Raw genomic sequence first — 57,671 nt, 5'->3', positions numbered from 1 at the left:
GAACCTGAAGAAGATGAATCAGGAATAACCTATCGGTGTTTACAAAGAAAACCGAGTATATTTATCCCAAGGGATTTCCAGGAGATCCTTTGGGATCTCTCTGCTTTTGTGATCATCGGCAAACGGATGGAGGGATGGCTATGTATAAGGTCCTGTTAGTGGATGACGAAGAGCTTGATCTGGAGGGCATGAAACGCTTTATTCCCTGGTCTGATCTGGGCATGGAAGTGAGGGGGAGCGTAAACAATGCGCTGGCTGCCTGCGAAATCATGGAGGAAGAGCCCATCGATATATTGGTCAGCGACGTGAACATGCCCTATATGTCGGGACTGGAGCTGGCGCGCATTGCACTCGAGCGCAGGCCCAGCATACGCATTATATTTGTGAGCGGGTATCAGGAATTCAGCTACGTTCAGCAGGCTATGTCCTTGAAAGCCTACAGCTATGTCCTAAAGCCGATGAACGACAGCGAATTGGTCACCTCCCTGCTCAAGGTAAAGCGGGATTTGGACGATGAGACCAAGCAGCGCGAGGTGGAGATGGCTTACCAGCGAATGATTCCGATCGTGAAGAGCGATCTGCTCATCCGTCTGCTCCGGGAGGAAGAGACGGAGGACAGCGAATCGTTATCCAAGCTGACGGTTTCCTGCGGGCTGGACCGCATGAACTGGCCCATTCGCGTTGTGGTGATGGAATTGGATAATTTACTGTGGAGGCAGGGAGGGAGCTTTACCTCGCAGCGGGAAGTCTCGCGCATATTTCTGCAGCAGATTCACGATGTGATCGCGAGGCAAGGCATCGTCCCTTACTGCAAGCTGTCCTCCCAGCGGGTGGCGCTGCTGCTGGAGGACGAGGCCGTCGAGCCGACCGTACATAAGGTATATGGCGCCATCCAGCAGCTGACCCCGGCCTCCATTACAACAGGCATCAGCGGGCTGGCATATGCGATGGAGGAGCTTCAGCCATCGTATCGGCAGGCGATCGAAGCCGTGGAAGGGAAGATGTTCCTCGGCAAGGGCAGCCTGATCAAATACGAGGATGTGCGCGCTGAGCCGGGCATGCTGGATTCCAGAATGCTGGATGCGCACATGAACAAGCTGCTTGCCGCGATGGAAGGCTATGAGCTTGTCCGCATCTGCGACGAAGTAGAGGGGCTGTTCGGCTCCATTACGAATCTGCGTTCCCGCTTCTCGGTTCACAATATGTCCAACTACATCATTTGGCGCCTGGATCAGTATCTCAGCAGCCGGAACGAGGATCTGTTCGAGCTGCTCGGCATGGAGATCCACCACTTGGATATCCTGATGCAATTCGATACCATCAACGATATCCGTTCCTGGTTTGTGCAGCGGATATTCGAAATTTCCGAACGGCTGTATGAAAAAAACAACTCGAAGGACAGCAAATTCATCCGTAACGTGATTCATGCCATCCGCGAACGAATGAGCGAGAATATCACCATTAAGGATATCGCCCAGCATTTTTCTTTTTCCCCGAGCCATATCGGCTTTCTGATCAAGGACAAATCGGGGAGCACTTTCAACGAGCTGTTGGTGCAGCTGCGTATGGAGAAAGCCCAAGAGCTGCTGAAGCAGCCAGGCCTGAAAATATACGAAGTGGCCGATCAGGTAGGGTATCGGTATCTCCCCTATTTCAGCAGGCAGTTCAAGGAGCGCTACGGTATGACCCCTCTCGAATTCCGGAAGCGGGAGGATTAAGGAGGTCCCATGATGCAATCGGTCCGGGAGAAGGCAAGAGCGCGATACGTGCCGATCGGTTTAAAACTCATGCTGTCCTATATCTTGTTCATCCTCATCCTGGTAGCCGTGAACTTTTACGTCTCCCATTCGATGTACGATGCTTCCATGCGCAAGCAGACCCGTTTGAACATTCAAGGGACGCTGCTGCAGATTAAGGACAATGTGACCTACAAAATGAACGATATCGTCCAGACCTCGGCGACGCTGTACGATAACCGCACTCTGGTGCTGAGTCTGCGTTCGTTTGAAGAAGGCGTCGATGGCTACAACCGGATGAATCAGGTGATCATTCCCAAGCTGGAAAGCGCCTCGAAGGCGATCGGTCTGAACTTGAGGATGTCCGTTTATTTTCATAATGAGTCCGTGAATGAAAGGTACACAGTATGGCGTGACGACAGCACCCGCGACTTCAACGAGCAGACGGCGGATATCTACCATATGAGCCGCATTGTGGATGCGGCATGGTATCGGGGCATTCCTGCTGAGCAGTATAACGAAACGATGCTTTGGAAGCAGGTGGAAGAGGATGAGCGTGATGGCAGAATATCGCTGATTCGCCGAATCGTCGATATGAACAATCCGCTGGCGATCGCCGAAGTGGGCATTATGCGCTTCAGCGTTCGCAAGAGCGAGTTGTTCGACAGCGTGAACTTCAAGAAGCTGGGTGCGGGCAGCGAGCTGATTGTGATGGATGATGCGGGGGAGGTTGTCTTTACTTCGGGCAAGCTGCTGCATAAAGGCGGAACGGCGAGCATCGTCGGGACGAACCGAAACGCCTCCCCTGGCGGTAATCCGGATTCGGAATACCTCACCATCGAGGAGCGTCTTCCGCAGCTGGACTGGAAAATCATTGCGCGTGTGCCGCTGACGATCATTGAGCAGGAAGCCGTGCGGGTTCGGACGTATTTCATTACGATCTGCTTGCTGTGCGTAGCTTTATTAATCGGGGCCGGCTTTATTATTTCGCGTTATTTCTCTAAGCGGATCAATAAGATTGTATCGGTGCTGAACTCCTTCCGGGAAGGAGATCTGCATAAGCGCATGCCGGATAAGGGGAAGGGAGAGTTTTCCCAAATCGCCAATGCCTTGAATGAGATGGGAGAAGATTTTGAAGCGCTGATCAACAAGGTTTATCTGACCCAGATCCAGAAGAAAGAGGCGGAGCTTGAGATGCTGCAGACTCAGATCAACCCACATTTTCTGTACAACACGTTGTCATCGATCAACCAGCTGGCCAAGTTCGGGGAGAACGAGAAGCTGCAGAAGATGGTGGTGGAGCTGGCCCAATTCTATCGCCTCACCTTAAATTCGGGGAAGACGTTGATTCCGGTTGCGGTGGAAATGGAGCAGGCCAATGCGTATCTGGACATCCAGAAGGTAAAATATGGCCAGCGCATGGAAGTCACTTTTGATATCGATACGAATATATGGCCTTACGAGACCATTAAGCTGATCCTCCAGCCCTTTATTGAGAATGTGCTGAAGCATGCTTGGAGTGGAGATCGCATTCATATTCGGATTTCGGTTCACAAGGAAGGCGACGATATTCTGTACCGGATCATAGATGATGGTCTAGGCATGAAGCAGGAGCGAATACAGGAGATATTCGATCCCCGGGATAACAGCCATACCGGCTGCGGCATCCGCAACATTGACCAGCGGGTGAAGCTGCATTACGGGAGCGAGTACGGCGTGTCCATCTTCAGCATAGTCGGAATCGGGACCTCGGTTCAAATACGCATACCTGCAAGAGCGAGAAATGCTAACCCGGATAAGTGAGGGGGATAGACGGGAGCGCCGGACCAGAGCGGTTCCTCGTGAAGCGGGGATCCGCTTTTTAGCGCCTGTTCGCTGTTAAGGTAAAGCGTCAATGAGTGTGCTTGCTAAAAATGGATCTCTCAAGCGATACTAGGATTTGGGCGATAAGAAATGACAAGCATTGTGCATTTATACAGGTTATAGGAGTATCAAAATAGAAGGCCTTTGCCTCTTTCCTTTAAGAAGAATTTATAAAAGCCCGCATGGGCTTTTTTTTAATATATTAGAATTTATAAAGTTTTTTGGGGTCCCCGCAAAGTATTTGGAATAAGCATCGGAGCGCAGGCTCCATTTTGTGGGGCTATTTTAGGTTTTATGCGTAAATATACTGCTGCGAGGCTGCTGGGAGATAATAAACATGAAATGGTTGGAGCAGTACCCTAAGGAAGTAAAAGGTTTTCTTGTTGCAAGTCTCGTTGCCTCCGCAGGCGGCTCCTTGATGTGGCCGCTGACAACGATGTACGTATTCGACGAGCTGGGACGCAGCATGCAGGATGCTGGCTTTGTCATCTTGATTCAGTCCATGGGGGGCATCGCGGGTCAGCTCCTTGGCGGCGCGTTATATCACCGGGTCGGGGTGAAGAAGCTGATCGTGGGCTCGCTCCTGCTGAACGCCCTCGGATTGTTCACCCTTCCGTTCATTAACGGATTATGGGGCTTGTTCATCGCGATGATGGGCTTCATCGGATTCTGCAACGCCGTATCGATGCCGGCCATCCAGGCCTTTATCGGCTTCCGGTTCGCCGATCGGCGGGGCGAATTGTTTAACGTCATCTATGTTGCCAATAATATCGGCGTAGCCTTGGGAACGGCCATGAGCGGGTTCCTGGCGGAGATATCGTATCATTTAAGCTTTGTCTTAAACGGCGTCACGTCCTTCGGCTTTGCGATTTTCTTCCTGTCTTACCTGACGAAGCTGGGCGGAACGAGCGCGTCCGACGGGTCGCATCATCCGCAGCCCAAGAGTCCGCTTCCGGCGGGGCCCGGCGCTTGGGCACTGCTTGGGAACACCCGCATCTATCTCTTTATGGGACTAGGCTCGCTGTTCCTATGGTTCGGCAATTCCATCTGGAACACGGGCGTGTCTCCGTTTATCATCTCGGAGGGGATGTCCAAGACGGCTTACGGTTATTTGTGGACGCTGAACGGGATCTTGATTTTCGCCGCGCAGCCGCTGACCAATGCCATCAAGCGATGGGCGGCCCGCACAGAGAGCAGTCAGATGACCGCGAGCGCCTTGTTCTATCTGGCGGCTTATGTTGTCATCGTGGCGATGCACAGCTATCCGGGCATGATCCTTGCGATGGTGCTGGCCACATTGGGCGAAATGCTGATTTCGCCAGCGATCCCGGCTTTTATTTCGGAACGTGCGGGACAAGCCGCTCCGTTCTATATCGGCGTGACCGGCGGCATGGGAGCCGCTGGCCGGGTGATCGGGCCTTATGCCATGGGAACGATGTATGACGGCGGCGGACTGACCCCGGTGGCGTGGTTGGCCGCGGGAGTTGCCGTATTGTCATTCCTGTCGTTTGCGGTGCATGCCCGGCTTAGCAGGGACAGGGGGCTGGGCCATGACAGTCATGACAAAAGGGAACGCCAACTTAACGCTTAGCGCACTAATAAAGTGACGGATCATGACAGAACCATATTAAGCAGCAGGCATGCTTCGGAGCCTGCTGCTTTTTTGCCTGCAGTTCATAGCTTACAGCCCTTGTCAAAGAAACGCCTTACAAAAAAAATAAAAAGGATATTGAAATCGCTCTCAGGGGGAGCTATAATGAACGTGTCGAAACGTTTCAAAACGAAATGCGTTTTTTGAATTTATCAAGCAAGCAATCTTCTTATTTTGTTTACACAAGAGCATGATTATCCTTAGGATAACCATGGAAAAGTGCTCCATAGGGGGAATGAAGAGACATTAGGATTATAGAAATAACCTTTATCCGGCGTCTTTATTTTTTCGAATAAAATCGAAACGTTTCGAAGTAAGTGCTTTCAAATTAAGTTTTGCATTACGTTTCGCATGCTGGTAAACATTAAAAATGGGGTGAATGTAGAATGAGAAAAAAATCAATATTGTGGACGTTGGCAGCATTGCTGGTGTTCTCGGTCGTATTAGCCGGATGCTCGGGCGGGTCTGAGAAAGCAGACGGAGGCAGCGAAGGCGGTGGCAAGAAGGAACTGAAAGTCTGGTTGATGGGTGACGAAACGGACGAAACCTTGATTAAGCAATACGAAGAGAAGAATCCCGGCGTAAAGGTAAGCGTTCAATCCATTCCTTGGGGAAGCGCGCATGACAAGCTGTTGACGGCGGTTGCTTCGAAGAGCGGCCCGGACGTCGTGCAGATGGGTACAACCTGGATCCCTGAATTCGCGCAAGCCGGCGCTTTGCTTGACTTGACGCCGTACCTTGAGCAATATCCGAATTTGAAGCCGGAGAATTATTTCGACGGTGCCGTTCAAACGATGAGTTACGACGACAAGGTTGTCGGCATTCCGTGGTACGTGGAAACACGCGTATTGTTCTACCGTACCGATATTCTTGCTGAAGTAGGCTATCCTGAAGGTCCTAAGACTTGGGATGAGATGAAGGATGCCGGCCAGAAACTGGCAGCCAGAGGCAATGGCAATTACGCGATCACCATCGATGCCAAAGATATGAACTACCTGTCCATGTTTGCTTGGCAGAATGGAAGCGCTATGATCGACGAGAACCGCAAGCCTCATTTCAACGAGCCGGAATTCATGGGAGCCATGGAATACCTGAAGAGCTTCTACGACACAGGCATGACGCCGCTTGCGAGCGATTTGGATCTGTTTGCCGCATTTAAGGACGGACAGTTCCCGATGTTCATCAGCGGTCCTTGGATGATTCAAGGCGTGAAGGATAAAGCGCCTGAGATTGAGGGTAAATGGGCAACCACAACCCTTCCTGCAAAAGAAAACAACGCATCGTTCCTTGGCGGAGCTAACATGTCCGTATTCAGCAGCACCAAAAATGCAGATGAAGCCGTTAAATTCATCTCCTTCATGAGCGAACAAGAATCGCAGCTGACCAACTACGATGTATCCAAAAACTTGCCTGCGATTAAGAGCGCATGGGAAGACAAACGCTTTGAAGATCCGATCTTCGCTACATTCGGAAAACAGCTTGAGAACGCCAGACCTGTTCCGTTCATCAAAGAGTGGGATGCGGTTTCCCAAGAAGCCATCGGTGCCTTTGAAAGAATCACGGTGGGCGGTGCGGACATCAAGACCGAAATGGATCAGTTGAACGCGAAGGCTACCGAAATTCTATCCAAATAACAAAAGCGTGTAACGCAGCCCGGCTTGTTTCTTCAGACGATGATGAAACAAGCCTGACTGCTTCCATAGCGTATCATCGAAACCCATTTTTGCAGGAGGTGAATGACATTGCAGAACTTTATCAAGCGCTTTAACCGCTATAAGTACCCTTATATGTTTATTGCGCCCGCGCTGGTGCTGCTTCTGACGTTCTCAATCATTCCGATCATCATTGCGCTTGTCATCAGCTTCACGAACATCGACCTGGCGGGTCTCGCCAATTACTCCAATATTGAAGCCGTCGGCTTCGATAACTTCATGAATGTATTTAAAGATCCGGTTTTCCTGAAATCCATGTTTAACACCATGTTCTATGTTATTATCGGAGTTCCGCTTGTCGTTATGCTTGCCATGGGCGCTGCATTGCTGCTTAACTATGGCACGGGATGGCTGTTCAAGACATTCCGCGTTGTTTATTATATGCCTTCCATTACGAATATTGTGGCGGTCGCGGTTGTTTGGGGTTACCTCTATAACAGCCATTATGGCCTCTTTAACCATATGTTATCCTGGTTTGGTATTCCCGCGCAGCAGTGGCTGAATGATCCCACGCTTGCCAAGTTATCGCTGATCCTTCTGGCTGTATGGAAATCGATCGGTCTTAACATGATTATATTCCTTGCTGCCCTCCAGGGCATTCCGCGTTCCTATTATGAAGCTGCGGAGATCGATGGAGCGAGCAAGTGGAAGAAGCTGTTGTACATCACCGTTCCGCTGCTGAGCTTTGCGACCTTCTTTGTCACGATTACGACGCTGATCGGCTGGATTCAGTTCTTCGAAGAGCCGCTGGTGATGACCAAGGGCGGACCGCTGAATTCCACGATGTCGATGGCCCTCTTCATATACAACAATGGCTTCCAGCTCAGTAATTTCGGTTATGCGGCCGCAGGATCGTTTGTGCTCTTCTTCATTATCATTGTTGTGACGATCGCGCAATTCGCAGTCAAGAAAAAAGATGTCGAGTATTAAGATGCAAGCGATGTTCCGTATCGTAACTGAAGGAGGCTTTAGGGTATGGCAGCGAAAAGAATAGAAAAGACGGTCATGACGGTGCTGCTCATTGCAGGGGGACTGCTGATGATGATCCCGTTTATCTGGATGATCACGTCCTCGTTCAAGCCGGAGAATGAATTTACGGCGGTTCCGCCGACGTTATTGCCCAAAGAATTTACCATGAAAAATTATGTGGATTTATTTACGAAGCTGGACTTTATGGTCTACCTCAAAAATACGCTTATTATTGTGTTCTGGTCATTTGTGGGTCTGTTCCTCAACGCGCTTGCAGGATATGCATTCGCCAAGTTTGAGTTTCCGGGCAACAAAAAATTGTTCTATCTCGTGCTCGCCACGATGATGATTCCGGGACAGGTGACGATGATTCCGGTGTATCTGCTGATTAACGCCATGGGCTTGACCAATACGATGGCGGGTATCGTGCTCCCCGGCTTGGTCGGCGCTTTCGGTATTTTCCTGTTCCGTCAGTTCATGTCGACGATCCCGACGGATCTGATCGAGGCATCAAGGCTGGATGGCGCGGGAGAACTGCGGATTTTCTTCCGTTTGATCGTTCCGATCACGAAGCCGGTATTTGCGGTGCAGGGGATTTTGGCCTTCATCGGCGCTTGGAACAGCTTCCTGTGGCCACTCATCATGGCTAACGACCAGAAACTTTATACGCTTTCGGTAGGTTTGCAGCTTCTGAAAGGACAGCATGGATCCGATTTCGGTCTGCAAATGGCAGGTGCTGCATTTATGGTTGTTCCGATCATCATCGTATTTTCTTTCTTCCAAAAACATATTATTGAAGGATATACGATCTCTGGCATGAAATAAGATAGATAGAGTTTTTAAGATTAGAAGGGGCGAAAGGAAATGGCAACGATAAAGGATGTGGCAAAGCTCGCTGGAGTCGCCTTGTCGACGGCTTCATACGCGTTAAGCGGCGACAGCAGAGTGAGTTCCAAGACAAGATCAAAGGTGCTCGAGGCAGCAAGACAGCTGAATTATCGGAAGAACGGATTTGCCATGGATTTGAAGCGGAGCCGCACCAAGACAATCGCTCTAATTCTGACGGATTTATCCGGGCCTTATTATTCCGAGTTGATCCGAAGCGTACAGGAAGTTGCTTTGACCAACGGGTATGATCTGATAGCCTGCAGCTCGATGGGCGGCAGGGATTCGACGGCGGTTAAATTTTTGCGGGAGAAGAGGGCCGACGGCGCCATCATTCTCGCGCCCAATATTCGCGATGAAGTTCTGATCGAGACCTCCGGACCTCAATTTCCGATCGTCGTGATGGATCGTCCATTATGCAGCGAATTCCTGGTCAATGTGCTGGTCGACGGGGAGCAGGGAGGATACACGGCTACTCGTTACCTGCTGGAGAACGGACATCGGCACGTAGCCTATATTAGCGGATCCTCGGATTCGTACGATAATCATTTGCGTTATCAAGGGTATTTAAGGGCGCTCGCGGAGGCGGGGCTGGAAGAACAGTCGAAGTGGCGCCTCAGCGGCAACTTCGTGCGCGAGGGCGGTTACAACGCCACCAAGATGATGATTATGCAAGGGGCGCTCCCAACGGCCGTATTTTACGGCAACGACGAGATGGCCATCGGAGGGCTGAAGGCATTCGAGGAAAGCGGAATTTCGGTGCCGGATGATGTGTCCGTCATCGGATTCGACGATATCCAATTAGCCGAATACGTGAATCCGCCGCTGACGACCATCAGGCAGCCCAAGAGCGAAGCGGGATCGCTTGCAGCCCATCTGCTGTTTCAGATATTGGGAGGCGAATCCGTAAAGCAGTCGTACATGCTGACAACGGAAATGATGGAGCGTGCATCTGCAGGAAAGAGCAAAGTAGAAAGTTAATGTACCGGATCGGAGATGAGGAACTTGGCATGGATCACGTGTGATTTTTATTCCGAAACACTACAGCTGTCTACCGGCATCGAGGTTTTTATACCGCAAGCCGCGCTGATGCCATACGGTTCTTCTTCGAAGCTGCCGGTGCTTTATTTGCTTCACGGCCGAGGCGCGGACCAGACCGAATGGATGCGCAGATCGTCCATCGAGCGGTACGCCGAGGATAAAGGCATCACAATCGTGATGCCGGGAGTCGGACGAAGCTATTATATGGACATGGCCAACGGTCCGTCTTACTTTACCTTCCTGAGCGAGGAGCTTCCGCAGCTGGTTCAGTCGTTCTTTCCGGTGTCCGGACGCAGGGAAGATACCTTTGTCGCCGGAATTTCCATGGGCGGGTATGGCGCATTTAAGCTGGCCATGAGTTATCCGGAGCGTTATGCGGCCGGCGCAAGCCTGTCGGGAGGGCTGGATCTCGCCAGCCGGGCTGCGGGACCGGGCTTCCAGGAGCACGAAATCCGTACCCTGTTCGGAAGCGTCGACCGACTGCGGGGAAGCCGGGACGACTTGCTGTATTTAGCTTCGGAATTCGTGGCATACGGGGGTAACAAACCGATGCTGTATCAGTGCTGCGGAACGGAAGACTTTTTATATCATGATAACCAAACGTTTAGACGATATGCGGACAGTCTGGGGATTCCGATGACATACGAGGAAGAACCGGGCGGACATGAATGGGGATATTGGGACCGTAAAATTCAGCGTGTGCTGGATTGGCTGCCACTGCCCTGATTTTTTCGTCCGTTTTTATTGAAACGTTTCGATTATGTCACAGACACGGGCTGATTTTCTCGCTTTTTAAACAATGGATGTATAGGTAGAAAATCCTGCTAAGTATAAGGTTTTATGAATATATTTCATGGTTTGAGCAAAAATCAAAACGTTTCGAATTGACTAGATCGTGAAGGTTAAGACATAGGAGGATGGGAAATGGCAGATCAACAACTGACTTCTCTGGTCGAGCAGATGACGCTGGAGGAAAAAATTGCGCAGCTTATACAACTGGCCGTCCCTTTTTTCGAAGGAGCTCAAGAATCGGGGCAAATTACAGGACCGATGGAGTCGCTGGGCATCACCGATGAGATCGTAAGCAATGCAGGCTCGGTGCTGGGCTTGGCGGGGGCGGAGGAAGTGATAGCCGTCCAAGAAGCGCATATGCGCAAAAATCGATTGAAAATTCCGCTGCTCATGATGGCCGATATCGTACACGGCTTCAAAACGATCTTCCCGGTGCCGCTGGCCTTGGGAAGCTCGTGGGACCCTGTCCTTGCGGAGCGGAGCGCAGAAATCGCCGCGCGCGAAGCCGCGGTATCCGGCCTCCACGTGACATTTGCGCCGATGGTGGACCTGGTGCGCGATCCGCGCTGGGGACGCGTGATGGAGTCGACCGGGGAAGATCCCTATCTGAACAGTGAATTTGCAAGAGCGTTTGTAAGAGGTTTTCAAGGCGACGATTTGAGTGGCGATGTAAACCGGCTGGCTGCGTGCGTGAAGCACTTTGCCGCCTATGGAGCCGGTGAAGGCGGCCGTGATTACAACACGGTGGACATGTCCGAGCGCCAGCTTCGGGAGTATTACTTACCTGCGTACAAGGCCGCGCTGGATGAGGGGGCCTTGATGGTCATGACGGCCTTTAATACCGTCGATGGCATACCGGCTACAGGCAATAAGCGGCTGATGCGCGATTTGCTGCGTCGCGAATGGGGATTTGACGGTGTGTTGATTTCCGACTGGGGAGCGGTCAAAGAGCTGATCCCTCACGGAGTTGCCGAGGACGAGGCAGAAGCAGCGTTAAGAGCCATCGAGGCTGGCGTGGACATCGAGATGATGACCTCCAGCTACGTGCATCATTTGCCGCAAATGGTACGCGATGGACGGGTGGATGAGAGCCTGATCGATGAAGCGGTGCTGCGTATTCTGTCATTGAAAAAGCGGCTTGGACTGTTCGAGCGTCCTGTGCGGGGAGCCGACCCGCAAGCCGAACGGGAGATCGTGTTTTGCGAGGAGCACCGTCAGGCGGCCCGTGAAGCCGCCGCGAAATCCTGCGTGCTCCTGAAGAACGACTCCCTGCTGCCGCTGAGAGGCGGTCAGCGCGTAGCCTTGATCGGCCCGTTCGCTGCCAGCGGCGACATACTCGGCCCATGGTCCTGGACAGGCGCTAAAGAAGATGCCGTCACGCTGGAGCAGGGACTGCGGTCCAAGCTGCCTTCCGGCGCGCTGACGGTGGCCGAGGGCTGCAGCGTGAGCGCTATGACCGATCAGCAGCTGGAAGAGGCGATGAAAACCGCGAAGGAAGCCGATGTGATCGTACTGGCGCTGGGCGAGGATTCCGAAATGAGCGGCGAAGCCGGCAGCCGCGGGTTTATCACGCTGCCGCAGCCGCAGCTCGAATTGATCCGCCATTTGAAAACGCTGGGGAAGCCGATGGCAGCCGTCTTGTTCAACGGCCGCCCGCTGGATTTGCACGGCGTGCTGGATGAGGCCGATGCCGTGCTGGAAGCCTGGTTCCCGGGAAGCGAAGGCGGGGCGGCCATCGCTTCGCTGCTGACCGGCGAGATCAATCCTTCCGGCCGTCTCAGCATGTCGTTCCCTTATTCCGTCGGACAGGTGCCGGTCTATTACAACCATTATAATACCGGGCGGCCGAAGGGTGCGCCGGATGCGCAGGTGCGCTATGTATCGCAGTATTTGGACATTCCGAATGATCCGCTGCTGCCCTTTGGATTCGGCCTAAGCTATACCGAATTCGAATACGGAAACATGGAGCTTTCAGCGGAAGAGATGTCTTCGGAACAGCCGCTTGAGATCAAAGTATCTGTCACGAATGCCGGCGATATGGCCGGGGAAGAAGTCGTCCAGCTGTACGTCCGCGACTGTTCCGGCGAGGTCGTCAGACCGGTCCGGGAACTGAAGGATTTCCGCAAGGTGCTGCTGCAGCCGGGAGAACGGCAGGAAATCGCCTTTATCCTGACCGAAGAACAGCTGCGTTATCACCATTCGGACCTGTCCTTCACGAGCGATGCCGGCGAGTTCGACCTCATGGTCGGAAGGAATAGCCGGGATACGGAGATCAGACGTTTTCGGCTTCGGAAATAACGCGGACCAACATCATTTATGCAGAATAGGAAGTGAAACTTGTGACAGCCAATCATGTAATGAACGATGCGAAAGTTGTACTCCAGGCGGGAGAATTGACGTTTACCTTTTTGCCGAGCGGGGATCTTTATCAAGCTGCTTACGGCACGACGATGATCAATCAACTGCTCTCCAATTCGATTGACGGCGCCCTCAACAATTTGTTTCTGAGAATCCATACCGAAGACGGCATCGAGGCCGTTCCCATGCTCGGGGTGCATTCCCGAAGCGTGGTCACGCATGCGGATAACCGGATGATGTGGGAAGGCAGCGTCAAGGGAGTGGCCTATACGATACGGTTTACCCCGACGGATGCCGGTGCGTGGTTTTGGGACATCGAGCTCCAAGGGGAAGGAATACAAGCCGACGTCGTTTACGGACAGGATATCGGGATTGCCCTTCCAGGCGCCGTTCGAAACAATGAAGCGTACTTGTCCCAATACATCGACCATGCCGTGTTCCGTCAGGAAGATCGGGGTTATGTCGTGTGCTCCCGCCAAAATCAGCCGCAGGGTGGCGTCTTCCCTTATCTTCAGCAGGGATCGCTGACATCGGCGGTCGGGTATGCCACGGACGGCTTTCAGTTCTTCGGTCTTTCCTATAAAGAGACGAATCGGGCAGAGGCTTTATTCAAAGAGAACCTCCCGAATGAGGTATATCAATACGAGTTTGCCTATACGGCTCTGCAGTCCCCTCGCGTAACGTTGAACGGGACGGCCCGGTTCGTATTCTACGGTTTGTTTAAGGAGGATCATCCGGATGCCGTCACTGCGCTCGAATACCAGGAGGAGCTCCAGGCCGCCTGGCAGCAGGCGGAAGCACGCCGTTTGACCGATGCGGGCAATAAGCTGCCGCAGATGGAACGTTCCGACCGCTTCGGCGAACCTCTGCAGTCCGTGCCGCTGACGGCAGACGAACTGAACGCACTGTATCCTGTACGCCGCCAAGAGGAGCGAGACGGGGAAACGCTGCTTTCGTTCTTCACGGACACCTATGAGCATATCGTCTTGAAGGAGAAGGAGCTTCGCGTGGAGCGTCCGCACGGCCATATCTTGATGAGCGGCAACAACGTCAAGCTGGGCAGCCCGGTCATCACGACCACCTCCTACATGTATGGCGTGTTTAATTCCCAGCTGGTGACGGGAAACACGAACTTTAACAAAATGATGAGTCATGCGCGGAACGCGCTGAACGTGCCCAAGACTTCCGGACAACGGATCTATGTCGAGATGGACGGACAGTACCGCCTCTTGACGATGCCGTCCGTGTTCGAGATCGGGTTTAACTATGTACGCTGGTATTACAAAACCGAAAACGACAAGCTGATCATCACGAACTTCACGTCCGCCGCGGCACCGGAGGTTACGCTTCAGGTCCGTTCCGAAAGCGGAAGAGCCTACCGTTATTTGGTGACCATGCAGATGACGATGGATGTCAACGAATATGAAGTGCCGTATCATGTGGTCCAGGAAGACGGCGTCCTCACGTTCCGTGCCGACGCGGCTTCGCTGAGCGCGTCCGTGTACAAGGATCTGCATTATCGGCTTGGGGTGACGGGAGCCGATATCCAGGTGACGGACGAGACCTGTCTGGCAAGCAACGTCGCGCCAGGGAGTGCTTCCTTAACGGTGCTCGAGCTCGCCGAGAGTGCCGAGTGGGCCATGACGGTGCAAGGCAGCCTTGATGCAGCTGATGCTCCAATCGAGGCGCGGAATGCGGATGAGGAGATTGCAAACTATCGTTCGTTTTACGCATCCGTTATGAACGGGTTCCATCTGAGCTTGAACAACGGGCAGGATGCCGGTTTATTCAAAGTCAATGCGCTTGCCTGGTGGTATACGCACAACATGCTCGTCCATTATTCGGTGCCGCACGGGTTGGAACAGTACGGCGGTGCGGCGTGGGGAACGCGCGATGTATGCCAGGGACCCGTGGAATATTTCATGGCCACGCATAAATACGAGCAGGTCCGCGATATCCTGCTTGAGGTGTATTCCCACCAATATGAGGATGACGGAAACTGGCCGCAGTGGTTCATGTTTGATAAGTATGCCCATATCCAGCAGGAAGAGAGCCACGGCGACATCATCGTATGGCCGCTGAAGGTGCTGGGCGATTATTTGGCCGTTACCAACGATTACAGCGTCCTGGAGTCGGCCGTTCCATACACGAGAAAGCACAGCTTCGATTTTACGGAGCGGACGTACACCGTGCTTGAACACGTGAAGAAGCAAATAGCCTATATTCAGGAGCATTTCCTACATGGTACCCATCTGTCTTCTTATGGGGACGGGGACTGGGACGATACGCTGCAGCCGGCTAACGCCCAGCTGAAGCAGTTCATGGTCAGCAGCTGGACGGTCGCCTTGACGTATCAGACCTTGAACCAGTTTTCCCGCGTCATGGAAAGCGTGGATCAAGCGATGTCGGGTGCGATGGGGGAACTCGCGGAAGGAATTCAGCGGGATTTCAATACGTATATCCTGAACTCCGAAGTCATTCCGGGCTTTGTCTATATGGAGAGCAAGGAGCAGAGCAGATTCCTGCTGCATCCGTCCGATGAGGAAACGGGAATCCAGTACCGCCTGCTGCCGATGACGCGCAGCATGATCAGCGAGCTGCTGACCCCGGAGCAGGCGGCCAGCCATTACGAGATTATCCGGGAGCAGCTGTTCTGTCCGGACGGCGTAAGGCTGATGAACCGCCCGGCGGTATATGCCGGTGGCGTCAGCACGCACTTTAAGCGGGCGGAGCAAGCGGCGAATTTCGGCCGGGAGGTTGGCCTTCAATATGTGCATGCGCATATCCGCTTTGTCGAAGCCATGGCCAAGCTCGGCAAGAGCAGCGAGGTTTGGAGCGGGCTTGAGCGCATCAACCCGATCGGCATCACCGAGGTCGTGCCGAATGCGGAGCTGCGCCAGAGCAATGCTTATTTCAGCAGCTCGGACGGAAAGTTCAACACGCGCTACGAAGCCCAGGAATCGTTTGATGCGCTGCGCAGCGGAGACATACCTGTCAAAGGGGGATGGCGGATTTATTCCAGCGGTCCGGGGATCTACATGAACCAGCTGATCTCCAATGCGCTCGGCATCCGCGAAGCGGGAGGCGACCTGGTGATCGACCCGGTTCTGCCGAAGGCGCTGGATGGCTTGGAGTTCCAATTCAACTATGCCGGCGTTCCGGTAACATTCGTTTATCATATGGATGGCGCCGAGCGGACCCGTGTCACGATTAACGGGCAGGATGTATCCGCGAATACGATCCAGAACCGCTACCGCACGGGAGGCGTTCGCATCTCGGGCGAAGATTTCAAGCGGTTGACCGGAAATGACGAACAAGGCTGCGTCGTGGATATTTACGGCGGCGTTCATGAACAATAAATCGTAACCCGTGAAACTCGTCTGCAGGAACCGAACCGGTCTGTTATAATGGAGGGAATGGTTATCGAAGCGAGGGATGTCGATGAAGACCCGTCAAGAGACAGTGACGATCCGGTTCTCGGAAATGAAGGATGCCGCTGCGCTTATGGAACTCGACGAACTGGTATGGGATCGCAATACGGCCCCGGAGCCCCTGAAATGGAGCTCGCGGGACCATTATCTTCTGCAGTGCCCGCCAGGCACGCAGCTTGTTGCGCTGCACGAGGGGGAGCTGTGCGGTTACGTCGGCTTCCGTTCGCCCACAGGCCTTAACAGCAATCGCCATGTGCTCGAGCTGAACATCGCGGTCCACCCTGCCCATCAGCGGCAGGGCATCGGACAGCGGCTGATCGAGGCGGCGAAGGATATGGCGCGGGTGGAAGGCATTGCGAAGCTGAGGCTGCGGGTGCTGTCCAGCAACCCGGGCGCGCTCTCCTTTTACAGAAACTGCGGGTTTAAGGAAGAGGGGCGGCTGATTCGGGAGTTTTACGTGGATGGACGTTACGTTGATGATATTTTAATGTGTTACTTCTTATCATGATTCCCCTCAGGATATCGCCCTGGTCCGGTTCACGGATGCAAAAGAGATGAGATCATAGGGTTGAACAGTCCGGCGGCTTTGCCGGGCTGTTCGTATGATTAGGTCAACCAGAGAGTTCTGGTTGGCCTTTTTGTTTTTGGGGTCCTCCCACTGAAACGGCTTCTGGACAAGGGCATACCCGATTGCATATAGTAGATGAAAAGAAAGATAGCGGAGGTTGTTTTTCCATGACCATGGGCATTGTATCGCTGAACGTTGGAAAGCCTGTAACGGTGGATTACCAGGGGAAGGACCTGTCTACCGGAATTTATAAGCAGCCTGTGGAAGGTCCCCTGTTCCTAAGTTCATTGAATTTCGAAGGGGACGGCCAAGCCGATCTCATCAATCACGGCGGCTTGGATAAGGCGGTGTGCGCGTACCCTTCGGAGCATTATCCGTACTGGGAACGGTCCTTGTGCAAACCGATGCCGTATGCCGCATTCGGCGAAAATCTGACGCTGCGAGGGCTGCTGGAGGATGAAGTCTGCATTGGAGATGTATACCGGATAGGGGGGGCGGTGCTGCAGGTCAGCCAGCCCCGATATCCCTGCTTTAAGCTGTCGCAAAAGCATGGCGTCAAGGACATGCCGGCAAGGGTGCTGAACACGGGTTACAGCGGTTTTTATTTCCGCGTGCTCGAGGAAGGAAGGGTCAGCGCAGACTCCCCCGTTACCCGGCTTGATTCCCAAGCTTCCGGCATCACGGTGCTGGAAGTGCTTCGCATGATGAAGGACGGGCGAAAGGATGAACAAGGGCTTGAGCGCATGCTGGAGATCGACGAACTCGCCTCAAGCTTGAAGTCGCAATTCAGGACATGGCTGGCGACCTTCCGAAGCCGTCAGGATTGAAGTCGCGCGGACTCTTGCCAAGCTCTAAGCCAAGGTTCGCCCGCGTTCTAGAACACATACGGACAACAAAAACGGCTTGCGTCCTTTTGGTAGGATACAAGCCGTTTTCTTATTGGGATGATAGAAAATGCCAGTACCGGCGAAGCTAAACCGTATGCGTTACCTCATCCGCTTCCATTCGCTCTGAATCATGCCGTAGACCGCATGGTTGACATAGCCTTGGGGCAGCTTCTCGGCTTCCCGTATGACTCCCTCAAGGACAAAGCCCAGACGTTCCGGAATCGCCCGGCTGCGATGGTTAGCCGTTGCGCATCGAATCTCCACCCGGTTCAGGCCCATGCGCATCAGCGCGTGATCCGTGAACGCGCGGCACGCGCTTGTCATCAGGCCTTGCCCCGTAAAATGCTGATCCAGCCAGTAGCCGATGCCGACCGAGCGGTTGTTCCAATCGATCTCGTGAAACGAGATCGTGCCCGCCAGCTCCTCGCGCACCCAAATGCCTGCCGAGAAGCCGCCATTGTCGGCTGCTTGCTTCATGGCACCCTTGATATAGTTGAGGGTATCGTTAACCTCGGTGACGGCATCCACCCACGGAAGCCACTTGCGGAGACGGTCACGCGACCGGTCGGTAATCTCGAACATCGCCCGTGCATGTTCGATGGCAAGCGGGCGCAATTCAACATGATCGTCCAATGTGTATCCAAACATACGGTATCTCCTTTGTTCTCCATTGCGAAGTATAAAGTATATGTACCTCTAACGAGTTCGCTTCACTTTTTGCTCCAATGCGTAAATATCTTCTTCCAGGGAAATCATGCGCTGATTGACAACCGTTCGGCAGTCGCTGAGCGCTTGATTGTATAGATGAGGCCCCAAGGTCTCCACGAAAAAATCAAGAACACTCTCTGCGGCCAGATTTCCGAGGGTTTCGCCGCGTTCCGTTTCAAAGTATTCCTGCACCAATTCAATCAGCTGTTCGCGCTGTTCCTTTGGAAATTTGCTGGGCTTCATAAGATGATCGCCGGCCTCCTTCAACTGTTTTTCTCTCCATGCTACCCTATTAAAAAGCCCCCGTCAAAATGATTTTCGCCGCTATATCCGGCTAAGGGAGGAGCCTCTGCAAACAGGTTGAGGACTTGTAGTTATTGCCTGCCGGCCCCCCTGTCCCAAGTCGCGGGCTTACTGCGCGGGAGTGCCGAATTCCTTGAACAATCGCGTCATTACAGGTATATTTAAGAGAAACACGTTTATACAGGAGATAGACAGAAATTACAGGACGAAAGGTTGATCAACGTGGAGAACCATCGGGGCACCCCCTCCAATTTCATAAAGAATGTTATTACCGAAGACCTGAAGTCCGGTAAAGTCAAGGAGATCGTTACCCGTTTCCCGCCGGAGCCGAACGGTTACCTGCATATTGGACATGCCAAGGCCATTTGGATCAATTTTACGCTGGCCGATGAATTCGGCGGACGGACACACTTGCGGTTTGATGACACGAACCCGGTGAAGGAAGACATCGAGTACGTGAACTCCATCAAGGAAGACGTGAAGTGGCTTGGCTTCGATTGGGAAGAGCTGCGGTTCGCGTCCGATTATTTTGAAGAGATGTACAATCGCGCGGTGCTGTTGATTAAGAAAGGGAAGGCTTACGTGGACGACCAGTCCGCTGACCAAATCCGCGAAACGCGCGGAACCTTGACCGAGCCTGGACAGAACAGTCCATACCGGGACCGCAGCGTGGAAGAGAACCTGGATCTGTTCGAGCGGATGCGCAAAGGGGAATTCGCCAACGGCGAACGCGTGCTGCGCGCCAAGATCGATATGGCTTCCCCGAATATCAATCTGCGGGATCCGGTCATCTACCGGATCTCCCACGCGCATCATCACAATACAGGGGATAAGTGGTGCATCTATCCGATGTATGCTTTTGCCCATCCGTTGGAGGATGCCATCGAAGGGGTTACGCATTCCCTGTGCTCCCTGGAGTTTGAAGATCAGCGCCCGTTCTATGATTGGGTCGTGGCGGAATGCGAGATGGACAGCACGCCGCGTCAGTACGAATTCGGGCGTCTGAACGTGGCGCAGACGGTCACCAGCAAACGCAAGCTGAAGCAGCTCGTGGACGAGAACATCGTAGACGGCTGGGACGACCCTCGCATGCCGACGATCTCCGGACTTCGCCGTCTGGGCTATACGCCGGAAGCCATTCGCAATTTCGTGTTCGAGACGGGAATTTCGAAGGCATACGGCACGGTGGACCGCCAAGTGATGGAGCACTTTATCCGTGAAGACCTGAAGCTGAAGGCGCCCCGCACGATGGCCGTGCTGGACCCGCTGAAGGTGGTCATTACGAACTACCCTGAAGGTCAGGTCGAATGGCTGGATGCCGAGAACAACACGGAGAATCCGGAGATGGGGATCCGCCAGATTCCGTTCTCGCGCGAGATTTACATTGAGCAAGAGGATTTCATGGAAGATCCGCCGAGCAAATATTTCCGCTTGTTCCCGGGCAATGAGGTCCGGTTGAAGCATGCGTATTTCATTAAGTGCAATGACGTGATCAAAGACGAGAACGGCAAGGTCGTCGAGATTCACTGCACATACGATCCGGAGACGAAGAGCGGCAGCGGCTTTACCGGACGCAAGGTGAAAGGGACGATTCACTGGGTGGAGGCCACGCAGGCCGTGCCTGCCGAATTCCGTCTGTTCGAGCCGCTGTTCAAGGACGAAGACGAAGAAGCGGAATTGGTGCACGAGGTTGCAGGCGAAGCGGAGGAGGCAGCTGCCGAGAAGTCCTTCTTGGACGACATCAATCCAAATTCGCTGCAAATCGTACAAGGCTTCGTGGAGCCGAATATGAAGGATGTTGCGCCGCAGGACAAGTTCCAGTTCTTCCGCCACGGATATTTCAACGTCGACTCGAAGTATTCGCAGCCAGGACGTCCGGTATTTAACCGCGTGGTTTCCCTGAAGAGCTCGTTCCAGCTTCCGAAGAACTAAACAAGCCAGAGAATAAAAAAAGGGCACGGGTAGGCGCTGATCAGGTCGACCTGGCCCCTAAACGTAAACAAGACTCGAAGATTCCGTTCCAGGATTCATTCGAGTCTTGTTATATTTACGGTGATATCATCTTGGAAGTGAAATCGTACGGGAGATAACTTCGCGTTAACTCGCAGCGTACTCCTCGATCTCGTCCTCTTCGGGATCGTCCGGGTGCAGCGGCTGGTATCCGTGCCTGCGGAGGTTATACCACATCCAGCCAAAGCCGATGGCACCCACGATGGCGAGCATCGTACCGGTCCGGTACATGGCCTGCGCCCCGAAGTTCTGGAACATCCAGCCGCCGGCAAGGCCGCCGATGACACCGGATATGCCGCTCCAGCTTAAGGTATAGATCGCTTGGCCGGAGGCGCGGTACGGCGTCGGAACAAACAGCATCGTCAGCTGAACGCCGACATAGAAGTAGCCGCCGAAGGTAACGCAGTGCAGCAGCTGAATGAAGGCGACCTCCAGCGGGCTGTTGGCTTCGGCCATAAGCAGCCAGCGGAGTGCGAAGAGCAGGCTGACAATCGTCAGGCAGCCGACCAGGACGTTGATTTTCCGCTTCAGGAAGCGGTCAAACAGAATGAAGACCAGCACTTCGAATATCGATGAGAAGAAGATGGCGAGGCCGACCGTCTGCTTGGACCCGCCCAGCTCCAGAATGTATAGGGACATAAAGGTATTGTTCGCCGTGTTCGGGATGGATACCATGATGCCTAACAGGATGAACCAGACGAAATAGGAGTTCAGGAACAGCCTGCTGAGTCCCCTGAGGTTGACCGATGCCGATGCAGCCGTTTTCTGAATGGAGGGCAGCGTAAACATGAACACGGCCGCCACCAGCAGCATGATCGAGAACACGATGGCGATGCGTCCCGAGCCGAGCCGGTCGATGACAGGCCCGGCAGCGATGGCCGTCAGCGCCCATCCGAGCGAGCCCCACAGCCGGAACGAGCCGAACTTTTGCTGGGTTCCATCAATATAGGTCAGAATGAGCGAATTCGTCTGCGAGAACATCGGCGTCTGGAAAAAATAAAAGAAAATCATCGTCATGTATATCATTGCATAGGTATTCGCCTGAAAAACAAGCTGAACCAGCAGCAGCGTACCGGTCATCATGATCAGCAGCACGCGTTTGATGTTGGCCGCCCGGTCACTCCAGAATCCCCAGAACGGATTGGCGAAGATGGACACAAATGGCGCAATCGCCATCAGGCTGCCGATTTCGATTTTGCTCATGCCGATATCTTGCAAATACAACTGGAAGAAACCGGTGAAGATGACCATGGTTCCGTAAATGAAGAAGTTGAACAGCTTGAGCGATGTCAGCGAAGGTTGAGCATTGTCCATATTCCGCAAGTAGGTCATTCCTTTCAAACCGAATACAATCCATAATCGCGGTATAAGAAAAAAGCCGCTTTCCTTTCAATGTATCACGCATTGAAAAGGGATACAAACCATCTTTTAAATGATTTTCCATTATTCTGGATATTAACCTATAAACTGAATCCGATTTTTTATAACGAAGAAAGGCTGGTGGAGCATATGGGCGTTCACTCCCAAGATGTTCGTCTGCCATCGGGTCAAGTGACGGGCATCGCCCTTGCTGGAGGAGCCTCCCGGAGAATGGGGAGAAACAAGGCGCTGCTGCCCATGGAGGGGATGAGTTTGATTGAACGGACGGTCCACGCGCTGGACAAAGTCAGCGGAAGGGTGATCCTGTCTGCCAATGACCCGGAACCTTATCAATTCCTCGGCTTGGAATGCGTCCCCGACCTTTATGTCGGACAAGGTCCGATGGCGGGCCTTCACGCCGCCCTGAAGTCTTCCCGGAGCACATGGAATCTGGTCGCAGCTTGCGATATGCCTTATATCCACGAGCGGTTTCTCCAGGGGCTGCTGGATCTGGCGAACAAGCAGGACACGGCTGAGGCCGTAATCCCGGTCGTGGAAGGAAGGATGCACCCGCTGCTGGCAGCGTATCGCAGAGAGACCGCGGAAAGCCTTGAGCGCAGGCTGATCCGGGGGCAGCTCCGCATGGTGGAGTGGGTGCAGGAGCTGAATGCCGTCTTTGCGAATGAGGAGGAATTAGCGGAGGTTACCGGCCTTGATCCGCGCCGAATCTTATTTAACATGAATACGCCCGTGGATTACGAGGCTGCAGGCGGTCTGCTGAATACGGAAGAATGATCGTCCCTGCACGCATCCTATAAAAATAGCCCCGCCATTCGAATGCTTGGCGGGGCTTTCTAGTATATAAAGGCGGTTTGCTTTGGTTATGCTGATTCTGCTCTCATGCGCTGAGCAAAAGCTCATCCGCCGATCTGCGACATGCGCCGGGCCGTAGGAGTATGGCTTTGGGCCTTTTTCTCCAGCGCGAGCGCCATTTCATGGTTCAGCGGCTTGGCGCCGAGCGCTTTGCGGAACAGGTTCGCCACCGCCGAGGGGTCATCGATGACGCGGCGCACGTTAAATTCGTCCGACCAATATAGGCAAGCCTTGATATGGCCGTCGGCCGTCAGCCTGAGCCGGTTGCAGGAATCGCAGAAATGATCGCTGACCGGATGGATCAAACCGAACGTTCCCGTTGCTCCAACCACCTTCATATTGCGCGAAGGACCGTTGCCGGAAGGGCCCTGCTCTTCTTGAATGGCCCAGCCGGCCTCTTGGCACACTTCGGCTACTCGGCTCAGCGGCAGGTACGAATCCCGCCAGGTATCGGATGCTTGGCCGATCGGCATGTATTCAATAAAGCGGACATGAAGGGGACGATCAAGCGTCAGGGCGATAAAGTCGCGAATCTCGTCCTCATTGAAGCCCTTCATTAACACCATGTTCAGCTTGATCGGATTCAGGCCGGCTTCATAGGCGGCTTCAATGCCTTCCAGCACTTTATGCACCCGGCCGCCGCGCGTGATGCGAGCGTAACGCTCTTCCTGGAGCGAATCCAGGCTGATGTTGATGCGGGTGAGTCCCGCTTCCTTCAGCAGGCGGGCCTTGGATGGGAGCATGATCCCGTTGGTGGTGAGGGATATATCTTGAATTCCTTCAATGGAAGCAATCTGATGGACCAAGGTTTCCAGATCCTTGCGCACAAGCGGCTCGCCGCCGGTAAGGCGTACTTTGGAGACGCCCATGGGGGCCAGAACGCGCATGATCGCGGCGATCTCTTCATAGCTCATTATCTGATCGTGAGGTTGGAATTCCATCCCTTCTTCCGGCATACAATATACACAACGAAGATTGCACCGATCCGTCACCGAGATTCGAATATAATCATGGACACGACCGAAGGAATCTTTAAGCGGTTCGATCATGGAAATCCCCCTTTTACTAGCGTGCATGGTCACATTGTAGCCATTCCCCGAACAGGAGTCAATGCATTGTAAGGGTCATGTCAGCGGGACAAGCCGCACGGATAAGTTCAAGGATTTGTGAGAAGTATCACAGAAAACGCTTTCTAAATCCTGTATATTGAACCTGTGGACCAAAGCTTTCTCCCCTTGAAAGCGAGTAGTGACATTCTAGATTTCCGAAAGTTTCCTGGTTTTTCCGAAATTTTCGGAAATCATTTCAAACTGCTTTCATTAGACGTTCATCTAAGATATACTGTCAAGGATATCACATCCAACAAGAAAGGTTACCAATAGGAGGTTCGATATGGCGATATCACCTGTTCAAACTTTGGAGGTGCCTGACGTCTGTCACAGGTGGCTTGAAAACCGGGGGACGGTCTACGAGCTGCTGATTGATTTTTTGGGCAATTGGCCCAGCTTGTCTATGATTGCGGAATGGAGCCGCGGGAGCGGAATTAGCAAGGCGGCGGAGTGTTCGAAGGCCGGTACGGACCTGATGAAATATTTATGCGGACGCTCGCCTGAGGAATTGGTTCGGATTTGCGAATATGAGAGGGCGGAATACCGCCGGCTGCTTCAGCAGTCCAAACCTCGCCAGGCCGCGGAATCCCATTATACGAAGGATGGATGCGCTCAGGATTTGGCCGAGTGTTATGCATCCGCCGGTGTTGCCTTTAATAAACTGCATGGCGAAGCGGACGATCATATAGCCATTGAACTGGAATTTATGACGCTGCTTCATGACCGTATGCTGAACAATACGTATTGTGAAGATAGCATGTTGCAATTAATGGAGGTACAAGAGAAGTTTCTGGAGGAGCATCTGTTGTCATGGGTGCCATCCCTCTGCAAGGAACTGAAGGGGTCCACGCAAAGTCCGCTATACCAGTCGTTATTCAGCCTGTTGGAGGAATTCCTCGCGCAGGATCTGAACATGCTGAAGACCTGGAAGCATTCCAAGGAAGCCATGCTGGTGCATTAGCGCCAGAATCATATCATTGTCACCAAACAGAACAACGCCCCGGCCTCCTTGAATTAGGAGGGCCGGGGCGTTTGGTGTTCTAATTAATCTTCGATTCTTTTCTTGCTGAACTTCATCAGGAACTCGTATACGATTGGTACAACCACGAGCGTCAGCAGCGTGGAACTGATCAGACCGCCGATAACCGTGATGCCGAGTCCTTTCGAGATAATGCCTGCGCTGCTCTCCCAGCCGAATACGAGAGGCAGGAGCGCGCCGATGGTTGCCAGAGCCGTCATCAGAATCGGACGAAGACGGGTAGCGCCGGCTTCGAGCAAGGCTTCGCGCGTGCTCATTCCTTCGCGTTCCATATGGATCACGCGGTCGATCAACACGATCGCGTTCGTCACCACGATACCGATCAGCATGAGCACGCCCATCAGTGCAGACACGTTCAGTGTTTCGCCCGTGACGAGCAGGCCTATGATAGCGCCGATGACAATGAACGGCAGCGAGAACAGGATGGCGAATGGAGCGAGTCCCCCGCCAAACGTAACCACGAGTACAAAGTATACGATAGCGATGGCTGCCAGCATGGCGAGCCCGAGCTGTCCGAAGGTTTCGTTAATTTGCTCGGTGACGCCTCCGAATTGGACGGATACGCCGTCTGGAAGCTCAAGCTTGTTCACTTCGGTCTCCAGGTTGGTCGAAGCCGAGCCTACGTCGCTGGACAGGATGTCGGCTGTGACACTCACAACCATTTTACCGTCGATGCGCGTAATGGAATCCGGAGTGGTTCCTTTTTCCACCTTGGCCACATCCTTGATCGGTACTTCGATGCCGAGCGGGGAGGTCACGGTTTCGTTCTCGATTTCCTTAATGCTCTTATAGGTTTTGCTGTCCGCTTCAATGTAAACATTGTAGGTTTTGTCTTCGATCTTGACTTCGGTCAAGACCGGACGTTCCCGTACCGGAGCCAGCTTCATGGCCAGCTGTCCGGCCGTCAGGCCCAGTGAGCTGAGCTTCTCTTGATCGGCTACCAGCGTGTACTGCTCAAACGCTTCGGACAAGCTGGTTTCCGCATTTTCAAACGTCGCGGTATCCTTGTTCGCAAGCTCTGCGATTTGATCGGCCACCGGCTTGATCTGCTCCAGCGAGTCGCCGAAGACGTTCACCGTCAGCTGGCTGCCGCCAAAGGCGCCGGCTGCCATGTCCATATTGGACCAAGTGCCGTCCGGCACTTCCTTGGCAAGATCTTCGATGAGCGTCTTTTTGACGTCTTCGAAGTTTTTCGTGTCCGGATCATACATAACGTAGAACAATCCTGAATTGGCGGAGCCCATGCCCAGCGGATTGCTTCCGCCGATGGAGTATTGCATCGATTGCACGCCTGGTTGATCCAGGATCAGCTTCTCGGCTTTTAAGGCTCGATCCTCAACATCCTCCAGCATTACGCCAGGCTCAGGTGAATAGGTGACCATCGCGTATTTGTCTTCCTGTTCCGGAATAAAGCTTACGCCCAGGTACTTGGTCAAGAACAAGCTTCCAACGAGCAGCACGATGGCTGCCAGGAAGGTAATCGCTTTGTGATTCAAGGTCCATTTCAAGATGGAGCGATAGCCGCGGGCCATGGCACCCGGCTTCTCTTCATGATCATGTGTGTTCTTCAAGCCTTTGCGGAACAGGCTGTGCGCCATGGCAGGTACGAGCGTAATCGCCACGACCAGGGAAGCAAGCAGGGCAAACACCATCGTCAATGCAAACGGCATGAACAGCTCTCCTACCATGCCGCTGACCAATGTAAGCGGCAGGAATACCGCAATGGTCACGATGGTGGAGGACATGATCGGCACAAACATTTCGCGCGTAGCGGCGCTGATGAGCTCTCGGCCCTTCAATTTCTCGGTCGAGAGGGACATGCGCCGGTAAATATTCTCGATAACCACGATGGAGTCATCGACAACCCGGCCGATGGCAACGGTCATGGCACCGAGCGACATCATGTTCAGGGTGATATCCATTTGCTTCAGGCACAGAACCGCAATCAGCAGGGACAGCGGGATCGAAATGATGGAAATAATCGTCGAACGGATGTTGCGCAGGAAGACCATAATAATCAGAACGGCGAACAACGCACCGAATAATGCCTTGGAAAGCATCGTATGGACAGAGTCCTCAATCGGCTTGCCTTGGTCCAGCATGATCGTCAGATCCATGCCAGGATACAGGCCTCTCAATTCTTCGGCCTTGTCTTTGACTTGGTTCACGACGTCAACCGTGTTGGCATCGTTTGCTTTTACGATTTGAATACCGATCGATTCCTTCCCGTTGGTGCGGGAGATGGATTCCGAGGAGCCGATCACTTCAATTTTGGCAATCTCGCTCAGTTTGACGGTTGGAATGCCGGTTGGCATACCAGGAGCACTATTTTGTCCACCAGCGCCAGCACCAGCACCGCCAGCACCAGGCACGGCTTGCTGGCCGGCCCCTGCAGCATCGCCAGGCGGCTGTTGCTGCTGGCCTGCACCGGCATTCGGAGCACCGGCACCGGCAGACGCATCCGCCCCGCCTCCACCCGGAATGACCGGAATAGCGATATTCTTCAGATCGTCGATGCCGATGATGCCGCCATCAACGGCAACGGCTTTTTGGGACTTTTCCATTTCGAACATGCCGAGCGGAGCGTACAGCGCCGAACCTTGCACGATACCTTTGACGGTATCCTCGGTCAGGCCAAGCTCGCTCATTTTGTCCTGGTTAAACTTAAGCTGTACCTCATTCACGAATTGGCCGGCTACCTGGATGGAAGCAACCCCGTCCAAATCCTCCAGCTCGGGAACGATGTCATTCTCCGTAATGCGGGTCAATTCATCCAATTCCATGTTGTCCTTGTTAGCAATGCTTAACGAGACAACCGGCATGGAGCTCATGCTGAATTTGGATATGGTAGGTTTCTGGGCGTCGTCAGGCAGCTTTACCTCGTTGATGGCTTCGCGAACAGCCGCCGTAGCGTTGTCCAGATCACTACCATAATCAAACTCAACCATGACATTCGCTGCGTTCTCCATGGAAGTGGAGGTTACGGTTTTGACGCCGTCGATATTGCGGAGTCTCGTCTCGAGCGGTTTGGTTACATCCTCCACAACGCCTTCGGGAGATGCACCAGGATAGATGGCGGTGACACTCAAGAACGGAACGTTAATATCCGGAATGGTTTCTTGCTTCATCGTCAGTCCGCCGTACAATCCACCGAAGCTGACGATGATGGTCAGCAGCCAGATCGCAAACTTGTTGCGCAGCGAGAAATTGATAATTCCTTTCATTAGGCGATTCTCTCTCCTCTCCAAACTCTATGTCTCTAATTTGAACGAATTCCCCTGCATCATGCCGCCGGGCGTAAGATAGCTTTCAAGCACAGTCGAAATGGTGCCTTTGAGCTCGGTATACAATGCTTCGATTTCCTCGATTCCCTCCAAGTTAGCAAGCATTCCTTTCAGAACGGCCCGGCTGGGCTGGAGGCCAAGTAGCTCTTTCTCCATAATATTGAGGGATTCCATCGCATCTTCCCGCTCTTCCGGCTCGGCCTGAACCTTCTTCAGTTCGCTTTTCATGGCCTTAATGACGATCAGCGGATGGCGCTGTTTGGGAACGTCGGTCTGGCATAATTGGCCCAATTGGCCAACCGCCTCCATCGGGATCAGCGGCTCCGGACGTCTGCGAAGTATGCTGGCTACGATATCATCGAGCAGCTGGATCTGGTGATCAGCGGTGATTCCCACATTCAAATGGAATCCCGGCATGAACAGGAAACGGATATACGCGCCCAGCATGCTGCCCATAAACATGGCGATCTCCATCGTATACGGCTCAACGTCCGGTCCATAGATGCTTTTGAGCTTATTGTTAAACCACTGCAACGCAGCGAGCATTTCCTGCCGCATGTTTTCCTTGTCAAAAGGCGGTTTTCCCGGCGTCTGATCATGGAACTGCTTCAGGAGAAATTCCCGGATCTCCAGAAAATGGATCAGGAGCACTTCCGTCTGCTTACGCATCTTTTCCTTAGGCGCAAGCAACGGATCGTGGTCGACCCGGAGAATCTCGTCTTTGATCCGGCCTGCGATATGCTTGTAAATGCTCTTTTCCAGTTCCTCTTTGGACTTGAAATGAAGATAGAGGCTGCCTTTCGACATCCCGCATACTTCGGCGATTTCCTGCATGGAGGTAACCGAAGAGCCCTTCGCGGAAAACAGCTGCATCGCAGTGATGAGAATTTGCTGTCGTTTTTCTGCCGTTTTATCAGCCAATCAATAGCTCACCTCGCTTGAGAACTTATCGGTTCTTAGATTGACCATAAGGTCAAGAAATATTATATATGAAAAAGAACGACCGTTTCAACTTTACTACGGTCGTCCTTTTCGTTAGGTTCTGAAAACTTGCGATTTTTCTTGAAAAAATATTAGCTGATCAATTTCAGGCCCACGGCCGAGCACAGGATCATGGCGATAAACAGCACTCTCCGCCATTCCTTGGGCTCCCCGAACAGAAACATGCCGGTCAGGGCCCCGCCGGCCGTTCCGATACCCGTCCAGATCGCATAAGCGGTCCCCATGGGCAGCTCGGTCATGGCGTAGGAGAGGAGGGAGAAGCTGGCGGCAAATGATAAGGCCAAAATCAGTACATAACGCCAGCCTTTGCGATCCGACACGCCTTTGATGCCGATGACGCCGCCGATTTCGAATAATCCGGCGAATATAAGCGCAATCCAAGCCATTATTTACTCACCTCCGGTTCGGCGTGATCAGCCGTAACAAGCTTAAGGCCGATGACGCCGGCAAGCAGCACGCAGATCAGAAGCACCTTGACCAGTTTAAACGGCTCTCCGAAGAACAGCATTTCGGACGCGACCGTTCCGGCGGTGCCGATCCCCGTAAAGACGGCATATACGGTTCCGACCGGCAGCCGTTTGGCCGCCTCGATAATAAGATAGAAGCTCGCTGCGATGGCGGCCAAGGTCCCAAGCCATTCCCAGATGTTGGCGGAATGCTTCAACCCCATCACCCATATGATTTCAACCAATCCAGCCAGCAGCACGTAACCCCAGTTGCGATTCATTATGTTTGTCACTCCTTTTATGAAAAGAACGGTAACCTTACATTACAAATTCTTTCGACTACAACTTCCTGCTTGGGATGCGTCATTCCATCAGGATTTAACTCTTGTGGTTATATCTTTGCTTCGTTACCCCTAACCAATACACAGGCCAAGCAGCTGCAAGGCGTCTTGAGGCCCGTTCTTCCCCGCCGTACACGGTTTCCAGATGGATCCCGTCCACCAAGGTCATAAAGGCTATCGCCGCATTGCGCGGATGACGGATGATGCGGCCCTGCTCCGGGCAGCCCGCGGCAAGCAGCTTAGACAGGTTCTGCTCCTGTTGATCCAGCAGCGGATACACCATCGCCATCACTTCGTCATACAGCGTGCTAGGCGGGAAGAAGGCCATCCGCATGAAGAACTGGACCTCGTCATCCATTTGATAAGCTTGGAGACGATTCTCAAGAAATCCGTGCAGCTGCTGCTCCAGCGGCCAATCGGAATGGTCAAGGAAATAGGCTACCATCATTTCCTCCTGACGATGGAATACGTCCTGGAGCACTTGCAGAAACAAATCCTTCTTACTCGAAAAATGGGCGTATATCGACGGTTTCTTGATACCGCAATCGTCGGCGATATGTTTTAGCGATGCCCCTTCGTAACCGTTTTTGGCAAAGTGGGCAAGAGCGGACTGTTTAATGTCGGCGGCACTCATTGAATTCCTCCTAACTAACGATCGTTAGTTATATTTCTATCAAATGGCGTCAGCATTGTCAATCTCTTTTTTCTGGGACATCGGGCACTTGCCGACCCAAGGAGAACAGTCTTTAGTTCCTGGGGGAGATCATGTAGAATATGTGTGACCAGCATCGTGCATACAAAGACAGAAACGATGAAGAACAAGGGGTAAATGGATATGAGAAAGGGAATAGAGGCTGTACTGATCACCGCGCTATTGTTCGCGTTTTATTATTTTGGCATGCATTATTTCGGGAAGACGACAGGGACGGTTATCGGGATATTCTCTACGCTGACCGTCGTATCCATCGGATTCATGATTTTTATGGAGAATCGCCATCCTTCCAGCACCATGGCCTGGATCCTGCTGCTGGCGCTTGTCCCCATCGTCGGGCTCGTCTTTTATTTTTTGTTCGGACAGAACTATTTCAAACGGAGAAAATACGATAAAAAGGCGAGGAAGGACGGTCTGGTTTACACCAGCGAGGTCCTGCGCAAGAACACACCCGACGTCTCCTGCTTCAAGCCGGAAGTGCAGCAGCTGCTTCAGCTGTCCACCCGGCTTGCGCGCACGCCGATATCGTTCTCAAGCGACACGAAGGTGCTGACCGATGGGGAAGAGACCTTTGCTGCATTGATTGCGGAGCTGGAGCAAGCGGCGCACCATATTCATATGGAATATTACATTTACCGCCCGGATGCGATCGGAACGCAGATCCAGGAAATTTTGATACGGAAGGCGAGGCAAGGGATTGCCGTGCGATTTATGGTGGACGCCGTCGGCAGCCTGCAGCTGCCGCCTTCCTTCCTGCAGGAGATGCGGGATGCGGGCGTGCAGGTGGCCGTGTTCGGCAGTCCCAAGACGATCTTCTTCACGAGCCGCGTGAATTACCGCAATCATCGCAAAATCGTCGTGATCGACGGCAGCGTCGGGTTCGTTGGCGGCTTGAATGTGGGAGACGAGTATTTAAGCCGCAGCAAAGCATTCGGTTTTTGGCGCGACACCCATATGCTTGTCCGGGGAGAAGCGGTCCGTACGCTTCAGGTTGTATTTTTGCAGGATTGGCAGTATATGACGGGGGAGCAGCCGAACGAGCCGATCTATTACTCCCCGGATTTGCTGGAGAACCGCAGCGGCGCCGTACAGATTATTGCAAGCGGTCCGGATAATGAACGGAGAGCCCTCAAGAACATTTTTTTCTCCATGATTGTGTCGGCTCGTAAGTCGGTGTGGCTGGCTACGCCTTATTTTATACCGGATGAGGACATTCTTACCGCGCTCAGGGTTGCCGCCTTATCGGGTCTTGACGTGCGCATTCTGTTTCCGTCGAAGCCGGACAAGTGGCTGCCCTTCCTCGCGTCCCATTCCTATTTTCCGGCCCTGCTGGATGTTGGGGTAAGGGTCTATGAATACGAAAAAGGGTTCATGCACTCCAAGCTGCTGATCGTCGACGGCGAGGTGGCCACCATCGGAACGGCCAATATGGACATGCGGAGCTTCCATCTTAATTTTGAAGTCAACGCATTGCTCGTACACACGGACAGCGTAAGCAAGCTGGTATCCGATTTCGAGCATGACCTGGAATCCGCCATCGTGTACGACCGCCATCATACCCGCAAAAAGAGAATCATGACACGGCTGCTTGAATCCGCTGCCCGGCTGATGTCCCCCCTGTTGTAAACGCAGCGGAAGAAGCCGGGAACGGCCGCTTCCCTAAACCTGTTCGTTCCATCTATTTGTAAGAATTTTAAAAGGTAGTGAAACCCAGGCTTTTTTGCAATTTAAACAGGATGTCCTTCATCCATGTGGTTTTTCCCAGATAAGCGTCGACGTCCAGACTGAACTGGGCATCTTCGTTGAACCATATCCGATGAAAGTAACGGTCCAAATCCCGGGTGAGCGGATGATTCTGAGGGGCGGCGATCCACAGATTGTTCTCCAAATTCAGATCGTCCAGGTTCCGCTTTGTGAAATTGGTTGACCCGCCGGTAATAATCGATTTGCCTGTCGGTTTGGCAATGTACATGAGTTTGGTATGATACTGTTCGGTGCCGGTGTTGTACCAGCGAATGGAGATTTTTCCTTTGGATTTCTGAATGAGCTCGGCGGCAGCCGGACGGTTGGGGATGCCGATTTTGTCCCGGCCGAAGGCGTTCTGGTTCGGATCCAGAATGAGACGGATGTCGACGCCTCGGTCCGAGGCTTGCAGAAGCCGTTCCATGACTTTACTGTCGGCCAGGTAGAACATCCCCATCCAGAGCGTGTCCCCGGGCTGCGACTGCTCAATGCCCTCCAGCACATATGTATAGATTTTTCCTTCCGTCAAATAACGAACATCGACGCCGTTTGGTTGACCTGAAGGCTGCACCGCCGGCTTGGAGCCGGGCTCGTATTCCGGCAGCTTGATCGGGCTTGTAAGGTTAACGGCGGCTTGCTCCGCCGCAAGCATATCGCCGATGATGTCCCCGCTCGTTTCGAAGGCGATGTTCGAGTGGAAGGAGCTGGCGTCATGCATGTTGGCCGAAGTCACCAGCGCGGTGTTCTCGCTGATCACGACTTTGCGGTGATTGGCTTTTACGTTCAGCAGCTTCAGATAGGAGCGAACGGTAATATCGGGTGCTTCTGTTGCCATCAGATTGGGGAGCGTGCCTTTGCCGGACTGGCCGAACCACTGAATGAACGTGCGCCATACGGCGGAATAAGCGGGCGTGGAGTCCCGCAGCCGGTTGACATCAGTTACAATCACATGAATGCCTGCTGCCTTCATGGACTCGAACTCCGGCGGCGTATAGGAGCCGTACCCGGTATTCACTTCGTCGGTGATAAAGAAGATATCCATATCGGGATGGTTCTTCTTATGGGTAACGAGGCGACGGGCAAGCTCTTCGCTGACTGTCGGGAATGTTTGGTCCTTATGGGCATATCCGTTGAACAGAAACATATCGATCACCAGGAATTTTCGCGATTCGTCGATAATTTGGCCGATGCGCGGTCCGATTTCTTGATCGTGGACAGGCTGGCCGTCCGGTCCGGGATAGGTCAGGTCGATCCACATCTTCACGTCGCTCCGGTAGAATGGACTTTCATAGGAAATTCCATTCGGAAGAGGTTTATGAGTCTGATAGATCATCACGCCGATTAGCCATAGCATGAGAAGGACAAGACCCATGAATATTGTTTTTCGCATTCGGGAGCTTTTGGCATGAGGATTTTCTGGCAGGGGCTGCGTGCCTGGACCCGGTGCAGGTGGTTTAGCTGAATTACGGTTATGGAACATATGGCGGAAGTCCAAGATCGCCCATCCTCCTATCTTTTCTATTCGTAGGTCGTATAACGTTAATTAACATGAAAGTGCTGCCCTGACGCACTCCAGTTTTTGCAATTCGGCAAGCACCGCGTTTGGGGATGATCCCGGGAAGCCGGGGCAGAATGCTATTTGGGAAGGTTTGTTGGGTTTCGAACATACGGGAGATCGTGAGAACATCGGTATTAAAATTGTCAAAGGATGTACATATCAAGCAGCTGGGACAACCTGCGACGTCAATGGTATGCTTTAGATACGGTTTTATTAAGGATGAGTGAATCGGATAAGGAGGCACGGAATGAACTCAGAACATGAACAGACTGCGGGCAAACCTGCAACCGTTTCAGGCGGAGGATCAGGAAGATTTGGGGGCAGACTGATGCCGGAAGTGCCCACCGGCGAGCGGAAGATCGAGCATGTTCGATTATGCCTGGACGAAGAAGTGGGCTCCGTGGGGGTAACCACCGGTTTTGAACGTTACCGTTTTCGTCACGCCGCACTGCCGGAGATCGACTTTGGAGAGATTAAGCTGGACACGACGTTTCTTGATTTTTCCGTACGCACGCCATTCTTGATCAGCTCCATGACTGGCGGAAGCAAGGCCACCGGAGAGATCAATATGCGTCTTGCGGAAGCGGCGGAACGGCGCGGCTGGGCGCTGGGTGTCGGCTCCGTGCGGGCTGCGGTGGAGAAGGAGGAGCTTGCTTCGACATTCCGCGTGCGCGAGAGCGCGCCGAGCGTGCCGGTGATCGCGAACCTAGGAGCGGTGCAACTGAACTATGGCTTTGGCCTTGACGATTGTCAGCGGGCGGTGGATATCGCCGGTGCGGATATGCTGGTTCTCCATCTAAACGGACTGCAAGAAGTGTTTCAGCCGGAAGGGAACACCCGGTTCGGCCGTCTGCTGGGGCGCATCGAGGATCTGTGCCGCACGCTTTCGATACCGGTCGGGATTAAAGAAGTGGGCTGGGGTATCGATGGCGAAACGGCGCGGTCTCTGCTGGACGTCGGGGCAGCGTTCATCGACGTGGCCGGTGCGGGCGGCACCTCATGGAGCCAGGTCGAGAAATTCCGCAGCCCGGATCCGGTCCGCCGCGCTGCGGCCGAGGCTTTTGCCGGGTGGGGCAATCCTACCGCGGAATGCATCGCGGAGGTGCGCGAAGCCGCGCCGGCCTGCGCGCTGATCGGCAGCGGCGGGCTGCAAAGCGGCGTCGATGCGGCCAAAGCGCTCGCGCTTGGCGCCGATCTGGCAGGTTTCGGCCGCGGACTCCTGGGCTCGGCGGTCGATTCGGTTGAAGCGCTCGATCAGCGGCTTGCCCAGGTGGAGCTGGAGCTGCGGACGGCCATGTTCGGTATCGGCGCGGGGAATATCGAGGCCCTGAAGTCCACCAAGCGGTTGATTCGTGCCTAAAACAGCGCGCAGAACACCGCAGAACGGGAATTCGCGATGGCAGTATATTCGTGTTGAAGTCTATGGGGTATCTGCTATAATTAATAAGATTGTTTAGCTGGTGATAGAGGCTTGGCGTATAGATCCCGAGCTTCGTATACTTATAAATAAGAGTAAACCTGATAAGGAGTTGTCACATAAATGGCTTTAAAAGCTGGAATCGTCGGTTTGCCGAACGTTGGCAAATCTACATTGTTTAATGCGATTACGCAGGCGGGCGCCGAGTCGGCAAACTACCCGTTCTGTACGATTGATCCTAACGTGGGCGTCGTGGAAGTGCCGGATGAGCGCCTCGACAAATTGACCGAACTGGTTCAGCCGAACAAGACGGTACCGACCGCTTTCGAATTCGTCGATATCGCGGGCTTGGTTCGCGGCGCGAGCAAAGGGGAAGGTCTTGGGAACAAGTTCCTGGCCCATATTCGGGAAGTGGATGCGATCGTTCATGTGGTCCGCTGCTTTGAAGACGAGAACATTACCCACGTCGACGGTAAAGTGAACCCGGTCAGCGACATTCAGACGATCAATCTGGAGCTGATCCTTGCGGATCTCGACAGCGTCGAAAAGCGGATCGAACGCGCGAAGAAGAACATGAAGGGCGGCAACAAGCAGTATGCTCAGGAAGTGGAGCTGCTGGAGCGCCTGAAGGAAGCCCTGTACAATGACCAGCCGGCACGCAGCGTGGAGCTGAGCGACGATGAGAAATTGATCGTGCGCGATCTGCACCTGCTGACGCTGAAGCCGGTATTATACGCGGCGAACCTGAGCGAAGACGGCGTTGCGGAAGCCGACAGCAATCCTTACGTGCAGCAGGTTCGCGATTTCGCGGCCGCGGAGAACGCGATCGTGGTGCCGATCAGCGCGAAGGTTGAGGCCGAGATCGCCGAGCTTGAAGGCGAGGACAAAGCGATGTTCCTTGAGGAGCTGGGACTGGAAGAGTCCGGTTTGAACCGTCTGATCAAGGCGGCATACAGTCTTTTGGGATTGTATACCTACTTTACCGCCGGCGTGCAGGAAGTGCGTGCCTGGACGATCCGCAAGGGAACGAAAGCACCGCAAGCGGCCGGCGTCATCCATACCGACTTCGAGCGCGGCTTCATTCGTGCGGAAGTCGTTGCTTACGATGACCTGGTTGCGGCGGGCTCGATGAACGGCGCGAAAGAGCGCGGACAGCTTCGTCTGGAGGGCAAAGAGTACGTCGTGAACGACGGCGACGTTATGCACTTCCGTTTTAACGTGTAATCGATGAAGGTTTCAAAGGCCATGGCTCCATGTCGCTTTGTGCATGGGACCGTGGTTTTTTTGAAGCGAACGGGAAAGGCGAGTACCCTTTCTTCGGTCAACTGCCTGCTAGTCAAACGTGTCGTTTCATGGTAAAATAAAAAGTCGTTTACACTTCATGTTCCCTACGAAATTGGAGTGCGAAATGGCATATCTTCAGGAATATATCTTAGAGAGGTGAATTCCTTTGTTGGACCGATTACAATCCCTTGCAGACCGTTATGAGAAGTTAAGCGAGCTGTTGTGCGATCCCGATGTCGCTAATGACTCCAAGAAGCTCAGGGATTATTCCAAAGAACAATCCGATTTACAGCCTGCTTATGAGGCTTATGTTGAATATAAAAACGTCATTGAAGAACTCGAAGCCGCCAAAACCATGCAGGGCGAAAAGATGGACGACGAGATGCGCGAAATGGTGAAAATGGAGATCGAGGAGCTCACCCAGCGCGAGCAAGAGCTGGCCGAAAGAATTCGGATTCTGCTGCTGCCGAAGGACCCGAACGACGATAAAAACGTCATTATCGAGATTCGCGGCGCAGCCGGGGGCGACGAGGCGGCACTGTTCGCTTCCGACCTGTACCGGATGTATACCCGTTATGCCGATACCCAAGGCTGGAAGGTTGAACTGATGGACGTCAACACCAACGATCTGGGCGGGTTCAAGGAAGTGATCTTCATGATCAACGGCCGCGGCGCTTACAGCAAAATGAAATTCGAGAGCGGGGCGCACCGCGTGCAGCGTATTCCGACCACGGAATCCGGCGGCCGCATCCATACCTCCACCTCCACCGTAGCGGTTATGCCGGAGGCGGAAGAAGTGGACATCGAAATCCATGACAAGGATATCCGCGTGGACACCTTCTGCTCCAGCGGCGCAGGCGGTCAGTCCGTTAACACCACCAAGTCGGCGGTGCGCGTAACGCATATTCCGACCGGCATTGTGGCTACATGCCAAGACGGCAAATCGCAGAACTCCAACAAGGAGAAGGCGCTGCAGGTGCTTCGCGCCCGTATCTTCGATATGATGCGTCAAGAGGAAGAAGCGAAGTACGCCGGGGAGCGCAAGAGCAAAGTCGGCACCGGTGACCGCAGCGAGCGGATCCGGACGTACAACTTCCCGCAAAGCCGCGTGACCGACCATCGGATCGGACTTACCGTTCACAAGCTGGATCAAGTGATGAACGGGGAGATTGAAGAGATCGTTTCGGCGCTGACCCTTGCGGAGCAGGCTGAAGCGATGGAAAAAGGAGTATAACGCTTTGAAGCGGACGATATTTGAATTGACGCCGCAGCGCAGCGTAAGAGAAGCCTTTGTGGAGGCTTCTTCTTTTTTAGACGGCATGCGGGTGATGGAGCCGCAGCGGAATGCGCAGCTGCTGCTGGAGCATGTGCTGGGATTGTCGGGAACCTCGTATTATATGGCGCTCGCGGAGCCGTTTCCGGCGGACCGTCGCCGCGCCCTGGAAGAAGCGATCAATCGAAAAGCGCAAGGCGTTCCGGCGCAGTACATTATCGGCGAACAGGAGTTTTACGGCCGACCGTTTGAAGTTACGCCGGCGGTGCTCATTCCGCGCCCGGAAACGGAGCTGCTCGTGGAAGCGGTGCTGAAGTATGGACGGGAGCTCACCCTGCGACCGGATGGAGGGCTGAAGGTCGTCGACATCGGCACAGGCAGCGGGGCCATTGCCATTACGTTGGCTTTGCAGTCAAAGGGATGGGATGTGTTGGCGAGCGATATTTCGCCCGATGCGCTAGAGGTTGCCGCGCGGAACGCGAAGAAGCTGGGCGCCCAGGTTGAGTTCCGGCAGGGGAACCTGCTGGAGCCGTTTGCCGGCACGGGGCCGGACATCCTCGTCTCCAATCCGCCGTACATTCCGGCGGAGGATATCGAAGAACTGCAGCCGGAAGTCCGGGACTATGAACCGCGCACGGCTCTGGACGGCGGGCCGGACGGATTGAATCCGTACCGGATCATGATGGCGCAGCTGCCCTTGCTGTCGGCGCCGCCGCGCCTGATCGCTTTTGAGCTGGGCATGGGCCAGGCCGGGGAAGTAGCCGAGCTGCTGCGGAAGGCAGGACACTGGAAGGAAATCGTCACGGTACCGGATTTGGCGGGGATTGACCGTCATGTTCTGGGAATTTTCCGTTAATTGTATTCGGGTCCGATTTCTTTTAAAATAGAGGATGGGCTGCAGAATGAACGTTGGTTTGTTCGCCCAGATGGTTATTCTGCCTGAATGGCACATCGGGGTTTGCGGGCTCCGGGCACAGGGGGACCTAAAGCATGCTTCAGAAGTTCAAGAAGATTGATTTTGTCATTGTGTTTGTGCTGCTGATGCTAATGGTCGTCAGCATCACGTCGATATATAGCGCCACGTTCGATACCGCTGGGTTCGAGGGTCACCATATTAAAATGGCGGTATTTTATATCCTCGGTTTCGCGGCTTTCTTCGGGCTTAGTTTGATTGATTATCGAATATGGAATAAATATGCGCTGCACATCTATATCGGAGGGTTAATCACGCTGTTGCTGCCTTCCTTCATCGGTCAAACCAAAAATAATGCCACGGGCTGGATCAATCTCGGCATCGTGGACATTCAGCCTGCCGAATTATTTAAGCTGGTATTGATCATATTTATTACCTATGTCCTTATTCGCAAGGACAAATCGAGGCTGTCTTTCTGGCGGGATATCGTACCGATTGGTTTTCTGACGTTCATTCCGTTTGCCATCGTCATGGTTCAGAATGACTTGGGGAACGGACTCAGTTATATTGTCATACTGCTCGGGTTGTTATGGATCGGCAACGTGAAGTTTTCGCATGCGCTGATCGGTCTGCTGCTGGTAGCGGGCATTGCCTTTGGCGGAGCACAGGCCTACATCCACTTTCATGATGAGATTAAAGAATCGAAAATCATGGAGAGCCGCGGTCATTGGATGGAACGGATCGATCCATGGCTGGTGCCCGAAAAAGCTACCGCGAAGGCAAGTTATCATACGAACAATGCAAAGCTGGCCATTGCTTCAGGCGGTATGAGCGGAGAGGGGTACTTGGAAGGCAGCTCGGTGCAATCTTCGCGCGTACCTTATACGTATTCGGATTCGATTTTTGTGCAAATTGCGGAGGAATACGGCTTTATCGGCTCTTCCGTCCTGTTGCTGTTATATTTCATACTCATTCACAGGATGATCCTGATTTCGCTGGAAAGCCGGGAAAAAGCGGGCCCGTTTCTGATCATCGGCATCGTTGCCATGCTGCTGTACCAAATCTTTGAGAACATCGGCATGTTTATCGGGTTGATGCCTTTGACGGGAATCACCTTGCCCTTCATCAGTTACGGCGGAACGTCGCTCATCATTAATATGGCGTGCCTCGGGGTTGCCATGAGCGTGAAGCTGCACGGACAGGAAGTGGAGGAGGATATGCCGAATCCGCAAACATACCGTTCCGCGCCAACCAAACAGGCTTAACGCGGGTGATTAGGGTTTAGAATCGGAGAGATGCTATCGAAAGCAGCATCTCTTTTGTTTTTTTCTCCGTATCCAGGAAAGAGGATCGCGAATTGTGTTAGCGGTGAAAATCTTTTAGAATGATTCATTAGGGGCTTGCATGGCAGGATCCCTGAAAATCTTGAACGTAATGCCACCTTCAGATTAGGGTTTATGGAATGATGAGTATCAACGACGATAAGCAATGGCAAACTTTCTTTTCGAATAATCGTTATATGCCTGTATAGGCAAACCGGGGGTTCGTGTCTCCGGGCACAGGGGGATCAAAGCATGCTTCAGAAATTCAAGAAGATGGATTACGTTATTGTTTTCGTACTGGTTTTGATGATGGGTATCAGCATTACGTCCATATACAGCACGACCGTCGACACCAAGTTCGAAGGCTCTCATATCCGCATGATTGCTTTTTACATTGTCGGCTTCATGGCTTTTTTCGGAATTAGCCTGCTGGATTACCGGCTGCTGATTAAATATGCCAAATATATATACTTAGGCGGTTTAGCCGTGCTGGTCCTCGTGATGTTTATCGGGAAGGACATCAACGGCGCTCAGGGCTGGATTTACATTGGCAGTTTAAGTATACAGCCTGCTGAATTGTTCAAGCTGATCCTGATCATATTTCTTTCTTTTGTATTGGTACGAAAAAACAAACCGCTGCTGTCCTTCTGGAAGGACGTCGTTCCGATCGGGCTGTTGGCGTTCGTGCCTTTCGTGCTCGTCATGGCTCAGAATGACCTGGGTAACGCGCTTAGCTATGTCATCATTTTGCTGGGGCTGCTCTGGATCGGGAACGTCAAGTTCTCCCATGCGCTGATCGGGCTTGTGCTGGTGGCAGGAGTGGCCTTCGGCGGCGCTCAGGCTTACATTCATTATCATGATGAACTGCTGGAATCGAAAATACTGAAGCCGCACTGGGTGGAACGGATTGATCCGTGGCTGTATCCGGAGAAAGCGACCGCCAAGGCCAGCTATCATACGACGAATGCGAAGCTTGCCATCGCCTCCGGCGGCATGAGCGGCGAGGGCTACATGCAGGGTTCGTCGATACAGTCGGGCCGGGTGCCTTATGCGTACTCCGACTCCATCTTTGTGCAGATTGCCGAGGAGTTCGGATTTATTGGTTCCTCCGTCCTGCTGTTGTTGTATTTCATCCTGATCCATCGGCTGATCCTGATCTCCCTGGAATCCCGGGAGCGTGCGGGACCGTTTCTAATCATAGGAATCGTGGCCATGTTTTTATATCAGATCTTCGAGAATATCGGGATGTTTATCGGTTTGATGCCGCTGACGGGGATTACGCTGCCCTTCATCAGTTACGGGGGAACGTCCCTTGTGATTAGCATGGCGAGTCTCGGGGTCGCCATGAGCGTCAAGCTGCATGGTCAGGAAGTGGAGGAAGATATGCCGGATCCGCATGCTTATCGCCCAGCGGCCGCTAAGCAGCAGGCTTGATGGTCGGGTGGAACTTCGCCGCGGTCTGGAAAATAACCAAAACCGAATCGTCATTTATATGAGAGGATGCCGTTCCCATGGGAACGGCATCTTTTTTGTTAAAGTCGTGACGCGCCAATCTATGAATTTTTTTCGATTTGCTAGATTCCATGTTTATATCTTTTTCAGTCGGACATACTGATAGCATCATAGAGTTTCGTTCATAGAGAGGCGGTTGTCCGAGATGAAAAATTATAGTGAAACCCTCCGTATTATCGTGAAAAAAATGGTTGTGCTCTTATCCTGCATGTTTATGGTCATCATGGCTTGGGAGGGGCAGCAGATCGATGCTTCCGTTGTCGGCGGTCCGATCCCTCAAGAATCGATACGGCTTCGCATTCTCGCGAATTCAGATAACCCGTCCGATCAGCTCGTCAAAAGAGAGATTCGTGACGCGGTCGTTGAGCAAATGCAGCTGTGGGTCCTGCAGCTGGAGAACCCGCAAAGCCTGGAAGACGCCAAAGCATTAACCCGGCAGCATCTTCCGGAAATCCGCCAGCTGGTGGGTGAAGAGCTGAGAAAAAGAGGCATTACCTACAATTATCATGTAGAGCTTGGCGTCGTGCCGTTCCCGACCAAATTGTACGGGGGCACGGTGTATCCGGCGGGCGATTACGATGCGCTGCGGATTACGCTAGGCGAAGGCCAAGGACAAAACTGGTGGTGCGTCCTGTTCCCGCCGCTTTGCTTCATCGACGGCGGCAGCGGGGATGCGGCAGCTCAGCCTGTCGAGAAGGGGATCCAAACGGTGTCCGCCGATGCGGGCGACGCTTCTCCGGAGGAAGCGCCGAAGAAGGCAAGCGAAAGCGAGCCGGAGGTCCGCTTCTTCCTGTGGGATATGTTCCTGGGCCTCTGGAATTGGGTGGCGAGCTTATTCTAGGATGATCCCGCGTATTGATTTCCAATACGGACAGGGTATGATAAACTTGGATGAAGAAGTACGTGTTCAAAAAGGTGGATTTTCAGCACCGAGAAGGTTGGATGAAGCTAGGGACTGAGGAGTGGAGCGTACGTTTTGGGTACGTGAGCACCGGAAGGCCCGGCTGAATTCAAGATTCGATGCCGAGCTGCTTCTTGATTCGCTTCGTGTTAGATATAGGATTTATAAGTTATCAACGGAGTTGATGAAATTCTATATCGCAAGAAAACCTACCTATGCATCGCGGTCGCTCATCCTTGAAGTGGCTTCGATGAGGGGTTTTCTTATCAAAAGCGGACTTTTTGAACAACCTCTAGAAGAGTGCTTTCTCTTTGGCGCGACCGGTTTCCATGGGAACCGGCACGGGACTGAAGAACGAGAAGCGCTTTTTCTTTTGGAGTATAGGCAAAACGCGTTTGGATGTTTATATATTTCATATACAGAAAGCTTGGGATAGGTATGGAACAGAACGGAAATGACAAGGAACGCAACCTGCAGCGGGAACAAGGCTCCCGGAATGCTGCATCGAAGCCAACCAAAGTGTGGCACGTCTTAAGCTCCCTCTCCAAGGAGAGCCTCGGGTCCGAGAAGGAAGCGAAGCAGGCGCTGCACGAAGCAGGCCAGGTGCTTGCACAGGGCGGTACGGTGGCTTTTCCGACGGAAACGGTGTACGGACTTGGTGCTGACGCCGGCAATACGGAGGCGGTCGAGCGCATCTTCGCCGCCAAAGGTCGGCCATCGGACAATCCGTTGATCGTGCATATCTCGGAGCTGGCTCAGCTTGACGGCTTGGTCCAGCAGGTGAACGAGACGGAGCGGGCGCTGATGGCGTCGTTCTGGCCCGGACCGCTGTCGCTGGTGCTGCCCGTGAAACCGGGCGCCGTATCGCCTCGCGTGACGGCCGGGCTCGATACGGTTGCCGTGCGGATGCCGGATCACCCCGTGGCGCTGGCTCTGATCAGCGCCGCCGGTTGTCCGCTTGCCGCACCGAGCGCGAATCGCTCCGGCCGGCCAAGCCCGACGCTGGCCAGCCATGTGCTGGAGGATCTGGCGGGGGCGATCGACGGCGTGCTCGACGGCGGCCCGGCCGGGGTGGGCGTCGAGTCGACGGTGGTGCAGGTCGGCGAAGACGGTGCCGTCACGGTGCTCCGCCCGGGCGGCGTCACGGCCGAGCAGCTTGCCGCGGTGGCGGCAAGCGTGCGCCAGGACCCGGCGCTGCAGCGCGCCGCCGGGGAGGCGGAGAGCCCGGCGCCGCGCTCGCCGGGCATGAAGTACACGCACTACGCACCGAAGGGTGCGATGTGCGTGGTGCAGGGCCCGCGTGCCGAAGCGGTGTCGGCACGCATCGCGGCCGAGCTCGAGGCGGCGGCCCGGCGCGGGGAGGTGACCGGCGTGCTGTCGTTCGACGAGCACATCGGTCGCTACCGCGCGGACGTTGCCGTCTCGCTCGGCAGCCTGGCCGCGCCGGAGGAAGCGGCCCGCCGGCTGTACGCCGGCCTGCGCCGCTTCGATGAAGAAGGCGCGACTTTCATCCTGGCCGAAGCGTGCCCGGAGCAGGGGCTTGGCGCAGCCGTCATGAACCGGCTGCTGAAGGCCGCGGGACATCACATCATCCACGTCAATGCCGATGCTGATTGAACGGTTTTAGCATGATTTCCCCCTTGTCCGCATATGGTGTACAAGACCATGGGACTTGGGGGAATGGGGATGTTGGAGGCGTCTGTCCAATCGGGACAGCTTGCGGCGATTCTGCTGATGGCGGTTGCACTCGGGCTAGACGCATTTTCGCTTGGCATCGGAGTCGGAATGAGAGGCGGCATGCGCTTAGGCCATATGCTGGGCATCAGCTTCATGATCGCAATGTTTCACATGCTAATGCCGCTGGCGGGCTTGTTTGCCGGCCGCTATGTAGGTATGCTGCTGGGTCACGTCACAGGGCTTGCAGCCGGCGGGCTGCTCCTCCTGCTGGGCGGGCATATGCTGTATAATTCTTGGCGGGGCGGGGAAGGTCAGCGCATTCATCCTACCGCGTTCTTGGGCATGCTGCTGTTTTCGCTCAGCGTCAGCATCGACTCCTTCTCGGTAGGCGTTTCGCTCGGGATGTTCGTGGATGATGTGCTGCTGATCGTGATCTCCTTCGGTGTCGTGGGCGGTTTGCTGTCCATTCTTGGCCTGCTGCTCGGCCGTCAGGCGAGCAACAAGCTGGGGGAGTACGGCGAGATGCTGGGCGGACTGATTTTGATCATCTTTGGCGTGATGTTTATCTTTTGATGCAATATTTGTTACAATAATCCCAAAACAACCTACAACGGGAGGTACGGGACCGTGAAAAATATATTGTTTGTCTGCACGGGGAATACCTGCCGCAGCCCGATGGCGGAAGGGATGCTGCGCAAGCTCGCCAAACAGCGGGGCATTCCCCTGGAAACGCAATCCGCCGGCGTCTCGGCCGTGGACGGCATGCCGGTATCCCGTCATGCGGAATCGATACTGCGGGACCAGGATATTCAAGATCGTTTGGTATCTAAGCCGCTGACCGCGAATCTGGTGGAATGGGCAGACCTGATTCTGACGCTGACCCAGTCGCATAAGCAGTATGCGATTCGGCAGTTCCCGCATGCGGCCGACAAGATGCACACGCTGAAGGAGTTTGTGGAGGATGACCGGCGGGTGCTGGATGATCTGCGGGAGCAGGACAGCCTGTACGCGACGCTTGAGCTGGCCAGATCGCTGGGCCGCGATGTCAGCGACCGCGACCGGGAGCGTCTGATCGAGCTGCGCCAGCGCATTCCGAGCTTCGATATCTCCGATCCTTTCGGCGGCTCGCGGGAGGAATACGAGGCGACGGCGGCGGAGATTCGGACGGCGCTCTTCCGCCTGCTGGACAAGCTGGAAGCGGATCAGCATAAATAGGATTGGGTTCCACGGAAGCGAAGAGTGAATCTGGATCCGGGCTCAATCTGGCTAAAAAAGCCGCTTGCCTTTCGCAGGGTATTGCTTTAAGATGAAGGTGAAAAACATGAATCCGATGTAACTGGCGACGAAGTGGATGAAACCACGATGGAGCATCGGAATATACGGCCGGTCGCCTGGGCAAAGAGCATTTGGAGCACAATACGTGCGCCGACTGCTCTTTTTTCGTCTTTTGCGTGGAGTTTGGGTTATAATGAAACAAGCTAAAACGCAAAAGCGAACATTCGAGGGGGTTTTTCATAGATGAAAATTGCATTGGGTACCGATCATGCCGGCATTCGTCTGAAAGAGGAGATCGTGGAGGTCATTCGGGGTCTTGGACACGAGGTGGAGGATCTTGGCTGCGGCTGTTCCGATTCCGTGGATTATCCCGATTACGCGCTTCCGGTGTGCGAGAAGGTGGTCTCGGGTGAAGCGGATCGGGGCATTCTGATCTGCGGAACGGGAATCGGCATGAGCATTGCAGCCAACAAGGTGCCGGGCATCCGCTGCGCGCTGACGCATGATGTATTTTCGGCCAAAGCCACGCGTGAGCATAATGACAGCAACGTGATTGCGCTGGGCGAGCGCGTCGTCGGCCCCGGGCTTGCTGCCGAGATCGTCAGCGCATGGCTGACAACGGATTTCAGCCAGGGCGAACGCCATGTCGGCCGCGTGAACAAGATCAAGGCCATCGAGGAGCGTTACCTGAAGAGCGAATCGCGATAGGTCGACGCGTAAGCTGCTGCGGTTATTGCGTATGGAATGAAGCATCTTCTGTGAAAAAATTCATCGGGAGGACTGTGACATGACGGATATCTCCAAGGTTTCCTTGAGCGAACAGACGGCGCGGATCGTCCGCGAGCTGGCCGAAGCGGCAGCCTTAGGACCGGGCAAGGTGCTGGTCATCGGAGCCAGCACCAGTGAAGTGGTCGGACGCCGGATCGGCACGGGCGGCGCTCTTGAAACGGCGCAGCAGCTTCTTCAGGGCATTGCCGAGGTTCAAGCGGAATTCAGCTTCGCTGTAGCCTATCAATGCTGTGAGCATTTGAACCGGGCGCTAGTCATGGAGCGGGGGCTGCTTGAAGAGCTGCGCCTGACGGAAGTGGCGGCTGTACCGATTCCGGGGGCGGGAGGCTCCATGGCCTCGGCGGCGTATCGGAGTATGAAGGAGCCCTGCCTTGCGGAATCCATTGAGGCCCATGCGGGTGTCGATATCGGCGAGACGCTGATCGGCATGCATTTGCGAAGAGTGGCGGTTCCGTTCAGGCCGAGCGAGCGTTATATCGGCGATGCGCGCGTAACGGCGGCTTACACCCGGCCGAAGCTGATCGGCGGAGAACGCGCCGTGTACCGGCTTGAGCAGCGGGATGATTCCACGCTGTGCGATTGATTCGAATGAGAGCCCGCTTTAGTCATTAGGTAAACTTGTAGTCTTGACTTGGCAAGAGAAAATAACGATTGATTATGGGAGGATATGAACATGATGGAACATTTGCGGAAGAATGACCCGGCTGTATTGGAAGCGATGGATTTGGAACTGAAGCGTCAACGCAGCAACATTGAGCTGATTGCCTCCGAGAACATCGTCAGCGAAGCGGTTATGGAAGCCATGGGGACGGTGCTGACGAATAAATATGCGGAAGGCTACCCTGGCAAGCGTTATTACGGCGGCTGTGAGCGAGTGGATATCGTGGAGGATATCGCCCGTGACCGCGCGAAGGAATTGTTCGGTGCCGAGCATGCCAACGTTCAGCCGCACTCCGGCGCCCAAGCGAACATGGCGGTGTATTTGGCTGCGCTCAAGCCTGGAGATACCGTGCTCGGCATGAACCTGGCCCACGGCGGCCATTTGACTCACGGAAGCCCGGTTAACGCGTCCGGCCTTCTGTACAATTTCGTTGCATACGGCGTGCAGGAAGACACGTTCCTTATCGATTACGACGAAGTCCGCAAAGCGGCTTTCAAACACCGTCCTCGTCTGATCGTGGCGGGTGCAAGTGCATATCCTCGCATTATTGATTTCGAGAAGCTTGCTGCCATCGCGAACGACGTAGGCGCATTGTTCATGGTCGATATGGCTCATATTGCGGGTCTTGTTGCCGCGGGTCTTCACCCGAATCCGGTTCCGCATGCCCATTTCGTAACCACCACGACGCACAAGACCCTTCGCGGACCTCGCGGCGGCATGATTCTGTGCAAGAAGGCATGGGCACAGGCGATCGACAAAGCAGTGTTCCCAGGCTCCCAGGGCGGACCGCTCATGCATGTCATTGCTTCCAAGGCCGTTGCGCTTGGCGAAGCATTGGATCCGTCCTTCAAGACGTATGCAGAGAACGTCGTGAAGAACGCGAAAGTGCTGGCTGACACCCTGATCGAGGAAGGCCTGAACATCGTTTCCGGCGGAACCGATAACCATCTGATGCTGGTCGATACCCGCAATCTGGACATCACCGGCAAAGACGCAGAGAAGGTGCTGGATTCCATCGGGATTACCGTCAACAAGAACGCCATCCCGTTTGATCCGACGAGCCCGTTCGTCACGAGCGGTATCCGTATCGGTACGCCGGCGGTAACCTCCCGCGGCATGGATGAGCAGGCGATGGTGAAAATCGCGAAGATTATTGCCATGACCTTGAAGCAGCCTAAAGACGAAGCAACGCTGGAAAAAGCGGGCCGTTTGGTGGCTGAGCTTACGGATCAATATCCTCTTTATGCCGAAATGAAATATTAATCACAGTTTCGTCAGCATAAGAGGCCTATGATAAGAGGACCCCACCTGAAGGTGGGGTCCTCTTTTAGGAGCTGTCACATTCTGGCCAGATTGCTATGCTCGCATGCTCCCGGTCGGGTCGCTTGGCGGTGAGGATCAATATAGGCGAAAATGGAAAACCTAGGTGCAGGGCTGACGAAGATCCGGTTATAAGGTCAAAACTCACGGAAATAAACATGACTCGTGCAGGTGTCAATTGACTAGAGGGAATGATATAATAGACAGGATTTATGGAGCTCACAAGTATTTACGCCCATATTGAAATAACATTTGCATTCAAACCGGAGGGACCAGACATGGGAAAATTGGTGATTTGTGATCACCCGTTGATTCAACACAAACTTACATTTATACGCGATATGCGGACTAACACAAAAGACTTTCGCGAATTGGTAGACGAAGTCGCGACTTTGATGGCTTATGAAATTACGCGGGAGGTTCCTCTTGAATCGATATCTGTTCAGACGCCGGTAGCCGAAACCCAAGGGAAAGTCATTTCCGGCCGGATGCTCGGCCTCGTGCCCATCCTGCGTGCGGGTCTTGGCATGCTGGACGGCGTGGTCAAGCTGCTTCCCGCTGCTAAGGTAGGGCATGTCGGATTGTTCCGCGACCCGGAAACGCTTCAGCCCGTGGAATATTATACGAAGCTTCCAACCGACGTGACGGAGCGGGAATTGATCGTCATCGATCCGATGCTGGCGACGGGCGGATCGGCCATCGCTGCGATCGACGTGCTGAAGAAGCGCGGCTGCACCCAGATCAAGATGATGAATCTCGTGGCTGCGCCGGAAGGCGTAAAGGCCGTGCATGACGTCCATCCGGACGTGGATATTTACGTTGCTGCTCTGGATGAAGGGCTCAACGACCACGGCTACATCGTACCGGGCCTGGGTGATGCAGGAGATCGGCTGTACGGCACGAAATAAGAGCCGAGCCAGTCATTCGTACGACTTGAATTGAAAAAACAAGCATGCAAAGAGGGGTAATTTCAAACATGTCAAAAGTGAAAGTGATGACGATATTTGGGGTCCGCCCCGAAGCGATCAAGATGGCGCCGCTAATTCTGGAACTTCAGCGCCATCCGGAGCATATCGAATCGGTGGTTTGTGTAACTGCGCAGCATCGGCAAATGCTGGATCAGGTGCTTGACGTGTTCAAGATTGTTCCGGACTACGACTTGGACGTGATGAAAGACCGTCAAACGCTGAATGAGATCACCGTACGCGTTCTGGAGGGGCTTGAGCCTGTCCTGCGCGAGGCCAAGCCGGATATCGTGCTGGTGCACGGCGACACGCTGACAACGTTCCTGGCCAGCTATGCAGCCTTCCTGCAGCAGATTCAGGTCGGCCATGTAGAGGCGGGTCTTCGCACATGGAACAAGCTGAATCCTTATCCTGAAGAAATGAACCGTCAGCTGACCGGCGTGCTGGCCGATCTGCACTTTGCGCCGACGGACTGGTCTGCCGAGAATCTCCGCAAGGAGAACAAGCCGGAATCCCGCATTTACGTGACGGGCAACACCGCTACGGACGTGTTCCAGTATACGGTTCGGGAAGGATATACCCATCCGGTTCTGGATTGGGCACAGGGCAAGCGCCTAATCCTGATGACGGCGCACCGCCGCGAATCCCAAGGGGAGCCGCACCGTCAGATTTTTGAAGCGGTGAAGCACATTGCCGACGAGTTCGAGGATATCGCCATCGTCTACCCTGTGCATCCGAGCCCTGCCGTCAAAGAGCCGGCTCACCGCATTTTGGGGAACCACCCGCGCATCAAGCTGATTGAACCGCTGGATGTCGTGGATATGAACAATATTTACACCCGTACGCATTTCATCATTACGGATTCGGGCGGCATGCAAGAGGAAGCTCCGTCCTTCGGCGTGCCGACGCTGGTGCTTCGGGACACGACGGAACGTCCGGAGGGCATTGAAGCCGGCACCCTGGAGCTGGTAGGCACCCAGGAAGAGAATGTGTACGAACGCATTAAGGCTCTGCTGACCGATCAGGAGCTCTATGACAAGATGAGCAAAGCCGCTAATCCTTACGGGGATGGACAAGCTTCCCAGCGAATTGTCAATGCGATTTTGCACCATTTTGGCATTCGAAAAGAGCGTCCTGAGGAATTTCACAGAATGTTCACAAAGGCATAGTTTACCGTATTCTGATTGGCAAGGGGACAGCATACAGTTGAACTGTACGGTTACCGCGGCGTTTTGCGCAATTCAGACTGCTCAAAACGCCGATTTTACACGGGAAATCCATCAAATCGATTCATTGACAAACTCTTGTTATATTCAGTAAAATGAGTTGGGATTAGAGGTTCATATGAAAAATCCGAAAAGTCAAGATAACCCTTGGTTGATAGCGCTATACATTAGCGGGGCGGGCGGTTTGCTTGCCGCTTACATTCTCATCGGTTTTTTTACCGGGCGATGGCTCATGAATCAGTTGGACGGGCCCAGAGTGTGGCTTGCCATTGGTACGCTTTCGGGGCTCTTTGTAGGGATTTTGAATATCGCTCTTCTCATTAAAAAGTTTTTGGGGGCGCAGGCGTGAATGATTTGACTTCCATTGTGAACGCTGTATTTAGAGTATCGTTACTCTTATTGTCTGCCTTGTTTCTCGGATGGGCTCTCTATCCGGAATTCCGCCCGATAATTATGGGGTTGATCATGGGCATGGCGGCGGGCTTGTTTAATGTACGCTTCCTCTCCATGAAAGTGCAGCAGCTGGCGCAATTGGCTGTCGATCCGGAACCGAAAAAGTACAACTTCGGCTTCATTACGAGATTGTGCATCGGGCTCCTGATTGTGATCTTCGCCGTAAAACTCGAACAGGTATCCCTCGGCGGTGCAATCGCCGGTCTGTTCATACCCCAATTGTTGACCATTCCTGTCAGCATTGTGTTCAGTTTGAGAAACAATCATTGATCAGCGCTAACTTGGAAAGGGGTGAAAACAATTATATGCATGATTCACCGATTATCAAACTTGGCGGATTGAATATTGACCTTTCGGCGGTCATAATGCTTCTCGTCACCTGTGTGGTGGTGTTCGTATTATGCCGGCTGGCGGTACGTAATCTATCTGTCGAAAACCCTTCCAAACTGCAAAACTTCATGGAATGGGTAGTGGAATTTGTGCAAGGCGTCGTAGCGAGTGCGATGGATCTGAAGAAAGGGAAAGCTTACATATCGTTGGGGCTTACTCTGATCCTGTTCATCTTTGTAGCCAACTTGCTGGGCTTGCCGTTCTCAATTATCACCGACTTACCGGAGAACTTCACGGTCTTTGGTCAGCCAATCCTGGCTACACTCGGACTTGAACATGGCCACTATGCTCACGTATTGTGGTGGAAGTCGCCAACAGCGGACATTTCCGTTACGGCCGGTCTTGCGATCGTTGTATTCGTGCTCATGAACTACCTGGGCCTGAAGCTGAATCGCAAGCATTACCTGAAGCATTACATCGAACCGTTCCCGATCTTCCTGCCGCTCAATATCATTGAGAACCTGGCAAAACCTATCGCTCTGGCAATCCGGCTTTACGCCAACATTTTTGCCGGCGAGGTACTGATCACGGTGATTCTGAAAACCGGCTTCTGGGGCATTCCGTTCATGGCCGCATGGCAAGGTTTCAGTATCTTCATCGGTGCATTGCAGGCGTTTATCTTTACGATTTTGACAATGGTATACATCTCGCAAACTACGATTCACGAAGAGCATTGATCAACTCGGACGAATCCGCCGTAACAGCGGTGTTTTTCGAAAGAGATATTTTCTATAGTTTCACCAAATTTCAATTTTGAAACAATTTTAAGGAGGATATTTAACAATGGAATTTTTGGCAGCAGCTATTGCAGTAGGTCTGGGCGCCCTTGGCGCAGGTTTGGGTAACGGTATGATCGTAAGCAGAACAGTTGAGTCTATCGCTCGTCAACCAGAGGCACGTGGTCAATTGCAAACAACGATGTTTATCGGTGTTGGTATCGTAGAGGTTATTCCTTTGGCGGCTACTGTAATCGCGTTCTTGATCATGTTCTCTTAATAACAATACAACGGTTTGGCGGGGAGGGCCGATGCCATCCGCGCCTTCGTTTTGTTAGGCACCGCACTTCGTGTTGATGGAAAGGAGTGACCTCAATGACAATTCTTTGGGAAAATATGGTAATCACTATTATCGCGTTTGTTATTCTTTACCTCTTGCTTCAAAAGTTTGCGTTCAGCAAATTGTTCGGCATCATGGAGCAGCGTCGTGAGCTGGTCATGAGCCAGATGAACGAAGCGGCACAGACCCGCCAGCAGGCGACTGCATATGTAGAAGAGCAGAAGAAGGCACTGGAGCAAGCGCGTCAAGATGCTCACGAAATCATCGAGCGTTCCAGACAAACTAGCAACAAACAAGCAGAGCAAATTATGGAACAAGCTAAGGAAGAGGCGATTCGCCTGAAATCCGAAGCTGTTCGTGATATCGAGAATGAGAAGAAGAAAGCGGTCGAAGAGCTTCGCAGCGAAATCGGCAGCGTTTCCGTGAAGATCGCGACCAAGCTGATCGAACGTGAAGTCAAGAACGACCAAGCTCAAGAGGAACTGGTGGATCAATACCTTAAAGAGGTAGGAGGCAGACCATGAGCCAAAATACGGTAGCAGCCAAGCGGTATGCGCGGGCGCTGTTCGAAGTGGCGGCTCAGCAGCAGAAGGGTCTGGAAGTGGAAGAGGAATTGCGGGCTGTCGTGCATGCCATTGAAGGCGATGCCGACATCCAGAAATTCATCGCCACGCCGAATGTTCCCCAGTCCGTGAAGATGAACGTAATCAGCCAGGCGTTGGCAGGGAAGGTATCGCAGCCTGTATTGAACACGATCGAATTGCTTCTCGACAGAGGGCGTGCAGAAATGTTCGCAGAACTGCTGAACAGTTATGTGAAGATACAAGGTGCGAGCTTGGGTTTGGCAGACGCCACTGTGTACTCCACCTACCCGCTTAGCGATCAGGAAAAAGAACAGGTTGCTTCGGAATTCGGACAGTTAGCACATCAGAAGATCCGCGTGACCAATGTTGTGGACGAAAGTTTGCTCGGCGGCCTGAAAGTTGTCATTGGCGACAAGCTGTATGACGGAAGCATTGCCGGGAAGCTGGAACGTCTCGAAAAGTCTTTTAATAGACGAGCATAGTAGATAGGGGTGAAAACGTTGAGTATCAGACCTGAAGAAATCAGTACTTTAATCAAAAGTCAAATTGAAGAATATAAATCCGATATCACTGTCTCTGAAGTAGGTACGGTAATTCAAGTAAGTGACGGTATTGCTCGCGTGTACGGCCTGGAGAACGCGATGTCCGGGGAACTTTTGGAGTTCCAAAACGGCGTGTTCGGTCTGGCGCTGAACCTTGAGGAGAGCAATGTCGGTGTCGTTATCCTGGGACCTTACTCCGAAATCAAGGAAGGCGATCAGGTAAAGCGTACAGGACGTATCATGGAGGTTCCTGTAGGCGAAGCTCTGCTTGGACGCGTCGTGAATCCGCTGGGTCAGCCGCTTGACGGCAAAGGCCCGATCGAAGCGACTGCCTTCCGTCCGGTTGAGAGCAGTGCACCAGGCGTTATCGACCGTAAATCCGTTCATGAGCCGATGCAAACCGGTATTAAAGCGATCGACGCGATGGTACCTATCGGCCGCGGTCAGCGCGAGCTGATCATCGGTGACCGCCAAACAGGTAAAACCACCGTTGCCATCGATACGATCCTGAACCAAAAGGGCAGCGGCGTTAAATGTATCTATGTAGCCATCGGGCAAAAGCAGTCCACTGTAGCACAGGTTGTTGAAACTCTTCGCCGTCATGGCGCGCTGGAGTACACGATCGTTGTTACGGCTTCGGCTTCCGAGCCGGCTCCGCTGCAGTACATCGCTCCATACGCAGGCTGCGCAATGGGCGAGTACTTCATGTACAAAGGCGAGCATGCGCTCATCATCTATGATGACTTGTCGAAGCAAGCGGCAGCATACCGTGAATTGTCCTTGCTCCTCCGTCGTCCTCCGGGTCGGGAAGCTTATCCGGGTGATGTTTTCTACCTGCATTCCCGTTTGCTGGAGCGTGCAGCGAAGCTCAACGATGAGCTTGGTGGTGGTTCATTAACCGCACTGCCATTTATTGAAACACAGGCTTCTGACGTATCTGCTTACATTCCAACCAACGTAATTTCGATTACGGATGGACAGATCTTCCTGGAGTCCGAGCTGTTCTACTCCGGACAACGCCCAGCGATTAACGTCGGTATTTCGGTATCCCGTGTCGGTGGTTCCGCGCAGATCAAGGCGATGAAAAAGGTTGCGGGCGGCATGAAGCTGGATCTTGCGCAATACCGTGAGCTCCAGGCGTTCTCCCAGTTCGGATCCGATCTGGACAAATCAACCTTGGCTCGTTTGAACCGTGGTGCAAGATTGATGGAAATCCTGAAACAGGGCGTGAACCAGCCGTTGTCCGTTGAACAACAGGTTGTTAGCTTGTACGCAGCCGTTAAAGGATATATCGATGATATCGAGGTTGCTGACGTGCGTCGTTTCGAGAGCGAATTCCTCGCGTTTATTGGAAGCAATAAACCGGAAATTCTTCAATCCATTACGGATACGAAGGATTTGACGTCCGACAACGAAAACGCGTTGAAAGCGGCAATCGATCAATTTAAGAAGGGCTTTGCCGCTTCGGTCTAAGCTCCTCAGGCAAGTAATAGGAGGGGAGCCGGGGTAAGCCCGGCATCCTCTTTCATCATATGGAATGTAGCTTTGGCTGTGACCAAAGTGGTTATTACAACAGATGTGGCTTTGGTCCTAGCCAAAGCTTAGTCTACCCGTACGAAGTAATTTTGGCCCCAGCCAAAGCGCGAATTGCTTACGAAGTAACTTTGGCTCCGCCAAAGTTAGGTGATTGCTTACGAAGTTAGCTTTGGCTTCGCCAAAGCTAGGCTGATGCTTACGAAGTAACTTTGGCTCCGCCAAAGTTTTAAGGTGGTGAAAACATGGCAAGAGGATTACGTGATATTAAGCGGCAGATCAAGAGTGTTCAGAACACAAGGCAGATCACCAAGGCGATGGAAATGGTTGCTGCTGCCAAGCTGAGAAGAGCTCAAGAGAAGGCGACCTCCGCGCTTCCATACTCCGAGAAGCTGAAAGAAGTGGTAGGCAGCATCGCTGCTGGAACCAAGGGAATCAGCCATCCGATGCTGGAGAAGCGCGAAGTGAAGAAAACCGGTTATCTGGTGATCACTTCAGACCGTGGTCTTGCGGGTGCTTCGAACTCCAATATTTTGCGTAAAGTATCGAATTTTATCGCAGAACGCCATCAGTCCAAGGACGAGTATTGCCTGTTTGTGATCGGACGTAAAGGACGCGATTATTTCCGCCGTCGTGGACTTCCGGTTGTTGAGGAGCTCACCGATTTATCCGACAGTCCGACTTATGCGGATATTAAGACCATCGCTAACGCGGCGGTTCACCAATACGAGCTGGGTCAGATCGATGAGTTATACCTGTGCTATAACCAATTCGTGAATGCCTTGACTCAGCTTCAGGAGATCTCAAAGCTTCTGCCGATGGAGAACATTGGCGGCGGGGAGAACCTGACTGGTTATGAGTATGAGCCGTCTCCGGAAGGCGTGCTGGAGGTTCTGCTTCCGAAATACGCGGAAACGCTGATTTTCAGCGCAATGCTCAATGCGAAGGCAAGTGAGCTTGGAGCGAAGATGACCGCGATGGGAGCAGCAACGAAGAATGCGAGCAAGTTGATCAACGAGTTGAACCTGACTTACAACCGTGCTCGTCAGGCTGCCATCACGCAGGAAATTTCCGAGATTGTGGGCGGAGCCAACGCTCAGCAATAATGTACGTTTGAATTCTTAACTTAGTATTTAACGGATATGCGGCGATGTGATGAACAGCCGCTTTTACGATCATCGTTCACCGCCGAAGGTGAACGGGTAGGAGGGAAAACGAATCAATGAAAAAAGGACGCGTTGTCAGCATTACAGGTGCTGTAGTTGACATTGAATTTGAGCGCGGTCATCTTCCCGAGATTTTTAATGCTGTCAAGATTGAAGCTACGTTGGAAGGCGGCCGCTCGGTTGATTTGACTTTGGAAGTATCCAATCATTTGGGTGATAACCTGGTTCGTTGTATCGCGATGTCATCCACGGACGGTCTCGTTCGCGGTATCGAAGCTGTGGATTTGGGCAGACCGATCACGGTTCCTGTAGGTTCCGCTACACTCGGACGCGTATTTAACGTATTGGGTGAGCCGATCGATAATGCAGGTGCCGTAGTGTCCGAAGTTAATAACCCGATCCACCGTGAAGCTCCTGCATACGATGAACTCTCCACGCAAGCAGAAATGCTTGAAACGGGGATTAAAGTTATCGACTTGCTTGCTCCATACCAAAAAGGCGGTAAAATCGGTCTCTTTGGCGGTGCCGGCGTAGGTAAAACCGTTGCGATCCAGGAATTGATCAACAACATCGCTCAAGAAACCTGCGGTATTTCTGTCTTGGCCGGCGTAGGGTAGCGTAATCGTGAAGGTAATTACCTTTACCACGAGATGAGCGATTCCGGCGTTATCAACAAAACCGCGATGGTATTCGGTCAGATGAACGAGCCTCCGGGTGCCCGTCTTCGCGTAGCGTTGACCGGCTTGACGATGGCGGAATATTTCCGTGACCAAGAAGGTAAAGACGTGCTTCTCTTTATCGACAACATCTTCCGCTTTACTCAAGCGGGTTCCGAAGTATCCGCCCTCCTGGGACGTATGCCTTCCGCGGTAGGTTACCAGCCAACGCTGGCATCCGAAATGGGACGCTTGCAAGAGCTTTCTCTTATACCCATCTGACGCTGCCGACGGAGAAGATAGTGTGAATCGCGGTTAGAGCCGTGTCATTAAAAAACACAATGAAGTGCACGACGTGAAAGTGATAGCTCTACGA

The 57,671-nt window shown here is 53.3% G+C and carries 50 protein-coding genes, 1 pseudogene and 1 riboswitch (1 of these 52 running past the window's edge); of the genes and pseudogenes, 41 read left to right on the top strand and 10 right to left on the bottom strand.

What is annotated here, in order from left to right; all coding sequences use genetic code 11:
- The 13 genes from RB298_RS05435 to RB298_RS05375 all read left to right on the top strand — a co-directional run.
- Nucleotides 1–28, top strand: the final stretch of a protein-coding gene (locus RB298_RS05435) for an extracellular solute-binding protein (RefSeq protein ID WP_096775831.1). The gene continues 1,670 nt to the left of window position 1, outside the view; only the last 28 of its 1,698 coding nucleotides appear in the window; its start codon lies off the left edge, out of view; it ends in the stop codon at nucleotides 26–28.
- 112 nt (nucleotides 29–140) lie between these two features.
- The gene (locus RB298_RS05430; RefSeq protein WP_096775832.1) at nucleotides 141–1,718 is read left to right on the top strand and encodes a response regulator; all 1,578 of its coding nucleotides are present in this window, start codon (nucleotides 141–143) and stop codon (nucleotides 1,716–1,718) included.
- Between the two features lie 12 nt (nucleotides 1,719–1,730).
- Nucleotides 1,731–3,539, top strand: coding sequence for a cache domain-containing sensor histidine kinase (locus RB298_RS05425; protein ID WP_486046464.1), 1,809 nt, complete (start codon nucleotides 1,731–1,733; stop codon nucleotides 3,537–3,539).
- Nucleotides 3,540–3,936: 397 nt separating this feature from the next.
- Nucleotides 3,937–5,190: an MFS transporter gene (locus tag RB298_RS05420; protein ID WP_452518965.1), complete on the top strand. Its 1,254-nt coding sequence runs from the start codon at nucleotides 3,937–3,939 to the stop codon at nucleotides 5,188–5,190.
- Nucleotides 5,191–5,636: 446 nt separating this feature from the next.
- Complete coding sequence (locus RB298_RS05415) at nucleotides 5,637–6,884, top strand: sugar ABC transporter substrate-binding protein (protein ID WP_009594526.1); 1,248 nt, start codon at nucleotides 5,637–5,639, stop codon at nucleotides 6,882–6,884.
- 102 nt (nucleotides 6,885–6,986) lie between these two features.
- Nucleotides 6,987–7,892, top strand: coding sequence for a carbohydrate ABC transporter permease (locus RB298_RS05410; protein WP_009594508.1), 906 nt, complete (start codon nucleotides 6,987–6,989; stop codon nucleotides 7,890–7,892).
- Nucleotides 7,893–7,937: 45 nt separating this feature from the next.
- Complete coding sequence (locus tag RB298_RS05405; RefSeq protein WP_009594477.1) at nucleotides 7,938–8,756, top strand: carbohydrate ABC transporter permease; 819 nt, start codon at nucleotides 7,938–7,940, stop codon at nucleotides 8,754–8,756.
- Nucleotides 8,757–8,795: 39 nt separating this feature from the next.
- Entirely contained in the window at nucleotides 8,796–9,797 is a 1,002-nt protein-coding gene (locus RB298_RS05400; RefSeq protein WP_090909864.1) for a LacI family DNA-binding transcriptional regulator, read from the top strand.
- Between the two features lie 24 nt (nucleotides 9,798–9,821).
- Nucleotides 9,822–10,583 carry an alpha/beta hydrolase gene (locus tag RB298_RS05395; protein WP_096775835.1) on the top strand — a complete coding sequence of 254 codons (762 nt, stop codon included), beginning with the start codon at nucleotides 9,822–9,824 and terminating at the stop codon, nucleotides 10,581–10,583.
- Nucleotides 10,584–10,781: 198 nt separating this feature from the next.
- Nucleotides 10,782–12,947, top strand: a complete 2,166-nt coding sequence (locus RB298_RS05390) for a glycoside hydrolase family 3 N-terminal domain-containing protein (protein WP_486046245.1) — start codon at nucleotides 10,782–10,784, stop codon at nucleotides 12,945–12,947.
- A 41-nt stretch (nucleotides 12,948–12,988) separates the two neighbouring features.
- Nucleotides 12,989–16,366: a GH36-type glycosyl hydrolase domain-containing protein gene (locus tag RB298_RS05385; RefSeq protein WP_486046243.1), complete on the top strand. Its 3,378-nt coding sequence runs from the start codon at nucleotides 12,989–12,991 to the stop codon at nucleotides 16,364–16,366.
- 82 nt (nucleotides 16,367–16,448) lie between these two features.
- Nucleotides 16,449–16,946 (top strand): GNAT family N-acetyltransferase, encoded by a 498-nt coding sequence (locus RB298_RS05380; RefSeq protein WP_015737774.1) that lies wholly within the window; start codon nucleotides 16,449–16,451, stop codon nucleotides 16,944–16,946.
- Nucleotides 16,947–17,173: 227 nt separating this feature from the next.
- Nucleotides 17,174–17,833 carry an MOSC domain-containing protein gene (locus RB298_RS05375; protein ID WP_486046241.1) on the top strand — a complete coding sequence of 220 codons (660 nt, stop codon included), beginning with the start codon at nucleotides 17,174–17,176 and terminating at the stop codon, nucleotides 17,831–17,833.
- A 159-nt stretch (nucleotides 17,834–17,992) separates the two neighbouring features.
- On the opposite strand, the gene RB298_RS05370 is transcribed toward RB298_RS05375, so the two are convergent.
- Together RB298_RS05370 and RB298_RS05365 are read right to left on the bottom strand one after the other, a co-directional pair.
- Nucleotides 17,993–18,541 carry a GNAT family N-acetyltransferase gene (locus RB298_RS05370; protein WP_009594522.1) on the bottom strand — a complete coding sequence of 183 codons (549 nt, stop codon included), beginning with the start codon at nucleotides 18,539–18,541 and terminating at the stop codon, nucleotides 17,993–17,995.
- Between the two features lie 48 nt (nucleotides 18,542–18,589).
- Complete coding sequence (locus RB298_RS05365) at nucleotides 18,590–18,844, bottom strand: DUF2164 domain-containing protein (protein ID WP_036662061.1); 255 nt, start codon at nucleotides 18,842–18,844, stop codon at nucleotides 18,590–18,592.
- A gap of 273 nt (nucleotides 18,845–19,117) precedes the next feature.
- Between RB298_RS05365 and RB298_RS05360 the strand changes: the two genes are divergently transcribed.
- Nucleotides 19,118–20,836, top strand: coding sequence for a glutamine--tRNA ligase/YqeY domain fusion protein (locus tag RB298_RS05360; RefSeq protein WP_096775839.1), 1,719 nt, complete (start codon nucleotides 19,118–19,120; stop codon nucleotides 20,834–20,836).
- Between the two features lie 165 nt (nucleotides 20,837–21,001).
- Here the strand turns inward: RB298_RS05360 and RB298_RS05355 are convergent, their stop codons facing one another.
- Nucleotides 21,002–22,237, bottom strand: coding sequence for an MFS transporter (locus tag RB298_RS05355; protein WP_486046238.1), 1,236 nt, complete (start codon nucleotides 22,235–22,237; stop codon nucleotides 21,002–21,004).
- A gap of 186 nt (nucleotides 22,238–22,423) precedes the next feature.
- Between RB298_RS05355 and mobA the strand changes: the two genes are divergently transcribed.
- Nucleotides 22,424–23,068, top strand: a complete 645-nt coding sequence (mobA, locus tag RB298_RS05350; RefSeq protein WP_486046236.1) for a molybdenum cofactor guanylyltransferase — start codon at nucleotides 22,424–22,426, stop codon at nucleotides 23,066–23,068.
- Between the two features lie 122 nt (nucleotides 23,069–23,190).
- On the opposite strand, the gene moaA is transcribed toward mobA, so the two are convergent.
- Nucleotides 23,191–24,195: a GTP 3',8-cyclase MoaA gene (gene moaA, locus RB298_RS05345; RefSeq protein ID WP_192570385.1), complete on the bottom strand. Its 1,005-nt coding sequence runs from the start codon at nucleotides 24,193–24,195 to the stop codon at nucleotides 23,191–23,193.
- A 343-nt stretch (nucleotides 24,196–24,538) separates the two neighbouring features.
- Between moaA and RB298_RS05340 the strand changes: the two genes are divergently transcribed.
- Nucleotides 24,539–25,216 (top strand): TorD/DmsD family molecular chaperone, encoded by a 678-nt coding sequence (locus tag RB298_RS05340; RefSeq protein ID WP_486046234.1) that lies wholly within the window; start codon nucleotides 24,539–24,541, stop codon nucleotides 25,214–25,216.
- 83 nt (nucleotides 25,217–25,299) lie between these two features.
- Here the strand turns inward: RB298_RS05340 and RB298_RS05335 are convergent, their stop codons facing one another.
- The 5 genes from RB298_RS05335 to RB298_RS05315 form a co-directional block, all read right to left on the bottom strand.
- Nucleotides 25,300–28,518 carry an efflux RND transporter permease subunit gene (locus RB298_RS05335; protein WP_486046232.1) on the bottom strand — a complete coding sequence of 1,073 codons (3,219 nt, stop codon included), beginning with the start codon at nucleotides 28,516–28,518 and terminating at the stop codon, nucleotides 25,300–25,302.
- Between the two features lie 27 nt (nucleotides 28,519–28,545).
- The gene (locus RB298_RS05330) at nucleotides 28,546–29,499 is read right to left on the bottom strand and encodes a TetR/AcrR family transcriptional regulator (RefSeq protein ID WP_090909875.1); all 954 of its coding nucleotides are present in this window, start codon (nucleotides 29,497–29,499) and stop codon (nucleotides 28,546–28,548) included.
- A 152-nt stretch (nucleotides 29,500–29,651) separates the two neighbouring features.
- On the bottom strand, nucleotides 29,652–29,966 hold the full coding sequence (locus RB298_RS05325) for a DMT family transporter (RefSeq protein ID WP_009594524.1): 315 nt from the start codon (nucleotides 29,964–29,966) through the stop codon (nucleotides 29,652–29,654).
- Nucleotides 29,966–30,307 (bottom strand): DMT family transporter, encoded by a 342-nt coding sequence (locus RB298_RS05320; protein ID WP_096775844.1) that lies wholly within the window; start codon nucleotides 30,305–30,307, stop codon nucleotides 29,966–29,968. Before RB298_RS05320 ends, RB298_RS05325 begins: the two co-directional genes overlap by 1 nt.
- A gap of 97 nt (nucleotides 30,308–30,404) precedes the next feature.
- The gene (locus RB298_RS05315; RefSeq protein WP_090909877.1) at nucleotides 30,405–31,001 is read right to left on the bottom strand and encodes a TetR/AcrR family transcriptional regulator; all 597 of its coding nucleotides are present in this window, start codon (nucleotides 30,999–31,001) and stop codon (nucleotides 30,405–30,407) included.
- A gap of 201 nt (nucleotides 31,002–31,202) precedes the next feature.
- Here RB298_RS05315 and cls point away from each other — a divergent pair, with 201 nt between their 5' ends.
- Nucleotides 31,203–32,705, top strand: a complete 1,503-nt coding sequence (gene cls / locus RB298_RS05310; protein WP_036662074.1) for a cardiolipin synthase — start codon at nucleotides 31,203–31,205, stop codon at nucleotides 32,703–32,705.
- Nucleotides 32,706–32,772: 67 nt separating this feature from the next.
- On the opposite strand, the gene RB298_RS05305 is transcribed toward cls, so the two are convergent.
- Nucleotides 32,773–34,317, bottom strand: a complete 1,545-nt coding sequence (locus RB298_RS05305) for a phospholipase D family protein (protein ID WP_486046228.1) — start codon at nucleotides 34,315–34,317, stop codon at nucleotides 32,773–32,775.
- A 310-nt stretch (nucleotides 34,318–34,627) separates the two neighbouring features.
- On the opposite strand from RB298_RS05305, the gene fni reads away from it, so the two are divergent.
- From fni to atpD, 24 genes and pseudogenes are all read left to right on the top strand, one after another.
- Entirely contained in the window at nucleotides 34,628–35,740 is a 1,113-nt protein-coding gene (gene fni / locus RB298_RS05300) for a type 2 isopentenyl-diphosphate Delta-isomerase (RefSeq protein WP_096775847.1), read from the top strand.
- Between the two features lie 180 nt (nucleotides 35,741–35,920).
- The gene (gene ychF, locus RB298_RS05295; RefSeq protein WP_090909881.1) at nucleotides 35,921–37,021 is read left to right on the top strand and encodes a redox-regulated ATPase YchF; all 1,101 of its coding nucleotides are present in this window, start codon (nucleotides 35,921–35,923) and stop codon (nucleotides 37,019–37,021) included.
- 226 nt (nucleotides 37,022–37,247) lie between these two features.
- Entirely contained in the window at nucleotides 37,248–38,315 is a 1,068-nt protein-coding gene (prfA, locus tag RB298_RS05290; RefSeq protein WP_015737758.1) for a peptide chain release factor 1, read from the top strand.
- A 4-nt stretch (nucleotides 38,316–38,319) separates the two neighbouring features.
- A complete protein-coding gene (prmC, locus tag RB298_RS05285; RefSeq protein ID WP_096775848.1) occupies nucleotides 38,320–39,210 on the top strand; it encodes a peptide chain release factor N(5)-glutamine methyltransferase in 891 nt (296 codons plus the stop codon).
- A gap of 134 nt (nucleotides 39,211–39,344) precedes the next feature.
- Complete coding sequence (locus RB298_RS05280; RefSeq protein WP_036662077.1) at nucleotides 39,345–40,532, top strand: FtsW/RodA/SpoVE family cell cycle protein; 1,188 nt, start codon at nucleotides 39,345–39,347, stop codon at nucleotides 40,530–40,532.
- Between the two features lie 309 nt (nucleotides 40,533–40,841).
- Nucleotides 40,842–42,023, top strand: coding sequence for an FtsW/RodA/SpoVE family cell cycle protein (locus RB298_RS05275; protein ID WP_009594539.1), 1,182 nt, complete (start codon nucleotides 40,842–40,844; stop codon nucleotides 42,021–42,023).
- Between the two features lie 223 nt (nucleotides 42,024–42,246).
- Nucleotides 42,247–42,942, top strand: coding sequence for a stage II sporulation protein R (spoIIR, locus tag RB298_RS05270; protein WP_375121488.1), 696 nt, complete (start codon nucleotides 42,247–42,249; stop codon nucleotides 42,940–42,942).
- A gap of 498 nt (nucleotides 42,943–43,440) precedes the next feature.
- Nucleotides 43,441–44,619, top strand: a complete 1,179-nt coding sequence (locus tag RB298_RS05265; protein ID WP_375121487.1) for an L-threonylcarbamoyladenylate synthase — start codon at nucleotides 43,441–43,443, stop codon at nucleotides 44,617–44,619.
- 69 nt (nucleotides 44,620–44,688) lie between these two features.
- Nucleotides 44,689–45,252, top strand: a complete 564-nt coding sequence (locus RB298_RS05260) for a manganese efflux pump MntP (protein WP_375121486.1) — start codon at nucleotides 44,689–44,691, stop codon at nucleotides 45,250–45,252.
- A 54-nt stretch (nucleotides 45,253–45,306) separates the two neighbouring features.
- Nucleotides 45,307–45,894 carry a low molecular weight protein arginine phosphatase gene (locus RB298_RS05255; protein ID WP_009590545.1) on the top strand — a complete coding sequence of 196 codons (588 nt, stop codon included), beginning with the start codon at nucleotides 45,307–45,309 and terminating at the stop codon, nucleotides 45,892–45,894.
- A 107-nt stretch (nucleotides 45,895–46,001) separates the two neighbouring features.
- A riboswitch (ZMP/ZTP riboswitch) is annotated at nucleotides 46,002–46,083 on the top strand.
- A gap of 114 nt (nucleotides 46,084–46,197) precedes the next feature.
- Nucleotides 46,198–46,662, top strand: a complete 465-nt coding sequence (rpiB, locus tag RB298_RS05250) for a ribose 5-phosphate isomerase B (RefSeq protein ID WP_009590548.1) — start codon at nucleotides 46,198–46,200, stop codon at nucleotides 46,660–46,662.
- Nucleotides 46,663–46,741: 79 nt separating this feature from the next.
- Nucleotides 46,742–47,326: a TIGR01440 family protein gene (locus tag RB298_RS05245; RefSeq protein WP_375121485.1), complete on the top strand. Its 585-nt coding sequence runs from the start codon at nucleotides 46,742–46,744 to the stop codon at nucleotides 47,324–47,326.
- 90 nt (nucleotides 47,327–47,416) lie between these two features.
- Nucleotides 47,417–48,667 carry a serine hydroxymethyltransferase gene (locus tag RB298_RS05240; protein ID WP_009590552.1) on the top strand — a complete coding sequence of 417 codons (1,251 nt, stop codon included), beginning with the start codon at nucleotides 47,417–47,419 and terminating at the stop codon, nucleotides 48,665–48,667.
- A gap of 335 nt (nucleotides 48,668–49,002) precedes the next feature.
- Nucleotides 49,003–49,632, top strand: coding sequence for a uracil phosphoribosyltransferase (upp, locus tag RB298_RS05235; RefSeq protein ID WP_009590550.1), 630 nt, complete (start codon nucleotides 49,003–49,005; stop codon nucleotides 49,630–49,632).
- Between the two features lie 68 nt (nucleotides 49,633–49,700).
- The gene (gene wecB / locus RB298_RS05230) at nucleotides 49,701–50,858 is read left to right on the top strand and encodes a non-hydrolyzing UDP-N-acetylglucosamine 2-epimerase (protein WP_486046222.1); all 1,158 of its coding nucleotides are present in this window, start codon (nucleotides 49,701–49,703) and stop codon (nucleotides 50,856–50,858) included.
- 175 nt (nucleotides 50,859–51,033) lie between these two features.
- Nucleotides 51,034–51,264 (top strand): AtpZ/AtpI family protein, encoded by a 231-nt coding sequence (locus RB298_RS05225; protein ID WP_009590543.1) that lies wholly within the window; start codon nucleotides 51,034–51,036, stop codon nucleotides 51,262–51,264.
- Entirely contained in the window at nucleotides 51,261–51,638 is a 378-nt protein-coding gene (locus RB298_RS05220) for an ATP synthase subunit I (RefSeq protein ID WP_015737749.1), read from the top strand. The genes RB298_RS05225 and RB298_RS05220 overlap by 4 nt, the downstream gene beginning before the upstream one ends.
- 35 nt (nucleotides 51,639–51,673) lie before the next feature.
- Complete coding sequence (atpB, locus tag RB298_RS05215) at nucleotides 51,674–52,435, top strand: F0F1 ATP synthase subunit A (RefSeq protein WP_009590537.1); 762 nt, start codon at nucleotides 51,674–51,676, stop codon at nucleotides 52,433–52,435.
- A 106-nt stretch (nucleotides 52,436–52,541) separates the two neighbouring features.
- Nucleotides 52,542–52,754, top strand: a complete 213-nt coding sequence (atpE, locus tag RB298_RS05210) for a F0F1 ATP synthase subunit C (RefSeq protein WP_007128780.1) — start codon at nucleotides 52,542–52,544, stop codon at nucleotides 52,752–52,754.
- 95 nt (nucleotides 52,755–52,849) lie between these two features.
- A complete protein-coding gene (gene atpF, locus RB298_RS05205; protein WP_009590554.1) occupies nucleotides 52,850–53,338 on the top strand; it encodes a F0F1 ATP synthase subunit B in 489 nt (162 codons plus the stop codon).
- Nucleotides 53,335–53,880: a F0F1 ATP synthase subunit delta gene (locus tag RB298_RS05200; RefSeq protein WP_015737747.1), complete on the top strand. Its 546-nt coding sequence runs from the start codon at nucleotides 53,335–53,337 to the stop codon at nucleotides 53,878–53,880. Before atpF ends, RB298_RS05200 begins: the two co-directional genes overlap by 4 nt.
- 18 nt (nucleotides 53,881–53,898) lie before the next feature.
- The gene (gene atpA / locus RB298_RS05195; protein ID WP_015737746.1) at nucleotides 53,899–55,413 is read left to right on the top strand and encodes a F0F1 ATP synthase subunit alpha; all 1,515 of its coding nucleotides are present in this window, start codon (nucleotides 53,899–53,901) and stop codon (nucleotides 55,411–55,413) included.
- Between the two features lie 305 nt (nucleotides 55,414–55,718).
- Nucleotides 55,719–56,579, top strand: coding sequence for an ATP synthase F1 subunit gamma (gene atpG, locus RB298_RS05190; RefSeq protein WP_009590544.1), 861 nt, complete (start codon nucleotides 55,719–55,721; stop codon nucleotides 56,577–56,579).
- Between the two features lie 116 nt (nucleotides 56,580–56,695).
- Nucleotides 56,696–57,556 (top strand): annotated as a pseudogene (atpD, locus tag RB298_RS05185) (F0F1 ATP synthase subunit beta); the annotation flags it as partial.
- Between the last annotated feature and the right edge of the window lie 115 nt (nucleotides 57,557–57,671).

Source organism: Priestia sp. BR_2, from assembly GCF_041954005.1.
GTDB lineage: Bacteria > Bacillota > Bacilli > Paenibacillales > Paenibacillaceae > Paenibacillus_AQ > Paenibacillus_AQ lautus_A.
Note: the sequence above shows the minus strand (reverse complement) of the source record. Positions and strands in the feature narration are given on the sequence as shown.

Excerpts from the sequence above, each read along its gene's own strand:
- RB298_RS05430 (WP_096775832.1), top strand. The coding sequence starts at position 141 with ATGTATAAGGTCCTGTTAGTGGATGACGAAGAGCTTGATCTGGAGGGC.
- RB298_RS05425 (WP_486046464.1), top strand. The coding sequence starts at position 1,731 with ATGCAATCGGTCCGGGAGAAGGCAAGAGCGCGATACGTGCCGATCGGT.
- RB298_RS05420 (WP_452518965.1), top strand. The coding sequence starts at position 3,937 with ATGAAATGGTTGGAGCAGTACCCTAAGGAAGTAAAAGGTTTTCTTGTT.
- RB298_RS05415 (WP_009594526.1), top strand. The coding sequence starts at position 5,637 with ATGAGAAAAAAATCAATATTGTGGACGTTGGCAGCATTGCTGGTGTTC.
- RB298_RS05410 (WP_009594508.1), top strand. The coding sequence starts at position 6,987 with ATGACATTGCAGAACTTTATCAAGCGCTTTAACCGCTATAAGTACCCT.
- RB298_RS05405 (WP_009594477.1), top strand. The coding sequence starts at position 7,938 with ATGGCAGCGAAAAGAATAGAAAAGACGGTCATGACGGTGCTGCTCATT.
- RB298_RS05400 (WP_090909864.1), top strand. The coding sequence starts at position 8,796 with ATGGCAACGATAAAGGATGTGGCAAAGCTCGCTGGAGTCGCCTTGTCG.
- RB298_RS05390 (WP_486046245.1), top strand. The coding sequence starts at position 10,782 with ATGGCAGATCAACAACTGACTTCTCTGGTCGAGCAGATGACGCTGGAG.
- RB298_RS05380 (WP_015737774.1), top strand. The coding sequence starts at position 16,449 with ATGAAGACCCGTCAAGAGACAGTGACGATCCGGTTCTCGGAAATGAAG.
- RB298_RS05375 (WP_486046241.1), top strand. The coding sequence starts at position 17,174 with ATGACCATGGGCATTGTATCGCTGAACGTTGGAAAGCCTGTAACGGTG.
- RB298_RS05370 (WP_009594522.1), bottom strand. The coding sequence starts at position 18,541 with ATGTTTGGATACACATTGGACGATCATGTTGAATTGCGCCCGCTTGCC.
- RB298_RS05365 (WP_036662061.1), bottom strand. The coding sequence starts at position 18,844 with ATGAAGCCCAGCAAATTTCCAAAGGAACAGCGCGAACAGCTGATTGAA.
- mobA (WP_486046236.1), top strand. The coding sequence starts at position 22,424 with ATGGGCGTTCACTCCCAAGATGTTCGTCTGCCATCGGGTCAAGTGACG.
- moaA (WP_192570385.1), bottom strand. The coding sequence starts at position 24,195 with ATGATCGAACCGCTTAAAGATTCCTTCGGTCGTGTCCATGATTATATT.
- RB298_RS05340 (WP_486046234.1), top strand. The coding sequence starts at position 24,539 with ATGGCGATATCACCTGTTCAAACTTTGGAGGTGCCTGACGTCTGTCAC.
- RB298_RS05335 (WP_486046232.1), bottom strand. The coding sequence starts at position 28,518 with ATGAAAGGAATTATCAATTTCTCGCTGCGCAACAAGTTTGCGATCTGG.
- RB298_RS05325 (WP_009594524.1), bottom strand. The coding sequence starts at position 29,966 with ATGGCTTGGATTGCGCTTATATTCGCCGGATTATTCGAAATCGGCGGC.
- RB298_RS05320 (WP_096775844.1), bottom strand. The coding sequence starts at position 30,307 with ATGAATCGCAACTGGGGTTACGTGCTGCTGGCTGGATTGGTTGAAATC.
- RB298_RS05315 (WP_090909877.1), bottom strand. The coding sequence starts at position 31,001 with ATGAGTGCCGCCGACATTAAACAGTCCGCTCTTGCCCACTTTGCCAAA.
- cls (WP_036662074.1), top strand. The coding sequence starts at position 31,203 with ATGAGAAAGGGAATAGAGGCTGTACTGATCACCGCGCTATTGTTCGCG.
- fni (WP_096775847.1), top strand. The coding sequence starts at position 34,628 with ATGAACTCAGAACATGAACAGACTGCGGGCAAACCTGCAACCGTTTCA.
- ychF (WP_090909881.1), top strand. The coding sequence starts at position 35,921 with ATGGCTTTAAAAGCTGGAATCGTCGGTTTGCCGAACGTTGGCAAATCT.
- RB298_RS05280 (WP_036662077.1), top strand. The coding sequence starts at position 39,345 with ATGCTTCAGAAGTTCAAGAAGATTGATTTTGTCATTGTGTTTGTGCTG.
- RB298_RS05275 (WP_009594539.1), top strand. The coding sequence starts at position 40,842 with ATGCTTCAGAAATTCAAGAAGATGGATTACGTTATTGTTTTCGTACTG.
- spoIIR (WP_375121488.1), top strand. The coding sequence starts at position 42,247 with ATGAAAAATTATAGTGAAACCCTCCGTATTATCGTGAAAAAAATGGTT.
- RB298_RS05265 (WP_375121487.1), top strand. The coding sequence starts at position 43,441 with ATGGAACAGAACGGAAATGACAAGGAACGCAACCTGCAGCGGGAACAA.
- RB298_RS05260 (WP_375121486.1), top strand. The coding sequence starts at position 44,689 with ATGTTGGAGGCGTCTGTCCAATCGGGACAGCTTGCGGCGATTCTGCTG.
- rpiB (WP_009590548.1), top strand. The coding sequence starts at position 46,198 with ATGAAAATTGCATTGGGTACCGATCATGCCGGCATTCGTCTGAAAGAG.
- RB298_RS05245 (WP_375121485.1), top strand. The coding sequence starts at position 46,742 with ATGACGGATATCTCCAAGGTTTCCTTGAGCGAACAGACGGCGCGGATC.
- RB298_RS05240 (WP_009590552.1), top strand. The coding sequence starts at position 47,417 with ATGATGGAACATTTGCGGAAGAATGACCCGGCTGTATTGGAAGCGATG.
- upp (WP_009590550.1), top strand. The coding sequence starts at position 49,003 with ATGGGAAAATTGGTGATTTGTGATCACCCGTTGATTCAACACAAACTT.
- wecB (WP_486046222.1), top strand. The coding sequence starts at position 49,701 with ATGTCAAAAGTGAAAGTGATGACGATATTTGGGGTCCGCCCCGAAGCG.
- RB298_RS05225 (WP_009590543.1), top strand. The coding sequence starts at position 51,034 with ATGAAAAATCCGAAAAGTCAAGATAACCCTTGGTTGATAGCGCTATAC.
- atpB (WP_009590537.1), top strand. The coding sequence starts at position 51,674 with ATGCATGATTCACCGATTATCAAACTTGGCGGATTGAATATTGACCTT.
- atpE (WP_007128780.1), top strand. The coding sequence starts at position 52,542 with ATGGAATTTTTGGCAGCAGCTATTGCAGTAGGTCTGGGCGCCCTTGGC.
- atpF (WP_009590554.1), top strand. The coding sequence starts at position 52,850 with ATGACAATTCTTTGGGAAAATATGGTAATCACTATTATCGCGTTTGTT.
- RB298_RS05200 (WP_015737747.1), top strand. The coding sequence starts at position 53,335 with ATGAGCCAAAATACGGTAGCAGCCAAGCGGTATGCGCGGGCGCTGTTC.
- atpG (WP_009590544.1), top strand. The coding sequence starts at position 55,719 with ATGGCAAGAGGATTACGTGATATTAAGCGGCAGATCAAGAGTGTTCAG.